Source organism: Shewanella sp. VK101 (assembly GCF_056497865.1).
In genome coordinates this window covers 926,597-984,267 of sequence record NZ_CM151402.1, presented here as the reverse complement: position 1 = coordinate 984,267, position 57,671 = coordinate 926,597, and the positions used below count along the sequence as shown (strand labels likewise).

Annotated in this window: 46 protein-coding genes (2 of these 46 running past the window's edge); 6 read left to right on the top strand and 40 right to left on the bottom strand. The window is 54.2% G+C overall.

Features of this window, described 5'->3' with window-relative positions:
- Positions 1-4, top strand: the final stretch of a protein-coding gene (locus ACSHSR_RS04375) for a TIGR03899 family protein (RefSeq protein ID WP_144132700.1). The gene continues 827 nt to the left of window position 1, outside the view; only the last 4 of its 831 coding nucleotides appear in the window; the start codon falls outside the window, past its left edge; the stop codon is at positions 2-4.
- A 14-nt stretch (positions 5-18) separates the two neighbouring features.
- Here ACSHSR_RS04375 and cysC read toward each other — a convergent pair whose 3' ends face one another.
- From cysC to cobA, 5 genes are read right to left on the bottom strand one after another with little or no spacing between them, the layout of a single operon-like run.
- Complete coding sequence (gene cysC / locus ACSHSR_RS04370; RefSeq protein ID WP_025009979.1) at positions 19-657, bottom strand: adenylyl-sulfate kinase; 639 nt, start codon at positions 655-657, stop codon at positions 19-21.
- Positions 658-666: 9 nt separating this feature from the next.
- The gene (locus ACSHSR_RS04365; RefSeq protein WP_025009978.1) at positions 667-2,403 is read right to left on the bottom strand and encodes an SLC13 family permease; all 1,737 of its coding nucleotides are present in this window, start codon (positions 2,401-2,403) and stop codon (positions 667-669) included.
- A gap of 1 nt (position 2,404) precedes the next feature.
- Positions 2,405-3,820: a sulfate adenylyltransferase subunit CysN gene (gene cysN, locus ACSHSR_RS04360; protein ID WP_208184424.1), complete on the bottom strand. Its 1,416-nt coding sequence runs from the start codon at positions 3,818-3,820 to the stop codon at positions 2,405-2,407.
- Positions 3,820-4,728: a sulfate adenylyltransferase subunit CysD gene (gene cysD / locus ACSHSR_RS04355; protein WP_028780229.1), complete on the bottom strand. Its 909-nt coding sequence runs from the start codon at positions 4,726-4,728 to the stop codon at positions 3,820-3,822. Before cysD ends, cysN begins: the two co-directional genes overlap by 1 nt.
- Before the next feature lie 18 nt (positions 4,729-4,746).
- Positions 4,747-5,568: a uroporphyrinogen-III C-methyltransferase gene (cobA, locus tag ACSHSR_RS04350; protein WP_028780230.1), complete on the bottom strand. Its 822-nt coding sequence runs from the start codon at positions 5,566-5,568 to the stop codon at positions 4,747-4,749.
- 384 nt (positions 5,569-5,952) lie between these two features.
- On the opposite strand from cobA, the gene ACSHSR_RS04345 reads away from it, so the two are divergent.
- The gene (locus ACSHSR_RS04345) at positions 5,953-6,864 is read left to right on the top strand and encodes a phospholipase A (protein WP_037474669.1); all 912 of its coding nucleotides are present in this window, start codon (positions 5,953-5,955) and stop codon (positions 6,862-6,864) included.
- Positions 6,865-6,935: 71 nt separating this feature from the next.
- Positions 6,936-8,441: a S41 family peptidase gene (locus tag ACSHSR_RS04340; protein ID WP_208184423.1), complete on the top strand. Its 1,506-nt coding sequence runs from the start codon at positions 6,936-6,938 to the stop codon at positions 8,439-8,441.
- A 506-nt stretch (positions 8,442-8,947) separates the two neighbouring features.
- On the opposite strand, the gene ACSHSR_RS04335 is transcribed toward ACSHSR_RS04340, so the two are convergent.
- Genes ACSHSR_RS04335 through ACSHSR_RS04325 form a run of 3 tightly spaced genes read right to left on the bottom strand, consistent with a single transcriptional unit; the run spans position 8,948 to position 13,255 of the window.
- Positions 8,948-9,709, bottom strand: coding sequence for a phosphoadenylyl-sulfate reductase (locus tag ACSHSR_RS04335; RefSeq protein WP_044733777.1), 762 nt, complete (start codon positions 9,707-9,709; stop codon positions 8,948-8,950).
- Positions 9,702-11,408, bottom strand: a complete 1,707-nt coding sequence (gene cysI / locus ACSHSR_RS04330) for an assimilatory sulfite reductase (NADPH) hemoprotein subunit (protein ID WP_044733776.1) — start codon at positions 11,406-11,408, stop codon at positions 9,702-9,704. Before cysI ends, ACSHSR_RS04335 begins: the two co-directional genes overlap by 8 nt.
- Before the next feature lie 32 nt (positions 11,409-11,440).
- The gene (locus ACSHSR_RS04325) at positions 11,441-13,255 is read right to left on the bottom strand and encodes an assimilatory sulfite reductase (NADPH) flavoprotein subunit (protein ID WP_096142374.1); all 1,815 of its coding nucleotides are present in this window, start codon (positions 13,253-13,255) and stop codon (positions 11,441-11,443) included.
- 433 nt (positions 13,256-13,688) lie between these two features.
- On the opposite strand from ACSHSR_RS04325, the gene pntA reads away from it, so the two are divergent.
- From pntA to ACSHSR_RS04310, 3 genes are all read left to right on the top strand, one after another.
- Positions 13,689-15,215, top strand: coding sequence for a Re/Si-specific NAD(P)(+) transhydrogenase subunit alpha (gene pntA, locus ACSHSR_RS04320; protein WP_208142532.1), 1,527 nt, complete (start codon positions 13,689-13,691; stop codon positions 15,213-15,215).
- Between the two features lie 11 nt (positions 15,216-15,226).
- A complete protein-coding gene (gene pntB, locus ACSHSR_RS04315; RefSeq protein WP_025009970.1) occupies positions 15,227-16,711 on the top strand; it encodes a Re/Si-specific NAD(P)(+) transhydrogenase subunit beta in 1,485 nt (494 codons plus the stop codon).
- Between the two features lie 155 nt (positions 16,712-16,866).
- Positions 16,867-18,111 carry an alpha/beta hydrolase gene (locus tag ACSHSR_RS04310; protein WP_208184420.1) on the top strand — a complete coding sequence of 415 codons (1,245 nt, stop codon included), beginning with the start codon at positions 16,867-16,869 and terminating at the stop codon, positions 18,109-18,111.
- Between the two features lie 63 nt (positions 18,112-18,174).
- Here ACSHSR_RS04310 and ACSHSR_RS04305 read toward each other — a convergent pair whose 3' ends face one another.
- The 32 genes from ACSHSR_RS04305 to tagH form a co-directional block, all read right to left on the bottom strand.
- A complete protein-coding gene (locus ACSHSR_RS04305) occupies positions 18,175-18,765 on the bottom strand; it encodes a CBS domain-containing protein (RefSeq protein ID WP_025886897.1) in 591 nt (196 codons plus the stop codon).
- Positions 18,766-18,830: 65 nt separating this feature from the next.
- Positions 18,831-19,166 carry a hypothetical protein gene (locus tag ACSHSR_RS04300; protein ID WP_025009965.1) on the bottom strand — a complete coding sequence of 112 codons (336 nt, stop codon included), beginning with the start codon at positions 19,164-19,166 and terminating at the stop codon, positions 18,831-18,833.
- Positions 19,167-19,420: 254 nt separating this feature from the next.
- Entirely contained in the window at positions 19,421-20,503 is a 1,083-nt protein-coding gene (locus ACSHSR_RS04295) for a rhomboid family intramembrane serine protease (RefSeq protein ID WP_025886895.1), read from the bottom strand.
- 3 nt (positions 20,504-20,506) lie between these two features.
- On the bottom strand, positions 20,507-21,094 hold the full coding sequence (locus ACSHSR_RS04290; protein WP_045283090.1) for a hypothetical protein: 588 nt from the start codon (positions 21,092-21,094) through the stop codon (positions 20,507-20,509).
- Positions 21,095-21,185: 91 nt separating this feature from the next.
- Positions 21,186-21,767 carry a hypothetical protein gene (locus ACSHSR_RS04285; protein ID WP_115389181.1) on the bottom strand — a complete coding sequence of 194 codons (582 nt, stop codon included), beginning with the start codon at positions 21,765-21,767 and terminating at the stop codon, positions 21,186-21,188.
- Positions 21,768-21,868: 101 nt separating this feature from the next.
- Positions 21,869-22,153 carry a type VI secretion system PAAR protein gene (locus tag ACSHSR_RS04280; RefSeq protein WP_025886893.1) on the bottom strand — a complete coding sequence of 95 codons (285 nt, stop codon included), beginning with the start codon at positions 22,151-22,153 and terminating at the stop codon, positions 21,869-21,871.
- Between the two features lie 22 nt (positions 22,154-22,175).
- Positions 22,176-23,285 carry a DUF2931 family protein gene (locus tag ACSHSR_RS04275; RefSeq protein ID WP_115389182.1) on the bottom strand — a complete coding sequence of 370 codons (1,110 nt, stop codon included), beginning with the start codon at positions 23,283-23,285 and terminating at the stop codon, positions 22,176-22,178.
- Between the two features lies 1 nt (position 23,286).
- Positions 23,287-25,368: a phospholipase effector Tle1 domain-containing protein gene (locus tag ACSHSR_RS04270; RefSeq protein WP_234520552.1), complete on the bottom strand. Its 2,082-nt coding sequence runs from the start codon at positions 25,366-25,368 to the stop codon at positions 23,287-23,289.
- Entirely contained in the window at positions 25,365-26,228 is an 864-nt protein-coding gene (locus tag ACSHSR_RS04265) for a DUF4123 domain-containing protein (RefSeq protein WP_109247525.1), read from the bottom strand. Before ACSHSR_RS04265 ends, ACSHSR_RS04270 begins: the two co-directional genes overlap by 4 nt.
- A 45-nt stretch (positions 26,229-26,273) precedes the next feature.
- The gene (locus ACSHSR_RS04260) at positions 26,274-26,831 is read right to left on the bottom strand and encodes a hypothetical protein (RefSeq protein WP_109247524.1); all 558 of its coding nucleotides are present in this window, start codon (positions 26,829-26,831) and stop codon (positions 26,274-26,276) included.
- Positions 26,831-29,497 (bottom strand): type VI secretion system Vgr family protein, encoded by a 2,667-nt coding sequence (locus ACSHSR_RS04255; protein WP_479631293.1) that lies wholly within the window; start codon positions 29,495-29,497, stop codon positions 26,831-26,833. Before ACSHSR_RS04255 ends, ACSHSR_RS04260 begins: the two co-directional genes overlap by 1 nt.
- A gap of 339 nt (positions 29,498-29,836) precedes the next feature.
- Positions 29,837-30,355 carry an Hcp family type VI secretion system effector gene (locus tag ACSHSR_RS04250; protein ID WP_025890191.1) on the bottom strand — a complete coding sequence of 173 codons (519 nt, stop codon included), beginning with the start codon at positions 30,353-30,355 and terminating at the stop codon, positions 29,837-29,839.
- Between the two features lie 347 nt (positions 30,356-30,702).
- The gene (locus ACSHSR_RS04245; RefSeq protein ID WP_109248969.1) at positions 30,703-31,791 is read right to left on the bottom strand and encodes a hypothetical protein; all 1,089 of its coding nucleotides are present in this window, start codon (positions 31,789-31,791) and stop codon (positions 30,703-30,705) included.
- A 96-nt stretch (positions 31,792-31,887) separates the two neighbouring features.
- Positions 31,888-32,679, bottom strand: coding sequence for a hypothetical protein (locus ACSHSR_RS04240; protein ID WP_144380502.1), 792 nt, complete (start codon positions 32,677-32,679; stop codon positions 31,888-31,890).
- A gap of 111 nt (positions 32,680-32,790) precedes the next feature.
- Positions 32,791-33,063 (bottom strand): hypothetical protein, encoded by a 273-nt coding sequence (locus ACSHSR_RS04235; RefSeq protein WP_479631292.1) that lies wholly within the window; start codon positions 33,061-33,063, stop codon positions 32,791-32,793.
- 12 nt (positions 33,064-33,075) lie between these two features.
- Complete coding sequence (locus ACSHSR_RS04230) at positions 33,076-34,170, bottom strand: ISAs1 family transposase (RefSeq protein WP_109248997.1); 1,095 nt, start codon at positions 34,168-34,170, stop codon at positions 33,076-33,078.
- Between the two features lie 54 nt (positions 34,171-34,224).
- On the bottom strand, positions 34,225-34,794 hold the full coding sequence (locus ACSHSR_RS04225) for a hypothetical protein (RefSeq protein WP_479631291.1): 570 nt from the start codon (positions 34,792-34,794) through the stop codon (positions 34,225-34,227).
- A gap of 26 nt (positions 34,795-34,820) precedes the next feature.
- Positions 34,821-35,627, bottom strand: coding sequence for a hypothetical protein (locus tag ACSHSR_RS04220; RefSeq protein ID WP_071239073.1), 807 nt, complete (start codon positions 35,625-35,627; stop codon positions 34,821-34,823).
- 22 nt (positions 35,628-35,649) lie between these two features.
- Positions 35,650-39,216, bottom strand: coding sequence for a toxin VasX (locus ACSHSR_RS04215; protein WP_479631290.1), 3,567 nt, complete (start codon positions 39,214-39,216; stop codon positions 35,650-35,652).
- Positions 39,203-40,162 carry a DUF4123 domain-containing protein gene (locus ACSHSR_RS04210; RefSeq protein ID WP_107353621.1) on the bottom strand — a complete coding sequence of 320 codons (960 nt, stop codon included), beginning with the start codon at positions 40,160-40,162 and terminating at the stop codon, positions 39,203-39,205. Before ACSHSR_RS04210 ends, ACSHSR_RS04215 begins: the two co-directional genes overlap by 14 nt.
- Positions 40,149-42,215 (bottom strand): type VI secretion system Vgr family protein, encoded by a 2,067-nt coding sequence (locus ACSHSR_RS04205; protein ID WP_479631289.1) that lies wholly within the window; start codon positions 42,213-42,215, stop codon positions 40,149-40,151. Before ACSHSR_RS04205 ends, ACSHSR_RS04210 begins: the two co-directional genes overlap by 14 nt.
- A 339-nt stretch (positions 42,216-42,554) precedes the next feature.
- Positions 42,555-43,073 carry an Hcp family type VI secretion system effector gene (locus ACSHSR_RS04200; RefSeq protein ID WP_025890191.1) on the bottom strand — a complete coding sequence of 173 codons (519 nt, stop codon included), beginning with the start codon at positions 43,071-43,073 and terminating at the stop codon, positions 42,555-42,557.
- A gap of 249 nt (positions 43,074-43,322) precedes the next feature.
- Positions 43,323-44,558, bottom strand: a complete 1,236-nt coding sequence (locus ACSHSR_RS04195; protein ID WP_101058190.1) for a type VI secretion system ImpA family N-terminal domain-containing protein — start codon at positions 44,556-44,558, stop codon at positions 43,323-43,325.
- Between the two features lie 114 nt (positions 44,559-44,672).
- Positions 44,673-48,233 (bottom strand): type VI secretion system membrane subunit TssM, encoded by a 3,561-nt coding sequence (tssM, locus tag ACSHSR_RS04190; protein WP_479631288.1) that lies wholly within the window; start codon positions 48,231-48,233, stop codon positions 44,673-44,675.
- Positions 48,234-48,249: 16 nt separating this feature from the next.
- Complete coding sequence (tssA, locus tag ACSHSR_RS04185) at positions 48,250-49,650, bottom strand: type VI secretion system protein TssA (protein WP_044733764.1); 1,401 nt, start codon at positions 49,648-49,650, stop codon at positions 48,250-48,252.
- A 3-nt stretch (positions 49,651-49,653) separates the two neighbouring features.
- A complete protein-coding gene (gene vasI / locus ACSHSR_RS04180; protein ID WP_025012072.1) occupies positions 49,654-50,307 on the bottom strand; it encodes a type VI secretion system-associated protein VasI in 654 nt (217 codons plus the stop codon).
- Positions 50,307-51,863: a sigma-54 interaction domain-containing protein gene (locus ACSHSR_RS04175; RefSeq protein WP_025889988.1), complete on the bottom strand. Its 1,557-nt coding sequence runs from the start codon at positions 51,861-51,863 to the stop codon at positions 50,307-50,309. Before ACSHSR_RS04175 ends, vasI begins: the two co-directional genes overlap by 1 nt.
- Positions 51,863-54,451: a type VI secretion system ATPase TssH gene (gene tssH, locus ACSHSR_RS04170; RefSeq protein ID WP_479631287.1), complete on the bottom strand. Its 2,589-nt coding sequence runs from the start codon at positions 54,449-54,451 to the stop codon at positions 51,863-51,865. Before tssH ends, ACSHSR_RS04175 begins: the two co-directional genes overlap by 1 nt.
- Positions 54,452-54,461: 10 nt before the next feature.
- Positions 54,462-55,253, bottom strand: a complete 792-nt coding sequence (gene icmH, locus ACSHSR_RS04165) for a type IVB secretion system protein IcmH/DotU (protein WP_028781258.1) — start codon at positions 55,251-55,253, stop codon at positions 54,462-54,464.
- Between the two features lie 3 nt (positions 55,254-55,256).
- Positions 55,257-56,588, bottom strand: coding sequence for a type VI secretion system baseplate subunit TssK (gene tssK, locus ACSHSR_RS04160; RefSeq protein WP_025889987.1), 1,332 nt, complete (start codon positions 56,586-56,588; stop codon positions 55,257-55,259).
- 2 nt (positions 56,589-56,590) lie between these two features.
- A complete protein-coding gene (gene tssJ / locus ACSHSR_RS04155) occupies positions 56,591-57,121 on the bottom strand; it encodes a type VI secretion system lipoprotein TssJ (protein ID WP_025889986.1) in 531 nt (176 codons plus the stop codon).
- A protein-coding gene (tagH, locus tag ACSHSR_RS04150; protein ID WP_028781259.1) for a type VI secretion system-associated FHA domain protein TagH crosses the window boundary here: on the bottom strand, positions 57,121-57,671 show its final stretch. 778 nt of this gene lie beyond the right edge of the window; the window shows 551 of its 1,329 coding nt (coding positions 779-1,329); its start codon lies off the right edge, out of view; its stop codon occupies positions 57,121-57,123. Before tagH ends, tssJ begins: the two co-directional genes overlap by 1 nt.

Genomic DNA, 57,671 nt, shown 5'->3' with positions numbered 1-57,671 from the left:
TTAGGCATCTACTAAGCCTCAGGCGCTGGCCTGTAATCGCGTCGACGGGATCACTTCCAAGGCAGAGAGGTAATCCAACAATGCCTGCACCTGGGTATTGAGATCGCCCTTGCTGGTATCTATGGTCAACTCGGCAGCCAGCGGCTCTTCGTAGGGCGCCGAAATCCCGGTAAAGTCACGGATCTCCCCCTTACGCGCCTTCTGATACAAGCCCTTGGGATCGCGGGCCTCACACACAGCCAGCGGCGTGGAAACATGCACTTCGATAAAACGCCCCGCGGCAAACCGGCAGCGAATGGCATCGCGCTCGGCCCGGGTCGGCGAGATAAAGGCCGACAGTACCAGCAAACCGGCATCCACCATCAGGTGCGCCACTTCGCCCACTCGTCGCAGGTTTTCATCCCTATCGGCGGCGCTGAAGCCGAGATCTTTGCAAAGACCATGACGCACATTGTCGCCATCGAGCAGATAGGTATGAAACCCCGCCTCGAACAGTGCCCGCTCCAGGGCGCCTGCCAGGGTCGACTTGCCGGCGCCGGACAGCCCGGTGAACCAGAGCAGCACAGGTTGTTGGCCCTTCTGGGCTGCCCTGGCCGCCTGATCGACGGCATGCTGATGCCAAACGATATCGGCATTGGGCTGGGTAGAATTCTTCATCGTCACTCCTTAAAGACCCGCATCAAAGGGGAACAGCATGGGCACCAGAAACAAAACTATCGCCGAGTAAAGCAGCGACAGCGGCAGCCCCAAGCGCACAAAATCAATAAAGCGGTAATTACCGGCATTGAACACCATCAGATTGGTTTGGTAACCATAGGGCGAAATAAAGCTGGCGCTGGCACCAAACACCACTGCCAGAATAAAGGGCCGACTGTCGACCCCGAAGCTGGTCGCAATCGCATAGGCCACGGGAAAAGCCAAGGCCGCCGCCGCGTTATTGGTTATGAGTTCGGTCAACAGCAAGGTCAACAAATAAACCCCGACAAAGGCGCCAAAGACCCCAAAGCCGGAAAAGGCGCCGAGCAGAGTATCGGCCATCCCTTTGGCCAAGCCGGTATCCAACATCAGATTGGCCAGACTCAGGGCGCTGCCGACAATCAACACCAGCTCCAGCGGGAACCGCCGTTTGAGCTCGCCCAGGGTCACCGCACCTATCGCCAGATAACTGAGCAGCAAGAGCACCAGCCCCTTGGCCAGCGGCAGCCAGCCCAGCAGACTGGCAGCTATGGTGAGCACAAAGCCCGCCAGCACCCACTGACTGCGGCGACTGTCCAGCCTGACACTCAAGTCCAGGCCGCTGACGGCGGCAAAGTCGGTACTGAGACGCGGATTACGGCCAAAGCCATCACCCGGGGTCAACAGCAACACATCTCCGGCTTGCAGCACTATGTCGCCCAAGCCGCCCTTGAGTGGATGATGGCCACGGCGAATCGCCATTACGGCGGCATCAAACTGCTCCCGAAATCGCGAGGCCTTGAGCGAAGAGCCCACCAAAGCCGAAGACGGCGCCAGCACGGCTTCCACCAAATTCTGGCCCCTGGCCTGCTGCTTGCCGAACCACTCCAAACCATCGAATTGATGCAGCAACTCCACCGACTCCACCGCGCCGCTGAAGCGCAGCACATCCCCCGCGGCCAACACGAGTTGCGGCGGCACAGGGCAGATGCGAATGCCGCTGCGCTCGAGCTCCGCCAGATAGAGCTTTTTCAGGGCTCTGAGTCTGTTGTCCTGCACGCTGCGGCCCACCAAGGTTGAGCCGGGCAGCACTTTGGCTTCCAACAGATAGGGCAGACTTTCATCGCCGTGTTGCTCATCGCCATCGGGCAACAGGTGTGACAGTAATACCAAAAGCGCAATACCGGCCACCACCACGGCCAGGCCAATCAAGGAAAACTCAAAAAAGCCCAGGGGTTTCAGCCCGGCGTTTTCAACAAAGGAGTTCACTATCAGGTTGGTCGAGGTGCCAATCAGGGTCAGGGTGCCGCCCAAAATCGCCGCGTAGGATAAGGGCAGCAATAACTTGGCCGGTGCGTGCTGCTGATTGCGACGCACCACGCCAATCAGCGAGGCCACAACGGCGGTATTGTTGGTAAAAGACGACAGCAACGCAGTGGAAAACCCCAACTTGGCCATGGTCAGCCCCAAGGAGCCTGAGCCTATGACCTGGCTGAGCCTACCGAGCAAGGGCGTCTTCTCCAGTGCCGTGGTTGCCAGCACCAGGAGCACCAGAGTCACCAGACTGGCGTTGGTAAAACTGCCCAGCAGCGACTCCAGTTCCAGCATACCCAAGAGGTAACTGAGCAGCGCCGCTATGGTAAACAGCATGGCCGGTGATGCCAGACCACTGACGAGTCCGGCCACCAGCGCGAGCAGTATTAACCCCAGGATCCAGGTTTCAGACAATTCAGTCTCCCTGAGCGCGGATATCCAGCGCCTGCCAATGGGGAAAATGCTTACGGATCAAGGCATTGAGTTCCAATTCAAACTCACTGAAATGGGTCGTTTTTTCAGTTTTCCCAAGCGCCTGCTGCACCATACCGGCACCGACAGTGACATTGCTGATGCGATCGATAAAGATAAAACCGCCGGTGTCGCGATTGTCATTATAGGCATCGAACACCACGGCCTCGCTCAGCTCAAGTTCAACCAGGGCTATGGTGTTGAGGCTCAGCTCGGCAACACTGTCCTGTGCCAGGGTATTCACATCTATGCTGTGCAGTATGCGGCTGACACTGGCGGGCACCTTTTTGGTTCCCAGCTTGATGTTGTACTGCTTGCCGGGTGTCAGCGGCTGCTCGTGCATCCACACCACCTTGGCCTGCAGCCGGTTGGAAACGCCCACAGGGCTCGCCGCCGGCACTATCACATCGCCGCGGCTGATATCAATCTCATCACTCAGGGTCAGGGTCAGTGCCTGGCCGGCATAGCCCTGCTTGAGCTCACCATCGAAGGTGACAATCGAGGCGATAGTCGACTCTTTCCCCGAAGGCAGCACCTTGACCCTCTGACCAACTTGCAGACTGCCGGAAGCCAAAGTACCGGCAAAACCGCGGAAATCCAGGTTGGGACGGCTGACATACTGCACCGGGAAGCGGGCATCGAAGGCGTGGTTAAAGCCGGTCACAGGCGCACTCTCCAGCATGGCAAGCAGGGTTTCGCCCTGATACCAAGGGGTACGCGCCGAGCGGTTCACCAGGTTGTCGCCATCGAGTGCCGACAGCGGTACAAAGCGGAGTTCTTCCAGCTGTAACTGGCCGGCAAACGCCAGATAGTCGGCCTTGATCGCCTCGAAACGCTCCTCACTGAAATCCAGCAGATCCATCTTGTTGACGGCCACGATGAACTGCTTGATCCCCAAGAGTGAGCAGATAAAGCTGTGTCTGCGGGTCTGGGTCTGCACCCCGTAGCGACCGTCGATCAGGATAATCGCCAGATCGCAGTTGGAAGCGCCGGTCGCCATATTGCGGGTGTACTGCTCATGCCCGGGAGTGTCGGCAATGATGAACTTGCGCTTCTCGGTAGAGAAGTAACGATAGGCCACATCTATGGTGATCCCCTGCTCGCGCTCGGCCTGCAGGCCATCCACCAGCAAAGCCAGATCCACGGCTTCGCCCGTGGTGCCATGGCTCTTGGAATCCTTGTGCAGTGCCGCCAGTTGATCTTCATAGATCTGGGCGCTGTCGTGCAGCAAACGACCTATCAGTGTTGACTTGCCGTCATCCACGGAACCACAGGTCAGAAACTTCAAAAGCGATTTATGCTGCTGATTTTCAAGATATTGCTCTATACCCAGCTCATTGACTTGTTGTGCAACCGACATTAGAAATACCCCTCACGCTTTTTCTTTTCCATCGACCCGGACGAATCCCTGTCGATGACCCGTCCCTGACGCTCACTGGAGCGGGACAGCAACATCTCTTCGATAATCTCTGCCAGTGTCGCGGCACTGGACTCTATGGCGCCGGTCAGGGGATAACACCCCAGAGTGCGAAAACGCACCCGGCGATACTCGGGCACTTCGCCTTCATTGAGCGGCATCCGCTCGTCATCGACCATGATCAGGCTGCCATCGCGCTCCACCACCGGGCGCTGCTCGGCAAAATAGAGCGGCACTATGTCGATGTTTTCCTGATAGATGTATTGCCAGATATCCAACTCGGTCCAGTTGGAGAGCGGGAAGACCCTGATGCTCTCCCCCTTGTTGACCTGGCCGTTATAGGTATGCCACAGCTCGGGGCGCTGGTTCTTGGGATCCCAGCGGTGATGGCGATCGCGAAAGGAATAGACACGCTCCTTGGCGCGGGACTTCTCCTCGTCGCGGCGGGCACCGCCAAAGGCGGCATCGAAACCGTATTTATCCAGGGCCTGTTTCAGGCCTTCGGTCTTCATCACGTCTGTGTGCTTGGCCGAGCCGAAGGTAAAGGGATTCATGCCCATCGCCAGGCCTTGCGGATTCTTGTGCACCAGAAGCTCGAAGCCGTACTTCTCGGCCGCCTGATCACGAAAACGTATCATCTCGCGAAACTTCCAGTCGGTATCCACATGCAGCAAGGGGAATGGGATCTTGCCCGGATAAAAGGCCTTGCGCGCCAGATGCAACAGCACGGAAGAATCCTTGCCGATGGAGTACAACATCACCGGGTTGTCGAATTCGGCGGCAACTTCGCGAAAGATCTGGATGCTCTCGGCTTCCAACTGTTCAAGGTGACTCAACACTGGCCCTGACATCTTATTTCTCCAATTGATTCAAAGTGCTGTAGCAGCATCATGTTGTAGTTGCTGGTCATTATTCGCCGCCTCGGGTTCAAACCAGCTGAGGCTGTCTGCCAGAGCGACGACTTCGCCTATGATCATCAGCGCCGGCATCACTACCCGCGAGTCCTGAGCCAGGGTTTGCAACTGCTCCAGAGTGCCGATAACACGCTGCTGCTGTCTGGTCGTGGCCTTGGATACAATGGCCACCGGCGTCTGCGGGCTGCGACCATGGGCAATCAGTTGTTGCTGAATGAGCCCGGCATTGAGGATCCCCATGTACACCACCAGGGTGTTGGCCGGGTTGGCGTAGCCTTGCCAATCCATGGGGCGGTTTTGCAGCTGGCAATGACCGGTAATAAAGCTGACCCCTTGGGCAAAATCCCTGTGGGTCAAGGGAATACCCGCATAGGCGGCAGTACCGCTGGCGGCCGTGATGCCCGGCACCACTTCAAAGGCGACGCCGGCCTGTGCCAGAGTCTGCAACTCCTCGCCGCCGCGACCGAAGATAAAGGGATCGCCCCCTTTGAGCCTGACCACGGTTTGGCGGGTAAAAGCCTTGGTCAGCAACAAACGGTTGATTTCACTCTGAGAAGCACTGTGCTCACCGGCCCGTTTGCCCACGGCGATGCGCTCGGCACCTTCGGGGATCAGCGCCAGGATCTCGGGACTGACCAAGGCATCGAACAGCACCACATCGGCGCGCTGCAGCAGGTGCCAGGCCTTGACGGTCAATAGCTCAGGATCGCCGGGACCGGCTCCAAGCAGATAAACTTTGCCCTTGGCCCGCTTGCCGGGCAGTGTCAGTAATTCCATGCGCTATTCCCCATCTTGCTGATGTAAGCAATATAGCGGCTACTTATATTCCACTATAAATAGAGAATCATTAGTTGTTATTACTTTTAGATATATAGAAAGGAATCGCGGTAACAAGAAAGCGCCCGGAGACTGAGAAATCTGTTAATAAAAAACATTACTTTTTATTTTCAATAGATTACAAAATCAAAGTGGAAGTGGATTGCTGAAATTTCCTATTGTCTACTGCCGCTTTTGGCACTAACTTATGGCAAAAAATTATAGTTTTATCTCGGTGACAACGGCTTGGGATGGGAATGTGCACAGTAAAGCCGGGATGTTACACTCTCAAGCCAAAGCAACTGCCGGGCACTCCATCAAGCCTCAGAGACAACAGGGAAGAATATGTATACCAAAATCCGTTCCAGCCTCAGCGGCCTGACCTTGGCCCTGGCAATACTGCCGACCAGCCAACTCTATGCCGCCGAAGACAGCAAGCCTTCACTGGTCGATCAGAGGGTAAAAGAGGAATTGGAAACCTCAGAGCGGCCCTTTGTGATCACTCCACACAAGGTCAACTATATACTGCCGGTCACCTATAACCCGTCACCCAATATGACCCCCTTTGCGGCGGAAGCGGCTGAAGAGGGTTATACCCTGGACGAATATGAAGCCAAGTTTCAGATAAGCTTTAAATTCCCGCTGATGTACAACGTGTTTGGCGACAATGGTCACCTGTTTTTCGCCTATACCAACCAATCCTGGTGGCAGGTATACAACAAGGATATCTCCTCGCCGTTTCGGGAAACCAACCACGAACCCGAACTCTTTATGCTGTTCAACAACGACTGGAAAATAGCCGGCTTCACCAACTCCTTCTGGGGCTTTGGCGCCGTGCATCAATCCAATGGCAAGTCAGGCGATCTGTCCCGCAGTTGGAACCGCATTTACGGCACCATGGTGTTCGACAAGGGCCCTATAGCGCTGGCGGCCAAGGTGTGGTGGCGGATCCCGGAAAGTGAAAAAGAATATGAGGGCGATCCCCGTGGCGACGACAACCCGGATATCAGTGATTACCTCGGCCACTTCGAGCTGACAGGTGTCTACGGCATAGACGACCACAGATTCAGCCTGATGTTGCGTAACAATCTGCAAAGCCCCAACCGCGGCGCAGTGGAATTTACCTGGAGTTACCCCATCTTGGGTAACCTGCGTCTGTATGCACAATACTTCAATGGCTACGGCGAAAGCCTTATCGACTATAACGCCCATAACCAGCGTATAGGCATAGGTGTCGCCATCAACGATATTCTTTGAGCCGCCAAGAACAAACTCGATGACTGCCTCTGCGCCATCTCTTGGTTCAGAGGCTGATATCAGGGAGTGATATGAAGCCGGGATTCCGTGAAGTGGTTAGCTGTTTTATTCTCCTGCTGCTGATTTCCAGTCTGCAGTTGGGACGATTCCTGCTACCGGAGCCACCGAAAAAAGAGCAGCTTAGCCAAAGGCAGATGAAGGCCGATCTGACTGTGTTGCTCAAACAATTGCAGCAGCACTCAGCCTTTATGGTGCTGGATCCGGACATTGAATCCCGGCTCGAGAAACGGCTGCAACGGCTGAAACAGGAATACCGAGACAGCATTGCCATCAATCGTTTTACCGCCGAAGTCAACAAGCTGCTGGGAGAGTTGAAAGACCCGGGCATTCGACTCAGCCAAGCGGCGTTGCCTTCCGGCGTCTTGCCCCTCAGGCTCAGGCCCATGGAAGACAAGTGGCTGGCCCTCAATGACAGAGACGAGCCCCTTCAAAGTGACACGCCTTTTATCAGCCATATCGACGGCCTACCCATCAGCCATTGGCAGAAGATTGCCAATCGCTTCCTGCCACCGGAGCAGCAAAATAGCGTGCAGATGCAGATGCCCTGGCTGCAACAGCTGGATCTGCTAAGGCGGGAGATGGGACTCAGGGTCAAAGAAGAGGTGCTGCTGACTCTCTATGGCGCCGATCTCCAGCCGCAAAACATAGAGGTGAAAGTACCGCTGCAGTTTCGCAGTGCCCCTTTGTCCATTCTGGCCAGCTGGCAACAATTGGCGCCTGACACAGCCCTGTTTAGCCTGACGGATCTCAACGCAATAGAGACAGATCCTCAGCTGCAACAAGATCTGCTGCGCGCGATGAGCAATCACACCCTGGTACTGGATCTGCGCCACGCCCGAGGCTTCAGCGACAGCCTGCTGCAATTTCTCGGCAACTATCACAATGGGCTCAGCAGCCAACCTCTGGGCTATGGCCGCTACCGCCGCTCACCGCAGCTACGGCGCGACTTTCTGCGGCCACTGCACTTTGAGCCGCTCGCCCAATTCGCGCCGTTTCCGCCGGTGCGGGCCGCGCTGGACAACCAGCCCCTGCCCAGCCTGAGTAACTGGTATGCCCGCCCTATCCCCAAGCTGGCTGCTGCGCCTGTGCCTGACTCGGGACGCCTGGTACTGCTTATTGGCCCGGATTGCCGCCAGGAGTGTGAATGGATTGCCTATGCAGCCAAACGTTGGCGCAGGGCGCTGTTGGTCGGCGAGCCGACCCGTGGCGATCTGGGGCGTTTGCATCATTTCACCCTGCCAGCCAGTGGCCTGCAACTGAGTATCAGCGCCTCGCTTGGCTATGACGGCTATGGCCAGTTGCTTTCCGGCATCGGCACAGAGCCGGATCTGCAACTGCCAACAGATGAACCCTTGCAATGGCAGGGATTGCTGTCTCTCATCTCTCCGGAGCAAAGCCTGCAGCATTCTGCAGAAGGGCAATCCAAGAACACTCAGGCGGAGGACACTCAGACAAAAGACACTCAAGCAGAGAGCACTCAAGTAGAGGACCATCAATCAGAAAAAGATCAGCAGTAACAAGCCCAGCAGGGATAAAAGCCTGCGGGAGATTGAGTCAAAGAGGATTGAAGCAAGGAAGAAACAATTCCCGGATAGCCCCATGAAAGGGTGATCGGGCTATCCGGGACACGGAGAGTGCTTTGAAGCTGCGCCAGCAAGCCAATCAAAGCTCGGGGTCACTCGCGACCGACTGCTGAAAAACCTGGGCAACCGATGCCATAAGGGCGAGCCGTCTTGATGTGTATTGCCGACCTCACTGCCTGCCGCTAAGCCGATGTTTCATAAAAACACCCGATACAGAATGGCATATCACACTTTCCCCAGCGGGAACTTTGGATTATAAACCAGAAAAACATCCTGTGCATAACCCTGTGAACAAATATGTACTAAAGTATGAGCTCCGATTATCCAGAGGCACTAACAATCGGAATTGCCAAGGCTAATGCCCCAAGATGACCACAAGATGACAAGCCGGGCAACTTGTCCACAGGCAGAAAAAAGCCGCTGATGACAGCGGCCACAAATCAGATCTCGTAGTGCAATCCACATTCGCGTTTTAGCCCGTTGAAACGTGTCTCTTCTTCCGTCATCCCCAGTTCCAGGGGCTTGCTCGAATGGGTATCACCCACAGAGACATAACCCTGTTCCCAGAGGGGATGATAGGGCAAGTCATAGCGCTTGAGATACTCATGCACCTGCTTGTTGCTCCACTCGATAATCGGCAGCATCTTATAGCGCTTGCCGTGGATGGCCAAAATCGGCAACCCTTCCCGGGTCGATGCCTGGGAACGGCGCAAACCGGCAAACCAGGTGCCAACTTCCAGCTCAGCCAGTGCCCGCTGCATCGGTTCCACCTTGTTGATGCGGTTGTATTGCTCCAGCCCCTCAAGCCCCTGCTGCCAAAGCTTACCGAATCTGGCCTCCTGCCAGGCAGCACTCGTCTCGGCCCGATAGACTTTGAGATTGAGTCCGAGCCGCTCTGTCAGTTGATCGATAAAACGGTAGGTCTCGGGAAACAGGTAGCCGGTGTCGGTCAAGATCACTTGCGTGTCTTGCTGCACCGAGTTCACCAGATGCAGCATCACTGCCGCCTGAATGCCAAAGCTGGACGACAAGGCATGGCTCCCTGGCAGATAGGCCAGGGCCCATTGGATCCGCGCCTCGGCACTCAATCCGCCAAGATAGCCATTGATGGCAGCCAGGGCGCTTTGCTGCTCAGCGGCCGGTGCATCCAGCAAGGCCAGCAGCGCCTCGGCGCTGTGCAATAAACTTGTGGTATCAGCCATGAAAGTCCCTCGCTGCGTCCAATACAGGTTTCACTATTCCGGCGCGCACCGTGAAATCACCGAAGCTCTCGCCGGTTTTGCGCTCGGCGGCATAGCGACCAAACAGGTTATCCAGCTCGCTGAGGATTTCGGCTTCCTGAATATTTTCACGGTACATCTTGTTCAATCGGGTGCCTTCGAAGCTGGCGCCCAGATACATGTTGTAGCGCCCAGGGGCCTTGCCCACAAAACCGATTTCGGCGGCAAAGGGGCGGGCACAGCCATTGGGGCAGCCCGTCATGCGCACTACTATCGCCTGTTCTCTTATGGCGTGCTTGGCCTGCAGCGCATCCACATGGTCGATAAACTCGGGGAAATAACGCTCGGCTTCGGCCATGGCCAGGGCGCAAGTCGGCAGCGCCACACAGGCGATAGAATGGCCACGGGTTGCGGTGATCACCTGCCCCATCAGGCCATGCTTACGTGCCAGTGCTTCGATTTCAGCCTTATCCTCATCCGCCACTTTGGCGATGATGATGTTCTGGTTGGAAGTCATCCGAAAATCGCCCTTATGTATCTTGGCGATTTCCCGAAGCCCGGTCTGCAACAACTTACCCTGGGTATCCTTCACCCGGCCACCTTCGATAAACAGGGTCAGATGCCAGTGGTTGTCTATGCCTTTAACCCAACCGTATCTGTCGCCGCGATCCCCTATGACCACCTCACGCTTGGGGGCGAACTTAACCCCGGCGCGCTTCTCAACCTCGGCCTTAAAGGCCTCAAAGCCGTGATCCACTATGGTGTATTTGAGACGGGAGCGTTTACGATTGCTGCGGTTACCCCAATCGCGCTGCACCGTCATCACGGCCTCGGCAAACTTAATGGTGTCCTCGGCCTTGATAAAACCAAAGTCATCGGCCAGCCGCGGGAAGGTTTCCACTTCGCCATGGGTCGAACCCATACCGCCACCGGCCACCAGATTGAAGCCCACCAGCTCACCCTCTTGCGCCACGGCAATAAAACCCAGGTCATTGGTGTAAACATCCACGTCGTTGTCCGGTGGCACAGCTACCGCCATCTTAAACTTACGCGGCAGGTAGGTCTTGCCGTACACAGGCTCGACCTTGGCCGGTTGCTCGTCCTCTGTGCTGAGCAGCTTCTCCTCATCGAGCCAAATTTCGGCATAGGCACGGGTGTGCGGCAACAGATGATCCGACAGTTTCTTGGCCCAGAAATAAGCCTGCTGATGCAGCTTGGACTCTACCGGGTTGGGGTTACACATGACGTTGCGGTTCACATCACCACAGGCGGCAATTGAGTCCAGCGCTTCCCGGTCCAGCCCCTGAATAATGGTTTTCAGGTTGCGCTTGGGGATACCGTGGTACTGGAATGTCTGCCGGGTCGTCAAACGTATGCTGTTGGAGCTGGTCAGCTCCGAGGCTATCTTGTCCACGCCCAACCACTGCTCTGGAGTACAGACACCACCCGGCACCCGGGCCCGCAGCATAAAACTGTACAGCGGCTCGAGCTTTTGCTCCTTACGTTCGTTGCGCAGATCCCTGTCGTCCTGCTGATAGAAACCGTGAAACTTGATCAACTGTTGATCGTCGTCGCTGAAGGCGCCTGTCACTTCCGTGCCCAGGCCCTCACGTATGGTGCCGCGCAGATAGTCACTGTCGGTCTTGATATGCTCGTTGGCGGATAATTTCTGCTCACTCATGGCCTTATCTCTTTATTCCTAGGTTCTTCAGCTCAGTAGACATCTTTCTGGTAACGCTTGGCGCTGCGCAGTTCATCGAGAAACACTTCGGCCGCCTCGCTCGTCAAACCGCCTTGCTCCATGGCCACTTCCAGCAGTGCCTGGTGCACATCTTTGGCCATTCGCTCGGCATCGCCGCACAGGTAGATATGAGCCCCGCGCTCAAGCCACAGCCATAGCTCTTTGGCCTGTTGTTTAATCTTGTGCTGAACATAGACTTTCTCCGCTTGATCCCGGGAGAAGGCCAGCGAGATCCGGCTCAGGGCGCCACTCTTGAGGTACTGTTGCCACTCGGTCTGATAGAGAAAATCCTGCTCGAAATGGGGATTACCGAAGAACAGCCAGCTGTCGCCGGCCACGCCCTCGGCCACTCTTTGCTGCATGAAGGCCCGAAATGGCGCGACACCGGTTCCCGGCCCTATCATGATCACTGGCGTCTGTGGGTCTTCGGGCAGGCGGAAGTGCTTGTTGGGTTCCACATACACCCGCACCTGAGCGCCCTCCTCGGCCCGGGCCAGGAAGTGAGAAGCGGCGCCGAAACGGCGTTGGCCGTCACGCTCCTCTTCCACCAGCGCCACTGTGAGGTGCACTTCGGACTCCACTTCGCTCTGACTCGAGGCGATGGAGTAAAGCCTTGGGGTAATGGGGCGAAGCTTGTCCAACAAAGCCTGGGCCGAATCCAGCTTGGCGCCATTGAGAGGATAACGTTTCACCAGGTCCACCAGTTGGTGGCTGAGAATAAACCGCCGGGTCTGCTCCTTGTCTTGGCTAATAGTAAGCAGCTCGTCGCTCTGTACGGTTTCGGCCCAAAACTGCACCAGACCTGGATAGAGTTGGGTCAGCTCTTTGTGCTCAATCAAGGCATCACGCAGCTCCAAAGACTCGGCGCCAAGCTGGACCCGGGTATCCGGCTCCAGCGCCAGCGCCTCGAGAATTTCGGCCACCAGAGCCTCATCGTTATGGAAATAGACCCCCAGCGCATCACCCGCCTGATAGCTGATGGCCGACTCGCCCAAATCGATTTCCAGATGACGGATATCCTTGAGTGAATCGCGGCCCGTCAGTTTCTGGCTGACTATCACTTCGGCGCTGTAGGGGTTTTGCTTGTCATACTCCAGGCCGGTATTGCTATTGATACCTGCATTGGCGGCATTGATAGACACTACATTGGTCGCAGCGCCATCGGCCACCTGCAACAGAGGCTTAACCCGCTCGAGGAGTTCGGTTTGCCAGTTGTCGCTCTGTGACTGATAGTCCACATCACAGTCCACTCTCGGCAGTAAAGGCTTGGCCCCGAGGGCACTCAAGCGGGCATCGAAGTCTTTGCCTGTCTGGCAGAAAAACTCATAGGAGGAATCCCCCAGAGAGAGAACCGCATACTGAAGCTTATCCAGCTTGGGGGCGCGTTTGGAGCCGAGAAACTTGTGCAGCTCAATGGCATCATCGGGGGCTTCACCTTCACCATGGGTACTCACTATGGCCACCAGCAGGGTTTCCTGCTTGAGGTTACGGACATTGTATTCGCCCATAGATGCCAGGTTAACGCCATAGCCCAGACTCTGAGCCTTGGCGGCCAACGCCTTGGCGATACCCCGGCCATTGCCCGTCTGACTGCCATAGAGTATGGTCAGAGTTTGCCCGCTCTGGCTTTGGGGGGGAGCGCCCTCCTGCCCCTGAGCGCTGGCGGCCAGATAACCACTGACCCATGCCAGCTGCAGCGGGCTGAGCTCGGCGGTGAGTTGTTTAAGCTTATCCACTTGTGGCGCTGATAGTGGCGAAGCCAGTGAAGAGAGTTCTTTCAGTAACATTGAGACGGCCCGGTGACAGAGTAATGTCAGCAAGCTTAGCCCCGCCATCGAAAAGCAAAAAAGAATAATATTTAATTTTTTATATCAATAAGGAATATGCATGGTATAAAAATTAAGCTACAAAAGTGTGGCCTGGCGCAAAGAATTTGCTCTGACCAGTGGAGAAACACACCACATGAAGAATATGAGCTTGTTTCCATTGAAAGACTTGCGACAATGCCAAAAGCACGCTAGGTGCCATGAAGGGAATATCTGTACCCCACACCCAGGATTTCATTCATGAGCGGGCTTGGTTCCTGAGAAGATTTCAGGAAGTCCCCAATGGAAGGGAAAGACCAGTCCCCGAGTCCAGGTCAACAGACTTGCATTCTTTCACTCTGCCATCGGAGTTTTGGCGGGGTGAATTTTGTTTATCAACCATCAGGGAATAGTCATGCAGATTGGAATACCGAGAGAGAGTCTCGCCGGTGAAACCCGGGTCGCTGCGACCCCGGCAACGGTAGAGCAACTTAAAAAACTCGGCTTTGAAGTGACAGTGGAAGCAGACGCGGGTGCGCTGTCCAGCTTCAGTGATGCCGCCTTCGAAGCCGCCGGTGCCAGTGTGGTACCGAATGTATGGCAGGCCGACTTGATCTTTAAGGTCAACGCGCCAACCGAAGATGAAATCAGCCAAATCAAAGATGGTGCCACCCTGGTAAGTTTTATCTGGCCGGCCCAGAATCCTGAATTGGTGGAAAAGCTGTCACAACGCAACATCAACGTGATGGCGATGGACATGGTGCCGCGGATCTCCCGTGCCCAGTCCCTCGACGCCCTCTCCTCCATGGCCAATATCGGCGGTTATCGCGCCGTGGTGGAAGCTGCCCACGAGTTTGGCCGCTTCTTTACCGGCCAAATCACTGCCGCGGGTAAAGTCCCACCGGCCAAGGTGTTGGTGATAGGTGCCGGGGTTGCCGGTCTTGCCGCCATTGGTGCCGCCGGTTCATTGGGCGCCATAGTGCGCGCCTTCGATACCCGTCTGGAAGTGGCCGAGCAGATCGAGTCCATGGGCGGTGAGTTCCTCAAGCTGGACTTCGGCGGGGAAGACGGTTCTTCCAGCGATGGCTATGCCAAAGTGATGTCTGATGAATTCATCAAGGCTGAAATGGCGCTGTTCGCCGAGCAAGCCAAGGAAGTGGATATCATCATCACCACAGCACTTATTCCAGGCAAACCTGCGCCCAAGCTCATCACCAAAGAGATGGTCGACTCCATGAAGCCTGGCTCTGTGATAGTGGACCTGGCGGCCGCTACCGGTGGCAACTGCGAATACACCCAAAGCGGCGAACTCTTTGTGACCGACAATGGCGTTAAAGTCATAGGTTACACAGATCTGCCAGGGCGTTTACCGGCACAGTCATCCCAGCTTTACGGCACCAACTTGGTGAACCTGATGAAGCTGATGTGCAAGGAGAAAGACGGCAACGCCAACATAGACTTTGAAGACGTGGTGATGCGCAACATGACGGTCGTCAAGGCAGGTGAAGTCACCTTCCCGCCACCACAGATCTCTGTGACCGCGGCGCCTAAGAAACCGGCTGCCAAAGTCGAGCCGAAAAAAGCAGAAGAGAAAGCGCCATCCAAGCTCAAGTATATTTTGGGCGCTCTGGGTGTGGCCGCCTTCGGTGCCGTAGCCTCGGTGGCTCCGGCTGAGTTCCTGTCGCACTTTACTGTATTCGTGCTCGCCTGTGTGGTGGGTTACTACGTGGTTTGGAACGTGACTCATGCGCTGCATACGCCATTGATGTCAGTCACCAACGCTATTTCCGGCATTATTGTGGTAGGTGCACTGCTGCAGGTTGGCCAGGGCTCGGCCCTGATGACCGCACTGGCATTTATCGCCGTGCTGATTGCCAGTATCAACATCTTTGGTGGCTTTACCGTCACCCAGCGCATGCTGAAGATGTTCCGTAAGGATTAAGGGGGTATATCGTGTCTCAAGGACTGGTAACAGCAGCCTATATCATAGCGGCCCTGTTCTTCATCTTAAGCCTCGCCGGCTTATCGAAGCAGGAGTCTGCAAAAAATGGAAACCTGTTTGGGATCATAGGGATGTCGATCGCTTTGATCGCTACCATACTGAATCCCGAAACCAATGGTGTTCACTGGATCATTCTCGCCATGGTGATAGGCGGTGCCATAGGTATTCGTCTGGCGCTCAAGGTTGAGATGACAGAAATGCCTGAGCTGGTCGCCATTCTCCACAGCTTTGTGGGTATGGCCGCCGTATTGGTGGGTTTCAACTCTTTCCTCGGCCTGCACCCACAGGCGATGAACGAAGTAATAGTCACTGTCGGTAATGACCTCAATGCCACTCTGGAAGCCGCCAGGGCAGCCATAGAGCAAGCCGCCGCCTCGGCAGCGCATGAACCCATGACGGGTGCCATGCTCAACATCCACCTGGTGGAAGTCTTCTTGGGGATCTTCATCGGTGCCGTGACCTTCACCGGCTCTGTGGTGGCATTCGGCAAGCTCAGAGGCATTATCTCCTCCAAGCCGATGATGTTACCTCATCGCCACAAGCTCAACCTGCTGGCGGTTGTGGTATCCCTGCTGCTGATGATTTACTTCGTCAACGTAGGTGGCAGCATCTGGCCTCTGCTGATCATGACACTGATAGCCTTTGCCTTTGGCTGGCACCTGGTAGCCAGCATAGGCGGCGCCGACATGCCGGTTGTGGTATCCATGCTCAACTCCTACTCTGGCTGGGCGGCCGCAGCGGCGGGCTTTATGTTGTCCAACGACCTGCTGATCGTTACAGGTGCCCTGGTGGGGTCTTCCGGTGCCATCCTGTCTTACATCATGTGTAAGGCGATGAACCGTTCCTTTATCTCTGTAATTGCCGGTGGTTTCGGTACCGATGGCGCCGTTTCCAGCGGTGATGAAGAGATGGGCGAATACCGTGAAACCACAGCCGAGGATGTGGCCGAGCTGCTGAAAAACTCCAGCTCAGTGATCATCACCCCCGGATACGGCATGGCGGTAGCCCAGGCACAATATCCCGTGGCCGAGATCACCCAGAAACTGCGTAATCTGGGGGTTAAGGTGCGCTTCGGTATCCATCCGGTTGCCGGACGCCTGCCGGGCCATATGAACGTGCTGTTGGCCGAGGCCAAAGTGCCTTATGACATAGTGCTGGAGATGGACGAGATCAATGATGATTTCGAAGACACAGATACAGTACTGGTGATAGGTGCCAACGATACGGTTAACCCGGCGGCCACTGAAGATCCTTCCAGCCCAATCGCCGGCATGCCGGTACTGGAAGTGTGGAAGGCCCGCAATGTCATCGGCTTCAAACGCTCGATGAACACAGGTTATGCCGGGGTGCAGAACCCACTGTTCTTCAAAGACAACACCCAGATGTTGTTCGGTGATGCCAAGGCCAGCGTAGAAGCGATTTTGAAATCACTCTAAGCGGCCTATCGCAGCTACAGCATGACTAACAGAGGGAGCCTGACGGCTCCCTCTTCTTTTGCCTTGTGCTTGCCTCTGCCAGTGGTCGTGCCTATAGCCACTTTCCTCCAGGAGTTTATTCAGGTACAAAATTAAAAAACAACCAAGGATGAACCATGAAACTCAGGCTGCCGCTGCTGGCTTTATTGCCGGCACTTCTTTTTAGTTCAGTCGCCCTGGCCAAGCCAGAGCCTTTGCTCTATGGCTACAGTGATACTCTGGCATCCAAGGTCTACCAAAGCGAGCGGCGCTGGATGCTGTCCTTGCCGGAACGCTACCATGCCACCCAAGACACTGGTCGCCGTTATCCCGTGCTCTATATCGTCGATGCCGACTTCCAATTCCGCCATGTCTCTGCTGCAGTCAATAACCTCGCCAGAATGGGCAAGATACCGCCCATGATAGTAGTGGGTATCGCCATGCAGGGGCAAAAAGACTACCTCTACTCCACCACCTGGCCATCGGCTGAGGGCGCAGACTTTGGCGGCAGCGACAAAATGCTCGCCCACCTGCAACAGGAACTCGTGCCCTATATCGACAAACACTACCGCACCTCGGGCCACAATGCCCTTGCCGGTTATTCTCTGGGTGGCTTGCTGAGCCTGCAGATGATGCTGCAATCCAAGAGTCCTTTCAGTGCCTTTCTCGCCATGAGTCCCAGCATCTGGTACGACAACATGGCGCTGCTTGAGCGGGCAGCTCCTTGGCTGAAACAGCCTAGGCAGACATCGGCCTACCCCAGGCTTTTTCTCTCTCTGGCCAACGAGCAAGGCATGGGTGTGGATGAATTCAGAAAACTGCTCGCTGAGCAGGCGCCCGAATGGCACTTCGACTACCGTTTCTTTCACTCAGAGACGCACTACAGCACCGCCATGCCGGCGCTGCTTGCCGGGCTGGAAAGCCTGACGCCAGGTTACTTTACCGATGTTGGCCCCTTGATACAGCTTGGCGATTACGAAGCGGTACTGGCGCACTTTGAGGCCAAGAAAACACTTTGGAGCGGCTTTCATTTCGACTGGCTGCAGGCCTACACCTTGGGAAAGTATCTCTATTACAGTGAGCAGAAATCAAAGATGGCCGAAGTGCTCGCCCTGGCCAAGAAGCAGTTTCCAGAGGATCTTGCAGAGCTGAGTGCCGGCTTTGCCAAAGTGCTCAACAACCGGGGCGAGTTTAAGCTGGCCAAGGAACTCTTGCTGATGACCTCAAAAGCGGGCGCAACCCAGGCTGATTGGCAGCAACAACTGAGCCTGGCACTGGCGGCTGAAGGCGACAGCTTTGGGGCAAAAGCAGCTCATGCCAAGGCGCTGGAACTGGCCGAAGCCTATCAACTGGAAAGTTGGGAGTGGTGGGAACTGCAGTAATAGGCCCGGCGCGCCAAGGCTACCGGGCCTTTATCATTCACATTATTGGAAACAGCGCCGAAATCAGGCTATCTGCTGAACCAAGCCATGACTGGTGTTTATCTGCCGCAGAATATTCAGCAGATTGCCGCCCTTGTCTTCCCTCAACTGGCCGACATTCAAACGATGGCTGATATCGGCCAGGCTCAACAATCCGCGGATCTGATGGGTCTGGGTATCGACCACAGCAAAATAGTTCTCGCGGCTGTGACGCAGGCTCTGCAACACATCGGCGACACTGGCGTTGGCAACCTCATCATAGGCCAGTGCCTGCAGTTGCTCCCTTGGCAGCATCAAATCAAATACCGTCCAGGAGGAAGGTTGATGGGCCTTGTCGACAAGCTTGAGCAGATTGTCCGGCGCCAACAGCTCCTGGGTGATGATGCCCAACATTTCATGACGTGCATTAATGACAAAGTGCAATGCGCTGTGTTCACTCTGCATCAGGGCTGAGGCATCAGGCGCCGGCATATCGGCACTGATGACCATACGCGCACTGTGGCTGAAGTCCATCATGGCCTCTAAGGCATTGTCATAAGGGTTGAGTTGATTGGCTAAAGCAGAGGCTTGCAGCCTGTCGTTGCTGGCAATCGCAAAAGGATGAAGTGTTTTCATATTGTTACCTCACTTGGAAACTGGGTTGCCGGGCTTCGCATTAGTGCGAACCCGAAAGACGGTTTTCAAATGAGGTCTAATGGCGGTGCGCGGGTCTGTGCCTGAGGAAATACATGCAGTGCATGGGATTGCAATGACTCCAGCGACGGCAAGCGCAGTACCAACTCGGCCGAAGGCGCCAGATGAGTAGATTTCTGTTTCGGAAGCGTCGGCTCCTGAGAATCTGTCAGCGTCTTGAGGAACAGGCCTTGGGAATTATCTCCCTGCACCGCCAGAGGTATTGAGGCTGAAACCGGTACCAGAGAAACCTGCTGAGAATGGGCCTTAGGGATAGCAGCAAGAGTGCCCGTCAGCAAAATACTGACCAGCAATAATGCAAACCACCTCTCGATTCGGCTCATCTGTGATCCAGATCTCAAAACACCCATTTGCGGACAATAACACTGCCTTGGAAAAAAGCGCAATATTTTTCAGCGGTAAAAAATAAACCCCGCTCAGAGAACTGACTGGGGTTTATTAGAGAAGGCCGACTTCGACAGGCCCCGGCATGCCTTCAGTCGAATGCCTTGAACGCCAATTGCTGTGCAAGCCACTCTCTGCATCAGAGAGTGGCACGAGGACTTATTCGCACCTTACCTACGAACCTAGCTGAAACTCAGCGACGGATCTTCACCTCTGGCTCATTAAGCATCGCCAGCAAGGGATTTTGCTGCATCACTCTGGATTTGAGGCCAAACCCCAGGATAAGTCCCATGGCAAAGCCACCGATATGAGCCCAGTAAGCCACGCCTTCACCGGCCATCATCAAACCAACCACGTTGAATACCAGCCAGATGGCAAAGAAAGCCATAGGCGACAGCTTCTTCTGGTAGATAACAAACATAAAGGTCAGGCTGGCATGACGGAACCACAATAGATACATGCCGAACAGGCCGGCAATGGCACCACTGGCACCCACCATAGGGATATTGGAGCCGGGATCAGCAATAATCTGCACCGCCGCAGCCGCTAGGCCACAAAGCAGATAAAGCCCAAGGAATCTCATGCGTCCCAAGGCGTCTTCCAGATTGTCGCCAACCACATAGAGGAAGTACATATTGCCCGCCAGGTGGATCCAGTCGCCGTGAAGGAACATATGGCTGAACAGGGTCCATACATGGCTGCCGTGCAACACCTCATCGGCCCGCAGGGCAAAGTTGGCAAATACGGTATCGGCTATGTCCAAGTCTGTGCCATAGGCGGCAAAGATCATGATATTGAGTGCCAGCAGCAGGTAGGTGATGGCGGGTTGTGAACGGGTTTTGAGATTAAACTCCACCGGCATTTGCGACAAAAACTGAAACAGCCAGGTCTTCACACTGATCTTGCCATTCAGCTCGGCCAGTAGCCCTTGCAGCCTTGGGGATTGCACCACCTTATCCCTTTCATCCTTGTCAACCCAAACCCCACTGCAACTGTGGCAGACATCCAGCTCTATCTGATAGCCGTCCATCAGATGGTATCTGTGCATCTGTTCTTCACAGTGCATACACTGGCGCTTGGAAAGCCCGAGGTGCGGCCCCAGCGACTCCTCGATGCGCACATGATCGTTGCCGTTGTCGGCTGTTGACAGCGCACCGTTAAGCTCGCCGTTATCAAACCAGATGCCTTCACATTGATTGCAGCTGTCCACCTGCTCACCGTAAAGCTCAAAGGTGCGCATCGACTCGCTGTGACACCCGGGACATTTTAAACTCATGGATTATTCCTCTGTGATATTCACATCCATGCCACTACGCTGCAACTCAAGCTCCATACGCTGGAAACTCAGTTGCAGCTTAGGCAGAGTATCGGCCGAAATCTTCCCTACCAAGGCTCTTAACCTGGTTGTACCGACACCGCGGCTCAACTCTTGCTTTTCCATTTTTTCAATCAGCTGGGCAGATTCAATTCTGAACCTGCGGATAGCGGTCAGGATCTCAGCCGGTGTTTCCAGTGCATTGGCCGAGTAATACATGTTTTGCCAGACAAAATCGCTAAGCTGGGGATGCAATGACCGCAAGTCCAGCGGTCTGAGTTTATCTATGTCCGCCATATAGGCTTCCAGCGTCTGCAGGTTATCCCGCACTTCGTCATACAAGGCACGTTGTAGATGATAGTTGTTCTGGGTATTGACCAGAGAATCAAACTTAATCGCCTGTGACAGCCCTTGCTGCGCCGCCAGATAAACGCCCAGAACCGTTGCCACCACCATAAACAGCTGGCTCACCCAGAAGCTGGTTTTCACCAGCTCACTATTGTCAAAATGAATTTTACGGCCGTTTGATACCGGCTCAGATTTCCTTTCCATAGTAACTCCCAATGATGGCATTAAACCTGTCATTGTGAGTCAGGGAAACTCAGTTATCTGTCGGCCGATTCCCAAACAACAACCGGATTTGTCAGTTTACATCAATACCGGCACGTTTCAGTTCGTCGGCCATCTTCTTATAACTCTGCTCCAACTTGGGCAAGGTCTTGGTTTCGACCTCTTCAATCAGTACTCTCAGTTGTTTGGTACCAAAGCTTGGGCCATAGAACTTACGTTCAATTTTGCCGACAATATCTTCAGAGCCCATGTAGAAACGACGGGCACCGGAGAGGATATCGCTGGGGGTTTCCAGGGTGTAGGCAGAATACTTCATGTTTTGCCAGACAAAGTCCGCCATAACTGGATGATATTCTTTGATATTATAAGGTTTTTCTTTCTCTATTCGCTCAGCATACTCTGTCATTACAGTGACATTGTCTTTCAGCTCTTCATAGAGAGAATGTTGCAGATGATAGTTGTTCTGCATATTGGTCAGGCTATCAAACTTAATCGCCTGTGACAGACCTTCCTGCGCCGCCAAATAAACCCCGGCAACAGTGGCGATAATCATAAAAATTTGGCTGACCCAAAAGCTGGTTTTCACCAACTCCTGATTATCAAATCTGATCTTTTTGGCGCCACGACGCTGGCTCTGCTCTTGATTGACTTCCATTTCGATACCTCTGTGGAACTGACTGAATTTTCAAGGGCCGCCATCATACAGAAGGCCACTGCAACGAGCCAGTCCCATGGGCCATTTTTACCGCTCAGATCTCAACCAATATTCACAGTACCACCGCCCACCAGAGTACCACCGCAGTCAACCGCATCGCCGGTTCTGGCGGCGGGTTTCCCATCGATAAAAACACTGCCCGAACCCGCGGCAATGGTACGAGGGTGCGGCGGATGTTTGGGCTTGTCGTGAGGGGCCAATGAATCGCCCTGACGTGCCAGCGGAATACCATCCACCTTGACCGTGGAAGAGGCCGAAGTCACCGGCGTGGGTGGAAACCCATCATGATCTGTCCCTATATCGCCCAACTTAACGGCATTACCCATAACTGACTCCTTAATACCTTGATTAACGTCCGCAAAATTCATCTGCCCATTGCTGCACCATGGCAAGCTCTGTATCTGTCAGCTGCAGCCGGGCTGCCAAGGGTGCCAACTCGCCGCTCGATGATGCAGCCACTCTGGCCAACACCCATAATTCAGACTCTCTTGGACTCAGGCCCTTGGCGGCGGCTTCCTCCCAGGCCAGAGTGACCGCCTGAGGCAAGCTGTAATAGAGTTCACTGCTATCCAGCAGCGGCTTGGCATCGAGCCATAAACGGCTGAGCCAGCGTTGTTGCTGCAGACTAAGCGGCGTTTGTGGGCTCAAGGGGCGCTCGGGCTTATCGGCCCAGCAGCGGCTATCGCTCACCAACGCAGGTTCTTGCACCATTCCCGGGTCACTTTGGCGCATCGACTCCAGCCTCTCAGGGCGGACAGGCAGCAAAGGCTCTGCGGACGCGGCATTTTTGCGCCTCTGCCCCTCAATGGCCAGCATATACTGGCGATAATCCCTGTCACTTGCATCGAGTGTCATGGGGCCAAACTGAGCCTGGGCCTGACGCAGGTACTGATAACGGCCGCAAACCGCAAGCCAAACCTTGGCTTCGCCGCCCGGCAACAAGCCAAATAAAATGCCGGTTTGACAAGCTTTACCACTGTCATTATCGCCGGTTGCCGCGGCCAACATCTGCCGCTGCAACTCATCAGGCAAGCGGAAACTCAGTTCATAGATCCGCTCTTCAGTGAGCGCCAGATAGCGGATAAATATCTCTTCCGGCGGCTGAACATAGGCATCGGCGTTATAAAAACTGCTGATGCAGTTGAAACAAAAATCCAGTGTCCAGGGATCCAGCCCTCCGGGGGCATTGGCCTTATGGGTCTTGAGGTCCGGGATCCGCCGAAAGCCGGTATGCACCGAAGTCCAGTCCTGCTTACTGTTGAGGCCATAGACAGTCGGCACAGGATTGCCCATGGGCATGACTTCATAATAAAAAGGCGCCACTATCTCTATATCCCAGGGAATACCTTCGCTCTGAGATGCGGCTCTGGCGGTCATGCTGCCTCCCGAGCAGGCAAACAGAAAGCCGCTCATCAGCAATAACAACAGGCGAAGTACTGTGGCAACCCCCATAGGCATACTATTTCCCTTTTACGGCCGGGTGCACGGCGCGAGCATTACCGTCGTTGGGGATATAAGGCACGATAAAACCACCGGCGACCGATACCACATCGGCGCTGTGGTGAATAAAGTGTGGCCTCAGTGCCCGCCTGAAAGATTCATCGCCAAGCAGCGGGTGCAGTTGCCCCTGCGTCGCCTGCTGCAATACCTCTTCGCAAATAGCGGCGAATGAACGGCCAAGCAGGTTAAAGTGACTGTTGAGATCTTCCACCTTGTAGCTGCTGTCCGAGCTCCATTTCTGCTCGAAGGCGCCCTCATCAAAGTTCACGCCGCTGAACTTGGCCAAACCGGCCATCAGCCTTAGATACAGGCGTGACAGATCCCCTTCAACAATCCGCGTCATGGTCAGCTTCACCGTTACCCTCTCTTCCGGCTCCCTGTTCTTGTTGCCCTGCAATACAGGCCTGACCACATAATCGATACTCAAGTCCGAGGTCTGACACCAGTTCATGGTGACCAAACGGTCGATTTCCCGCAGCACCTTTTTACCTGCATCTGAGGCCATCACTTTGGCGGTCAATGCCGGATCGTCCCCTTGACCAAAGGCCACCGGGCTATTGCTGCTGACGGCGTTTTTCGGCAAGCGGCTGTGATAGGCGGCAACCAGCTTGGTCTCGGTAAACAGCGGGTTGTAGGACTGCACCTTGCCATCGAAAAACTGGCGTGAATAGTAGCCACCGCCAAGATCTGAGTGTGCCCCGGGCAATACAGCCTCAAAGAAGGGTGCCGTTGGGTTTCGAGAGGCGTTGTTGAGACTATTGAGCGAGAAGTTATACCTGAACTCATCCCTTGGATTGGCAGTGAGATGCACCACCTTCTTCACCCGCTTGGGATCCAGCCAGAGCTTCACATCACCATTGTGTTCATCATGGGGATCTATGCCGTCCCACAGGGTTGCAATTGCGGCGACGGTATCGTAAATACCAACGAAGTGGATCTGACAATGCTCATTGTTTTGCCAGTCCATATCCGAGCGCAGCGGTACATCGCTGCAATGCTTCGCCAGCGCGGCCTGGAACAGATTATCTTTTTCCCTGAGCACCATGTTGGCGCAATGACGTGCCGCCGCTGCGCCACGACTAAAACCAAAGAGATCAAACTCAAACTTGCCTACGCCATCATACTGGTTGGCAAGGCGGCCCCACTGCGACTTGAGCTTGTTCTGACAGACATCATTCAATGCCTGCTCCACCCTAGACTCAACACCGTTATCCCCGCGTCCGGCTGCCACCCCGGCAAAGGCATCATCATCATCTATACCGTTAGCCGGCTCTTCCAAAGACGTACCTATCCCTTTGACATACAAGCCAAACTGCAAAAGGCTCGCGCCATAGAGCTGATTGGCGTAAAGCCACTCAAGTTTCTGCACATTGGTGTATTCATTGGTGGCACTGAGATTCTCCATCGCCTTGGGCATGGGTGCCTGACACTGAGCCGCCAGTTCCAGGGCCTGCTCCTGTGACTCCACCGAGAAGCGGTTCATACAGTAATGCGCCGCCCGCTCCTGCTGTTGCCGGCCCCAATCAACGTTATAGGTGTTGTTGGCTGTGCCATCGAAAAACAGCCCCATACGCACGGTTAACCATTTGAATGCCTGGATCTCCACTACATAGGCGTTGCGGCTGAGCAGCTCTACGGCACCACTCTTGCCTTTCCCGGCTTGATGGCGCTCGGCCACGGCTGCTGTGGGCGGCTGTTGCCAAAAATCACCAACCGTTGCCTGCAAATGCTGTTTAGCCGTATTGTTGAAGCCCTTGGCCGCCTTAACATATTCAGGCACGGCGGAGGTTTCGGCAGCATTCAGTGGACGCCTGGACATCACAGTTTTGAGCCAGCTGTCGGTATCAAAAGTCAGCGTCACCGCCCCCGGCGCCAAACAGGTGATCAGTTGCGGCCCCCCCGTCAACTTGAGCTGTCGACTGTTGCCGGCGGCATCGGTAACAGTGGCTGTTAACCCGGATAAGGGCTGATTGCTTTCATCACGAAAGTCGATTTCAATCCAGTCGGTTAAGGTTTCACAGGGGATAGTGTGCTGACTCATGCATGCTCCATCCATTTAGCCAAATTCAAAAAGTCCTGTTGATTCAATCTCATTCCTTGGGCGATCGCCGGCATAGGATAGCTGACACTGCGCCCCAGACGCGCGGCAGCAAACACAGGGATATCCTCTTCATCCACCCCTTGTTCACGCCCCCGCAGAATCGCCGCCTTAATGATCTCCCGCCGCTTGGGTTGCTGGCTCATCAAGGGATGCAACTCTCGCCATAACTGGCGCTCAACAATATAGATATGGCGCTGGATGTCGCTTTGTCCGGCCAGATGCTCGGGTTTCATCTGCCACCAGATATCCGCATGCTCGGTATAACCGGGCTCGCCCGGGTGCTGCACCACAATGCTGCCATGCTGGGCCTTAACGGGGCTGGCGGGGTCAAGATGCTGCGCCTCATCCATAGGGTCGTCGCTGTTGCCGCTTGGCAACGGCTTGCCGACAAAGCTCAAACGGGTTATCGGCCCCAGAAAAGCCCCCAACTCAACTTGACTAAAGCGCGGCAGCATAGGTTGCAGCACTCTGGGGTCATAGAAGCGGAATACCACTCGTTCACCATCACATGCAGCCAGAAGCAGGCTCTTCAAGTGGGCAAGCAGTTGCGGCCTGGGCAAATGACTCTCCAGCGCCAGAATAGGACAATCGGCAAATGGCGCTTGCTGCAACAATTCCGGCCGTGCCGGCACCAACCATGGCCCCTTATCCTTATGGGACTCGAGCAAAGTGCCCTGAAACAAAGGCACGGCATCCACGCCGCCCTGTTGATAATAAGCGGGCAGTAGCTTTTCATTGGCCAGGGGATTAAGCAGCCAATAGCCTAATTCACTCAGGGTGTCATTCCGTTGCACAAACATTTCCACTCCTTGATAACCAAAGCCGCACGGCGACTTCGGCAGCAATCAATCCTTGGCTTCAACCAGCTTGCCATCTTGCAAGCGGTAATCTGTGGTAACCAGCAAAGCCTTATCAGTATTTGTATCTCTGCCGCTGATGACTCTGATTCTTGGCTCTCCGGCGGAGGTGTACTGCAGTTCTATTCCATCTCTATCCGATACCAAATCATCGGAAGGCAGTCGCCGCAGCAGATTGCCCTTGAGCCGATAAACATTCATCAGGGTCTGATGCCCGCCTGCCTTGTATCTAAGCAGAATCTCAACTTGTCCATCTCCGTCGAGATCAACCGCTTGCAATTGGGGGGTATGGCCTGTGAAACCGTCGATGATCCGCGGATAACCCTGGCGATTATATTGCGTCAGATAAAGCTCCGCGGTGGGCATGCGATCGCCTTCGCTATCGGTAAACCAGAGGGCGGAGACATCCACTCTGGCGATAGTCCGCAACTCAAGCGTTAAACTCGCCTCCGCTGACTTCTGGGAAAAACCGTTTTCTGCTGTTGTTGCCCAAGCCGGAATCGCACCGCAACACAGCAACACCCAAGCTAATACCAACTGCCTCATTATTTGTCTGCCTTACCGGTGATACGCCACCAGTCCTGTTCAAATTTCTCCACTGTGCCTTTGCCAAGCACAGTGTTGTAGTATTGCTTCCAATATTTGGCTACCGCCTTGATATCCTGACCATCAGGGAAGGCCTCTCCGGTTCTGAATCTGGCTCTGGCATAGTGCACATAAGCCATGGCGGTGGCGTATTCATCATTGTTGCGCAGCTCGGATAGTCTGTCATCCGAGCCTTGCAGTGCCGAAACCTTCTTCGCCAATTTCGACTTATACTTCAGGAAGTTGTCCCAGATATCATTGTGGGTCGCCGGTTCCATCTGGTACAGCCCCTTGGCGGGTCCGTTACCCATCTGATCTCTCATGGTCAGATGGCTCTCATGAGCTGCCGTCCCCAGCAATAGAATTTCAGCATCTTCATCGACCACATCGAGTTTTGCCAGCGTCGGCCGGATCACTTCACGGCGAAAACGCTCGGCTTCAGTCTCTTCGGTCTGTGGCTGCGTTTCAGCTTGTTGACTATCAGCGGCACCGGGCACCACTGCAGATGCCGCTCCGCCACCGGTCGCAGCGTCTGCTGTTTCTGCCGTATCGACTTCAGCTGAAGTCTCAGCAGAGCTTTGCGCCTGAGCTTGAGCCGCCTCTTCGGTCAGCGGGCACACCTGCACCGCAGGCGCGGCGAACTCCTCGGCAACCAACAGCGCAGATAGGGGAACACTTCCCCCCTGAGGCAATATTGCCTGTTCAACCGCGCCGGGTAACACAGGTGCCAAACCGCTGAAACCACTGGCACTGCCTGGGCTGCCCCCTGAGTTGAGGTTGATCCCTGGGCCGGAAAGATGCACCCCGGCCGGATCGACTTTGACAAAACTGCCACCGGCCTTAAGCGTTACTTCGGCACCGGACTCGATCACTATCTTGGCACCGGCTTTCAGTTGAATTTCCGGCCCGGCCTGCAGCAGGTATTTGTCTGCAACCTTGATCTGTTGGCTGCCATCCACTATCAGGCTCTTGTCGCCTGTTACCTGCTGACGGGACTCGCCCAATACCGTCAGGTGGTCGTTGCCGCCGATGCGGCTGCGCCTTTCATTGTCCACATCCAGGTGGCTGTCGTGCTTGATATGCTCGTGCCTGTCATTCTCGGTCAGTAGGTTCAGGTCTTTCTGCGCGTGCAGGTAAATCTCCTCTTCCCCCGCTTCATCCTCAAACCTCAGCTCATTGCTGCCCTCGCCCTTGTGGCTCTGGGTCTTCAGCACGGTGCGGGTCTTGTGGGCCGGCAGCGCGTAAGGCACCTGGTTCACTGCATGGAAGGCCCGGCCGGTGATGATGGGTTGGTCCGGGTCGCCGTCCAGAAATGACACTATCACTTCATGCCCTATCCGCGGCAGTGCCATAAAGCCATACTGACCACCGGCCCAGCCCTGGCTGACCCGTATCCAGCAACTGCCGTGCTCGTCACCCTTGGCATATCTGTCCCAGGGGAATTGCACCTTCACCCGGCCGTATTCGTCACAAAATATCTCTTCATCCTTCGGCCCCACCACAGTCGCTATCTGCGGCCCTGCCATCTGTGGTTTGGCCTTCGGCTCCGCCTGCCATTGTGTGGAGGAGGGTACTGCCACTATCTCGTTACTGTAGGTCGTGCCGCGGCTGTTGTTGTCCTCTTCCGCCGCATTGCCCTGCTCGCCTGTGTGGCTGCCCCCCACTATCACCCATTCGCGATTAAGGCTCGCATCCGGGTGTTCACTCAGGGCAAACTTCTGCCCGCTCAACGCCTGCAGTTGGTCACTCTTGAGCAGCAGCTGTTCGCTCTCCCGTCTCAGTCCCGCCAGGCGCACCTTGCTGAACAGTTTGCCGTCGGTATCGTCCTTGTAGCGCCCCGGGTAGTCGAAGTGTTCATAGCCGCTCTGTTGCCAGTCTGCATCCTCTGTGCTCGGTTGCAGGAAGCTGTAGGCCGGTTTGCGGAAGCTGTAGTCCTTGAGGGTGGCCCCGCTCTCGGCCCGGCGGTGGCGGTATTCGGCGCTGCGGACACTCGCCTGCTCGGCGCGTCCTCCCGCCAGGGCGTTGTAGGGGTAGCTGTGGGGGCTCAGGCTCAGTTTGTCCAGTGCATCGCACAGCACCAGGGTGTGTTTGTCGCTGCTGTGCTCGAAGTAGTAGAACAGCCCCGCTTCGCGGGTCAGGCGCTCGAAGAAGTCAAAGTCGCTCTCGCCATACTGCACGCAGTATTCCCGTTTGCGGCTTTCATGGCGCGGGTCACAGCGAAAGGCGTAGTCGGTAATGCCCATTTCGCCGAACAGCACCGCGATGATGTCGGTCAGGCTCTTTTCCTGGAAGATGCGGCTGTTGCGCCGCAGTTGCAGGCGGCTCAGGGCCGGCTCCAGTCTCAGCCGGTAGCGGGTCTGTCTATGGCCGCTGTCGCCGCGGCCAAAGCGGCTTACTATGCCGTGCAATTCTCGCTGGCATTCGCCGTCCTGCCACCAACTCAGTACCCCGCTCTGGTCCACCAAATCGCTCGCCTTGATATCGTCCCGGCGACTCAGCAACTCAAGCTCTACCACATAAGGACTCGACAGCGATTCTTTCAGCTTGAACGACAGCACCGACAGGCTATCCTCTGCCAAACTGCCCGCCTTGAATCCAAAACGCATGCCGCTCCCTTGATGACTCATCTTCGCTGTCCTTATTGTCCCTGTCCTTTCGCGGTACTCTTGCTGTCTGAGCTCTTGCTGTCTGAGCTCTTGCTGTCTGAGCTCTTGCTGTCTGAGCCCCGGCTTCTATCCCTGCTTTAGGGGAAGGCGTTGAGCTCCGCTCGCCGAGTGCCGTTTTGCTCTTGGTTTAAATGCGATTGACTCGAATGTCTGTTGAATGTCCGTTTAGCCGAATTGCACCAAAAGCCATTGGCCTGCTCTCTGGCTCTCAATCAACCGTTTACACTGTCAGTTGACGTCCTCGCCAGAAAACACCCCAATGGCAAACAGCCACCGCAAGGCGGTGGCTGACACACACTATCAGGCTTCGATGGGCTTGCGCCAGTCATCCGCACCTGAAGTACCGGCACTCACGTGGTCCCAGTCTATCTTGCGATAGGCCATTGACACCTCAACCAATTGAGTGAAATCCGCCTTGTTCGGGTCCTGGCAGTGTGGCATGTGGCAGTTGATGTCCACTATCGTCGCACCTTCAAGCTTGGTGGTGAAGAAGTGCTCCTGCTTGCCCTCGATAGAGGTGCGGTACCACTTCAGCTCAACCTTGTTCAGCTTCTCACCGGATGACAGCGAGTTGTACATCAAAGGCACCGCCTTGTTCAGCGCCACGGTGAACTTGAACGGCTTGTGCACCCGTTGACCCGAAGGCATACCTGACTGTGGGTCGGTCGGCACTGTCACCACATGGTTGAATTCCTGAACCAGCATCTCGTCTTCATGACCTTCCACAAAGATGTCGCCCACTGACTCGGCCGTAAACGCGCCTGCCGTGATGTTGCCCTGGGTTTGACCTTCGATGGAGATATAACATGGTGTCGGCATGGTTAATTCCTTTTACTGTTGAATGAGTGATAAAACCTCATCACCCAATGCCAGAAGCATGCCAAATCGTAAGCTTCTGTTTTACAACAACATCCAAACCCACACCCGCTCTCCGGGCAATTTCTTGCCCGAACCCGGGCAATTTTTTGCTCGCCGGGCAAATTCTTGCCCGAAGAGAGTTGCCCGAAAGAGTGGCCTGAAGGAATGTCCCAAGGAATAAGCTGAAGTCGACTTGCTTTAAGAGCATTCCTGTAAAAGTCTTAAAGAAGGTGTGAATAAGCCCTAGTGGCGTTCACTTTTGCAACTTAGGTATAAGCTCTGGGGTAAATTAGCTCGTCGTCATAGCCCTAGGCGGCTGGTTTGACAAAATCCCCCAGAGAGCCACCGGCTTGGTAGTGCGCGGTGATTTCCGCTTTTAAACGAACCAGCTCTGCGCTGGGCTGGGCCCATTCACTTTCAGGCAACGGCTGAGACCAGGCCTCCAGTGCTGCGGTGGGTTGAAAGGTGGCAAGGTTTTGGGTCCACTCTGACACCCAATAGGGAAACTTCCACAGGCAAAACACATTCACCAGATAAAACCACACCATGCCCGCATAGGAAGTGCTGTGATCGCCCCACTCCATCCAAAACAGGTTTTTCGGCCCTATCTTAAAGTGTTCGTGCAGCGACTTGCGATGCTCATCGAAGCTGTGTCTATTTTCCGGTTGTGCCGCTGAGGCCCAATATTCAGGTGCTTCATCCATATAGCAACGCATGGTCTCCCAGGAGAGCTGCGCCGAGGCCAGTGTGGCAACCGGCCGGGTCAGCATCCAGTAGTTGTCGCCATGAGGCAAGGCCATCCCAAAAGTGACGTTAGTCATCACATTGGTGCCGGTGGCGCCCTTATGCATGGCGACCCAGGACACCACCTCCTCCCAGGGAATAAACTGCGGCTGTTTGCTGCCCTCGGGGTAGTAGCACACCTCACGCCGCTGGCGGTTAAACCTCAGCGGCCGCTGGCGGGCAGCTTTCAGCGATGTGCTGATGATGACATAGCCGCCTAAACAGAGGGCAACGGATGCGCAAATAATGGTGAATGGTAACAACTCAATCACAGATTCAACAAAGTAATGCCAAAACGAAGCCTGTCCGTCATTGATAATATAATCCTTACGCGCTATCAACAGGCTGGTAGCCATTTGTACAAAAAGGAAAAAGCTTATACAGCCAGTGTACAACTGCACCTGAAAGGCCTTGCCATGACTGGTTCCGCCTATGTCCATATAAACATCATTGATTTCCAGTACCTCGCCCGAGGGGCCAAGTGCAGATGAAGCGATGGCCGAAGGCAGGGGTTTGGGGGAGAAAAACAGCGCCTCGCCTAGGGGAAAGGGGCGCAGCTCCCCTGCATAAGGGGGAGTGGCATTAAGATCTAAGCTGGCTGATGTTTGACTCATAATTAACTCTTTGCCTATTGACGCACTTTCGAATGGAAAATAGGAGGATTACCGTTCAAGGAAGGCACTCAAAACAACCACAAGAAAAATCTCACATCAGTAAATTTCGAGTGGTTCATTGAGCACCTTAGCTTCAGGAAGTTTATCTATCACCAATTGTTTTACTTGGTCAAAATTCTCTTCTGTACAGAATACGATCGCACCTCGACTAAGATCTTTGCTGTATATATCTATTATCCTACGACTTCCACAAATATTAATTATGCTTAATTGGCTAGTTACCCCTAAGCCTTTTTTATGCCAGAACGTTGGAATATAATGAGCATATTCAGGTTCCCCCTTGGGAAAGGGATAGAAACTTAACAGAGCTAACCCTCCCACCCCCGCCAACAGCAATGGATTGACCATCAATGCGATAGGGATCACCAAGAGTGCGATGCCTCTTAAGATAAAGAGAAATGACTCCGGCACCTCATTTTTATAACGCCACTTAGGGTAAGTTTTCACTTCATCCCTTAGAATACCGGACTCAGTGATTTTATAGGCCACACTGTGATATTGGCTTCTGGTTATGTAATAGAAAAATAACAGTATAGAAAACATAAACATGAACAGAACAAACAAGGACTCAATTAATTCATAGTCAACGCCATTATCGCCAACTATACCAATAAACAGAAAGAAACCCACAGGTATACCACATAAGAGACCAACAGCTTTCAAATGATGTACTAATGGGGAGTCCTTCCAAAAAAAAGCTCGCGGCATAGTCCATTGAAACAGAGCCGGTTCCAGCTCCAGTTTATCAATCTCTGCCTGTGGAAAGGCGCCCTCTTCAACGTAAGGGTAGTACTCAATGTAATCTGGCCGCTTAATTAACAGACTCAAACCATTACCCTATTAAAAACTCTAATACCAATCGACTATGACTATACTGAATGTAGTTTGGTCTTTTTACTAATTGGCTCATCATTCGTCCAACTTAATTTAAGTAATAACTCAAATCGACAACTCCTCTTTAACCACCTTGGCCTCTGGTAATTTCTTCAGCACAAACGCTTTAACTTCCTCATAGTTTTTTTGGGTGCAAAATATTGCGCCACCTTTCGTAAGATCTGCACTTGTGATATCAATAATTCTTCTTCGTGGGTTTAGATTAACTATGCTCAACCTTTTCTCATTCGCAATTCCAGATTTATGCCATAAATTTGGAATGTAGTGGGCCTTTTCAGGCTCAGAAGGCTCTACCTTTTTAACAGGGCGGGATTCCACTTTGTTTATATCTTAACCAAATAACAACTCTGAGCGAAATGTAGGACTCCAACCAGCACGGCGGCGCTTACCTGCCAGACTGTCTTTTTTGCCTTGGTGCTGCCTTATCGCACTCAGAGCCGCTCGGTTAAATAGGGCGAGATGCTTTGCGCCATCAGGATCCGTTACCTTCAGCGCATCTTCGCGGAAGACCACATCCAGCACCCAATGGAGCTGATTTTCTACCCCCCAATGCTCTCGAATAGTCCTCGCGGCCTCTTCGGCATTGAGCGGTAAGGAACTGACATACCAGCGTGAAGAACATGATGTTATTCCATCGACTGTCCGTTCACTGGCAACTTCGATAAATGAGGTGATGTGCGGCCACTTTTTCTTAAGTTCCGCTGATAATTCTGCTTCTATCTGCATGACTGTTCGGCGCTCCCTGCGGCCATGACCCATGTTGAACTGCTCAAATATAGCCAGTTCTGGCTGCTCATACGCTTTACTGAAGCTGGTTTTGACTGCTTCAAATAATCCCGGCTGGTTCGACTTGAGCTGAATAATGAAATCACCGTTCCCCTGTTTAATTTTGTTCATGGTAGACACCTGACAATGCAGTGCATCCAGCGTCAGAACGGCATTATCCAGTGCCATAGCATCAATCATGTTGCGGGCGACTTCAGCTTCTTTCCCTTTAGAATGTGAACTGTCTTGGTAAAGTGTAATGCCGTTGCCGACATCAAATGCGCTGACAACATGGAGTGCATTCTTAGCATCCTCACTCCACGCCCCGCGCAGGGTTTTTCCATCCAGCGCGATAACGGTTTTCCCTTCCGTTTGCCGTTGCTCATTGATCCAGCCAAATATGGCTTGAAGGAGCAGTTCGCTGTCCAATGCTTTGATTATATTACTGATACAATGCCTTTTAGGGATGCCATTTTCGAATTTTCGGTACAGACGGAGCCAATCTAGCTGTTCTTCTCCGAATTCCTGAATAGACTTCCACCCAGTCGCACCGCTGAGGATAGCACTGAGTGTCAGGAACACCACATCCACTAAATTATGCTTTAGATTGATGTCCTTACGGGGATCGGTAATCTGTTCTAGTTGTTTCAAAAGGGTCATGGTCATCTGTGGATTAAGGGCAAGGCAGATCAGATCATGACCAACCGTAAAAGTTCAATTTAAAGTGGGATCCCGCCCTGCCTTTTTAAAGCTCAACAATGCCAGACCGCCGACACCCACCAATAAAAATGGGTGTATAACCAGAGCCATCGGCACGAGGATAAGAGTCATAACTCGCAGAACCCACATCAAACCTTCCGGGTTAATGGCGCGATACCCCCACCTTGGACAGAGTTTAACCTCATCCCTTAAAAAACCCGACTCGGTGATCTTATATACAACATGGTGATATTGAAATCGAGTTAAATAATAGAAAAGTAGCAACATTGAAGAAAAGAAAACTCCCAATCCGACAACAACACTCCAATCATTAGGTTGTGGATTTTCTGATGCTAAATTTATCAATGAAAAAAACAACATAGGGATACCCGCCATCACTCCCCAAATGATTAAAATGGTTACTAAGCCACTAAACCGGTAAAAAAAAGCCCTTGGCATAGTCCACTGAAAGATGGCCGGTTCGTCTTCAAGCTTGGTAATATCGGCTTGGGTGAACCAGCCTCTTTCCAAGCCGTCCTGACTATACTGAATATAATCTGGTCTTTTTACTAATTGGCTCATCATTCGTCCAACTTAATTTAAGTAATAACTCAAATCGACAACTCCTCTTTAACCACCTTGGCCTCTGGTAATTTCTTCAGTACAAACGCTTTAACTTCCTCATAGTTTTCTTTGGTGCAAAATATCGCACCACCATTACGCCAATTTAAGCTTCTGACATGAATAATGCGTCTTCGCGGACTGAGATTAATGATACTCAGTCTCTCTTCATCAGAAATTCCATTCTCGTGCCAAAAAATTGGAATATAGTGAGCTTTTTCAGGCTCAGAAGGCTCTACCTTTTTAAAGCTCAATAACGCCAGGCCGCCGACACCTACCAATAAAACTGGGTGTACAACCAAGGCAATCGGTACCAGGATCAGCGCCATGACCCGTAATACCCACATCAAACCTTCCGGGTTAACAGCGCCATAACCCCATCTTGGGCAGAGTTTAACCTCATCCCTTAAAAAACCCGACTCGGTGATCTTATATGCAACATGGTGATATTGAAATCTGGTTGTATAATATGCAAACAATATGACTAAAGAAAGGAATGTTCCAATAAGAATAACGAAGTTCCATCCTCCTTTATCAGGTTGTTCACTACCTAGCAGTGTCCACGAAAAAAAAAGCACTGGGATCCCTACAATGCCTCCCCATAATCTTAAAATCGTAAACCAGCCACTGTATTTACTATAGAAAGCTCGTGGAATAGTCCATTGGAATATTGCCGGTTCACTCTCAATTTTGGTAATATCGGCTTCGGTGAACCAACCTCGTTCCAAGCCATCCTGGCTATATTGGATATAATCTGGCCTGTCAGCCAGTTGACTCTTTTTATTCCCTTGCCCCACTCAATTCTCCTTGCTACTAGCCCTAAAAAACAATACCTGTAACTTCATTTGGTTCAGGGAAAGTAAACATTGCTTCTTCCTCCTGTAGCTTACCCCAAACACCAAAAACTTGGCTTAAACTTTTGGGTTGCAACTTGTAGTGCCAGATTTTATCTATGTTACGTTGCCTTGGGCGGCTAATATTCAACCATAGCTCTGACTGCGACTTTAATGGACTTTCAAAGAATTCGGCCGGAGTTAAAGGTACATACATCAACCAATATTGACTATTGTTTTCTGCAATATAGCTATCATCTATCTCATCCCAGGCCTCAGGAAAACCATTTTCAATGAGAGTTTGGACTGCCTCTGGGGTAACGGCTATTGCTTCCATCCCCTCCCAATCAGAGTCGGTAATTTGAGTCGCTCCCCATAGAGTATATTCATGATAGACTTCCGCCAATTCAATGTGAGTCCCTGCTGTTGGCAGGTTGAACAGCAGCCAACAGCCGGATACCGTTTCGCTATTCAACAGCACGCCTGGAACACTGGATTTTGCCAGGATAGCGGCCAGTTTCGATGAGCACGAGGGCTGCATATAAACGGCGGGCTTTAGTAAAATATCTTGCAGATGTTGGAATGCCTCTTGGGGGGCATTTTGCCACAGTGGCGAGGTACCAAAATCACTGTGATCCAACCATTTATCGATATCATCCCTCGACATAAAAATGAGTGCGATTGAAGCAGTCAAGTAGACCAAACCGGCAACCGCCACAACAGGGACAAAAAATGCACTGCCAGCAGCAACTGTTGCACCTACAGCTAAATAGTAAGCAGCCCCTCCTAAATTCGCCAGTATGGTGATACCTTGAGTCCATTTCAGAAATTTTTCAATAGAATTCAGATCTGCAGCATGGCCGCCCCATAACCCCAGCTCTTGGCCTATTTGCGCTCCTTCATACAGTGATGCCACCCCTGCAGCAATCCCTAAAGTAATGGATGCCATACGAAAGCTTTTCAATACCTTGGCAAATTCAACGCCATGAACATCAGCAGCCTGCTTAAAAGAGAGTTTAAATAATGGAGTAACCCGTCGATTAAATTCATATGTCACTTTATAGATGTTTTTCTCTCCTGATGCCGTCACTGTTTGCTTGATCTTGGTCAGCAGAGGATCATACCAAATAGCCGCGATTCCAAAGGCGACAAGGTAACCTGTATTGTAAATCAGTGTGTGAAGCTTTTTACTTTCGGCATCAGAACTCTCAGGACTAAAGGCCTCTTTGGAGTAACTATCTGGCATAGGTGTATATAACAAGTTGAGATATCCAAGCAAAATAGCCGTTCTGCCCAAGGTAATGTGGCTTGCCAGCTTTTTGCCTTTATCCAGATAGCCTTTTATCCCTTCAGAGAGTTGGCGTCGGCTTTCCAGCGTCACCGCCTGTTGCTTGGCAGCAGCCCAATAGGGCTTATCTTTTACAAGCAGTTGAAATGCTTCTTCTGCCTCGGAGATTTCACCGGTTACTTTTTGCAGTTTGTTTCTAAATTCTTTACCTTTGTCTGCAGCTCTTCTGACTGCCTTCTTTCGTCCCTGCTTATAAGTTTTCTTATTTTTCTTTTGTTTCCTTTTGGCGTCCTTAGTCTTTTTATCAGCATTGCCAATTGCTTTTTTCAGATTGCTTTCTTGTTTTTTCAGGCCCCCTACTTTTCCTTCCAAAACAGAAAGCTTTTCCTGATAAGCCTGAAAAGCTTTTTCATAGTCAGAAAGCTCTTCAGTTTTCAGAGGAATATCTTCAACAAAAGAGTTAATCAGCAGTGACTGCAACATTAAGCCGGTTGAATGGGTAGAGATCCCCTTTTCCCCCCGAAACAGAGGGAAAATGGCTTCCAGTACATGCGACCAGCCTTGGGAGGTTTTATCGGCAAAGGCTTGTCGCATTGCATCCAACGTCTTGTGGACATCTTGATGCAAATCGGTAGCCCATTTGTGCTCTATCAACGGCAACTCATTAAATGCCGCTTTAACCTCGTTCATCCTTAATACTGCGTTGTTACTTACTGAAACTCCGGTTGCCGACAACAAAGCCGCCGGTTTTTGCAGGTGTCCGTTGAGCTCTTGGTGCAATAAGGGGTCAAAACCGCTCGTGGTCAGGGCAATCAACGCCTGGGGCTTGGAAGCACTCGAAAACGCACTGGCAAGAATGTCTCTTTTTGCATCATCAAGAAACATCACCAGCAACTGTAGACTGTCGCTCATCCAAGTTGTTAAGCCCTCTTGATGGCTGGGATGATGACAATCTGCTCCTAATACTCTGGCATCGGCCTGGATATGAAAGTGGCAATCAAACAACTCATCCACCCTAGGCCCAATCTCTTCCATTAATGCGCTATCATGCTGCAAGTGTTTTGTCAGAAAACTTTCCGCTTTCTGCATATTGGCATATTTACGCCTATCTCTTTCAGCCTCCCAACGAGGCAAATCCAGATTCCAGGCCGAGCCATATTCGGCAGCAAGTTCTTGTTCAAGCTTCAAGAACTCATCAGGTGATACAATGCCTTTTGCTCCTTGAGCGGCATAGATCCTAAGCTGATCTTCATATCTGTTTACGGCTTCCCGATAATCAGTCAGTTTATCCAGATAACGGTTGATTGCCAGTTCATTCCCTCTGACTTTTGGCGGCAACTTATCATTGTGTAGCCATCCATCCTCACCGAGCATATCAAGACCGCCACAAATCTGAACTACCGCTTTGGCATTCATCCGGCGATACATTTCATCCTCATTAAACTCATGCATCTGTCCGGATAGATAAAAGGTTTGAGAGGCGATATCACAGATATCCGACCAAATATCATCCAGTGCGACCATCAGGGCCGAGTCTTTATCGCTTATAGGGCCTAGGTAGGTAGTCAGGGGCTGAACCGGCTTACCGCTGAGCGTTTCATCTCCCTCCCCTCTGTCTTGCAGGGAAGGAACCGCCAGAGGGAACTTGGCCTCGCCGGCAATATCGGCAACCTGGCTCAACACCTTGATTGGGGCAGTATGGGGCTCTGCCATAGTGCGGCAAAATCCAGGCAATGACAGCTTGCGTCCCCAACGACGCTGGGCTTCGCCATTACTGCGATAATGCTCCAACATGGGCCAGGAGCACCTTAGCTGGCTGAACATCAAATACAGCTCAGAGCCGCGGTTATATTCCAGATAGACTTTAGGCTCCAGCGCTGTACCGCGCTCGCTGAGCGGTTTGTCGGCCTCGTTGTCGCCAAACTGGTAACGGATCAGCTGAGGTCCCTTGACTTCATATTCGTGCAGGGTCTTTTCGGTTTGGTTCCAGACATAAAGCCAGCCGTCGGTAAGCTGACGCAGGGTGTAGCTATTACATTTGAGTTGTTTGCTGAAGTAGCCACCGGGGAAGTTACCTTCTGAAGGCAAGTTGTGCTTGGGGCAAGGCTCCGGCACCAACTGGAATTCATCCAAGGCATAACGCACAGGTACGATTTTGACGGTTTGCGCCTTGAGTGGGCAAGTTGCCAGTAAAGAACCGGCTTTAGTATCCGACTCTTGAGTGGCCTTATCGTTGGCATCCTGTTGTTGTCTATCGGCCGACATGGGTAACTCCTTGTAACGCATTGGCTCTTTGTTGATTTAACTGCTTGGCCAAATCTGCGGCTTGTGCCAAAGCCGCAGATCTGTCACTTCCCCGGGTTTGCATCAGGTTAATAATGCCGACGTACTCTGATTGAGAGGCGGGTTCACGGCTAGCCAGGTGCTGATCAAGCAAAGCCCCGGAAGCACTGCTTGCCTGATTGCCGATAAGATTCTTTTCAAAGTCGGCACCGAGATAACCCAAAATATTGCCGTAAAGAAAAATATCTCGCTCCGATTCCCACCCTTGCGCGGCGGCGCGCTCGGCAATAGCCAAGGTTCCCGCCAGGGAAACCGAACCGAACTCATCGGCAAAGAAGTGCCTCAAATGCTGCTGCAGCCTAAGACCAAATTGCTGCCAGCAGACCTGCTGCATCACCTTGAGGTGGTCATCGGTCAACTGAAAGCGCTGAGTTGCCTCACTGGACTGAGCCGACTGAGGCACTCGGCAGTGCCAGTGTTCGGCAATAGTGTCATACACCCAAAGCCGGCCGAATATGCCCGCCGGGAACAGTGCTTCCAGCGGCAGTTGCGCCGCCATAAAGCCCGCCAGCACTCTGGGATCCTGATAGCGAAATAATACCTGGTGGCCCAGCGGGTGTTGCTGCAAAGGTAATTGCTGAAAATAGTGCAACAATTCAGCACTGGAGGAGGTTGACTCAAATAGCCAGACACTGTCCCGGTAGCAAAGCTGTTGCTCCAACCAATCCAACAACTGACTGTCGGCTGGACATTGCAGCAGCAAGGGTTGAATATCGCCGAGAGACTCGAACTGAGTCCCTTGATACAGGGGTAGCATAAAGACGCGGTTATCCAACTGATACAGGGTCTGCGCCAGGTTTCGGTGCAAACAGGCATCCCAAAGCAGATACAGCTGCCCCTTGAGTCCAGCGAGATCAGGTAGGGGCATCTTCTTCCTCCGGCTGCTCACAAATTTCGCACACACCTTTAGCCGTACTGGCAGCCAGCAGCAGAGTGCCACTCTGCTGGGATGGATTGGGCAAAATCACTTTTTCGCCTTGGGGCAACTCGGCAGCGGCCACTTCACCCGGAAGTTCCGGTGCCTTGCCGGCAAAGCCGCTGCCTGAGCCTGGACTGCCGCCCGAGTTGAGATTAACTGCCGCGCCGCCCAGGTGCACCCCGGCCGGATCGACCTTGACGAAGCTGCCACCGGCACTGATGCTGATCTCGGCGCCGGCATCGAGCACAATTTTCCCCAATGACTTGAGATGAACTTCACTGCCCACTTCGAGCGCTTCTTTGGCGGCGACTTTCTGCTGATAGCTGCCATCCACTATCAGGCTCTTGTCGCCTGTTACCTGCTGACGGGACTCGCCCAATACCGTCAGGTGGTCGTTGCCGCCGATGCGGCTGCGCCTTTCATTGTCCACATCCAGGTGGCTGTCGTGCTTGATATGCTCGTGCCTGTCATTCTCGGTCAGTAGGTTCAGGTCTTTCTGCGCGTGCAGGTAAATCTCCTCTTCCCCCGCTTCATCCTCAAACCTCAGCTCATTGCTGCCCTCGCCCTTGTGGCTCTGGGTCTTCAGCACGGTGCGGGTCTTGTGGGCCGGCAGCGCGTAAGGCACCTGGTTCACTGCATGGAAGGCCCGGCCGGTGATGATGGGTTGGTCCGGGTCGCCGTCCAGAAATGACACTATCACTTCATGCCCTATCCGCGGCAGTGCCATAAAGCCATACTGACCACCGGCCCAGCCCTGGCTGACCCGTATCCAGCAACTGCCGTGCTCGTCACCCTTGGCATATCTGTCCCAGGGGAATTGCACCTTCACCCGGCCGTATTCGTCACAAAATATCTCTTCATCCTTCGGCCCCACCACAGTCGCTATCTGCGGCCCTGCCATCTGTGGTTTGGCCTTCGGCTCCGCCTGCCATTGTGTGGAGGAGGGTACTGCCACTATCTCGTTACTGTAGGTCGTGCCGCGGCTGTTGTTGTCCTCTTCCGCCGCATTGCCCTGCTCGCCTGTGTGGCTGCCCCCCACTATCACCCATTCGCGATTAAGGCTCGCATCCGGGTGTTCACTCAGGGCAAACTTCTGCCCGCTCAACGCCTGCAGTTGGTCACTCTTGAGCAGCAGCTGTTCGCTCTCCCGTCTCAGTCCCGCCAGGCGCACCTTGCTGAACAGTTTGCCGTCGGTATCGTCCTTGTAGCGCCCCGGGTAGTCGAAGTGTTCATAGCCGCTCTGTTGCCAGTCTGCATCCTCTGTGCTCGGTTGCAGGAAGCTGTAGGCCGGTTTGCGGAAGCTGTAGTCCTTGAGGGTGGCCCCGCTCTCGGCCCGGCGGTGGCGGTATTCGGCGCTGCGGACACTCGCCTGCTCGGCGCGTCCTCCCGCCAGGGCGTTGTAGGGGTAGCTGTGGGGGCTCAGGCTCAGTTTGTCCAGTGCATCGCACAGCACCAGGGTGTGTTTGTCGCTGCTGTGCTCGAAGTAGTAGAACAGCCCCGCTTCGCGGGTCAGGCGCTCGAAGAAGTCAAAGTCGCTCTCGCCATACTGCACGCAGTATTCCCGTTTGCGGCTTTCATGGCGCGGGTCACAGCGAAAGGCGTAGTCGGTAATGCCCATTTCGCCGAACAGCACCGCGATGATGTCGGTCAGGCTCTTTTCCTGGAAGATGCGGCTGTTGCGCCGCAGTTGCAGGCGGCTCAGGGCCGGCTCCAGTCTCAGCCGGTAGCGGGTCTGTCTATGGCCGCTGTCGCCGCGGCCAAAGCGGCTTACTATGCCGTGCAATTCTCGCTGGCATTCGCCGTCCTGCCACCAACTCAGTACCCCGCTCTGGTCCACCAAATCGCTCGCCTTGATATCGTCCCGGCGACTCAGCAACTCAAGCTCTACCACATAAGGACTCGACAGCGATTCTTTCAGCTTGAACGACAGCACCGACAGGCTATCCTCTGCCAAACTGCCCGCCTTGAATCCAAAACGCATGCCGCTCCCTTGATGACTCATCTTCGCTGTCCTTATTGTCCCTGTCCTTTCGCGGTACTCTTGCTGTCTGAGCTCTTGCTGTCTGAGCTCTTGCTGTCTGAGCTCTTGCTGTCTGAGCCCCGGCTTCTATCCCTGCTTTAGGGGAAGGCGTTGAGCTCCGCTCGCCGAGTGCCGTTTTGCTCTTGGTTTAAATGCGATTGACTCGAATGTCTGTTGAATGTCCGTTTAGCCGAATTGCACCAAAAGCCATTGGCCTGCTCTCTGGCTCTCAATCAACCGTTTACACTGTCAGTTGACGTCCTCGCCAGAAAACACCCCAATGGCAAACAGCCACCGCAAGGCGGTGGCTGACACACACTATCAGGCTTCGATGGGCTTGCGCCAGTCATCCGCACCTGAAGTACCGGCACTCACGTGGTCCCAGTCTATCTTGCGATAGGCCATTGACACCTCAACCAATTGAGTGAAATCCGCCTTGTTCGGGTCCTGGCAGTGTGGCATGTGGCAGTTGATGTCCACTATCGTCGCACCTTCAAGCTTGGTGGTGAAGAAGTGCTCCTGCTTGCCCTCGATAGAGGTGCGGTACCACTTCAGCTCAACCTTGTTCAGCTTCTCACCGGATGACAGCGAGTTGTACATCAAAGGCACCGCCTTGTTCAGCGCCACGGTGAACTTGAACGGCTTGTGCACCCGTTGACCCGAAGGCATACCTGACTGTGGGTCGGTCGGCACTGTCACCACATGGTTGAATTCCTGAACCAGCATCTCGTCTTCATGACCTTCCACAAAGATGTCGCCCACTGACTCGGCCGTAAACGCGCCTGCCGTGATGTTGCCCTGGGTTTGACCTTCGATGGAGATATAACATGGTGTCGGCATGGTTAATTCCTTTTACTGTTGAATGAGTGATAAAACCTCATCACCCAATGCCAGAAGCATGCCAAATCGTAAGCCACTGTTTTACAACGACATCCAAACCCACCCCCACTCACCGGGCAATTTCTTGCCCGAACCCGGGCAATTTTTTGCTCGCCGGGCAAATTCTTGCCCGAAAGAGTTGCCCGAAAGCCGCCAAAGGCCAGAGTTCAAGAGCGGACACAAAGGCGGCCAAACGGGGGAATTCTTGTATTACATAACAACATCTTGAACAGCGGCCGCATCTTGGACATTAGCTCTATCTGAACCCGCCGCCATTGGCGCTTTATTCAAGTCTGGGGCGGTTTTGGCTGCCGGGTCATTTGTAACGCCAGAAGCCTGAGTGAGCCCCAAACTCTGGGCCAACAAAGTGCGCTTGATCAGCAGGGATTTCAGTTGCCTGTCCAGTAACGTCAGCTCCTGAGCTGCCCGCTCATTTTGCTGTTGCTTAAGCAGCTCATCGATGAAATAGGCTCTGGCCAACACGGGGGACAGGCTGCTGGCATACTCGGCCATATCCCGTGACTGACGCTGCAGCGCACTGAGTTTGTTGGCATCAAGCCCCTGCCATTGCTGTAACTCTTTGCTTAAGTTGGCCGCTCGGGTGCGACTGGCGGCAAAACGCTGGAAATACTTGTCCAGCTCCAACAGATAATCTACCTGCTCGGGATAAACATAAGGTTCATCGTTGGCCAAAGGTGCAGCGGCAAATAGCTGATCTATCTTCTGCCACAGAGGCAATGCCGTTTCAGTCGGCAACTGGGTCACCTGCTCGGGTGGCTTGGGCGCAAATCGCTCCGGCCAGAACTTCTGCCCTATAGCCAGTCCCAAAGGTTCGGCAAAGTGTCCCGCCGTCAATGCCAACAACAAGAGGATTAACCCCAGCGGCCAACTCAGCCCCTTGGAATTAGCCTGCTGCTGAGCACTTGTGGCAACAGCGGGTCGCTTGGCCGGTTGTTTAACGCCATCAATCTTGTCGAAGATTTGAAAGCCGAGCGCATCCAGGTTTGGCATCTGCTTGGGTTGACGCGCCTGCATCAGCTCAAACAGCTGCTGACAGGCATATTCACACCGATACCACTCACGGATATTGCCTTCAGTAGCTTGCATATCCTTGAGCTCCGGCAATAACTTGCCTATGGCCCAGTTCAGTATTTCGGCGCACTTTTCCGGGCTGATAGTGCCCATCTCTTTCGAGTGCGCCAACACGGTTAACAGTAACTCCAGCCCGGATGCCAAACCGGCAATGCCGCGGGTCTTGGCCGCAGCTACCGAAAAGTAGCTGGCCGCCAGTAGATCCACCCCATCTGTCATCGCCAGAGTGGCAGCAAGATCATAGACCTTTTCCCAATCCGTCCCACCACTGAAGGGAGATTGGCGCCGGTTGATCTCACTACGCATCTGCTGATAGCGGTTATCTTCCCGAAGCTGAGCCGGTGCTGCGGTCATTCTGAACCATCCGGCATTCACTGTTGTTTGCTGTATCAACTTGGTACACCTCAAATTCCATTAAGTTGAGTCCCACAGGGGAATTGGGCTTCCAAGCTGTGGAAGCCCGGCGGCTCAGTAGAGTGTTTTAGGCAACTGATAGTTGCTGAGCAGATTTGAGGTAAAGGGATTACTGTTGTCTGCCGTGTGGATCCGATAGGAGATATCGCCCTTATCCACATTGAACTGGTAATCCACACTGGTCGAGCTGGAGCCGGTGATCCTGGCGCTGTCGAGCAACCTGAAGAATGCCCATGGGCCTTCGTAGCTCAAGGAACGCGGTGACATATTCACTTCGCTTGGCACCAAAGTCAGCTTACTCTCGGCCGTTTCCCGCAAGGTGTTGGGCCATACCAATTCGATGGCGCGACGTGGACCATGGGTGTATTCCACGTACTGGCCATCGACGTTGATGACACTACGACGCTTGTTGGGGCTCATCTGCAGTGGCTCCAGGGTGAACTGTACGTCCAGGTTGCCCTTGAGGTTGAAGAAGGCGGTCTGGATCTGTTTTGCCTGCTCTATCGCCTGCAAGACCTCTTTACGGATCAGGCCGGTTTCACTGCCTGCCAACTGGTTGAGCTGATCCATGTTTTCTTCCAGGAACATCCGCATCTGCTGATCATAGAAGGTATTCAACGTGCCGTGCGGGCCGAAGAAACGTTCAAAATCGGCAATCGACACCTGTTTAGTGGCCTTGGGATTGAAGGGATAACGGGATGCCAGATTCTGCTGGAACTCCATATACACTTCGTTGTACCAACGCACCTCAAGATGCTTGATAGCACTCTGCAGTACAACCTTCCAGCTCTCCTTGGCCAACTTGGACACCATAGAGTCCAGCGGCTTGGGCAGGCCATCGGAAATACGTTCCAGCGCGTAAACAGGGTCGGCGTCGTTAAGCTTGAGCCTTTCCTGAGCCGCCTTCAGTGCCGCCTTGCCCACATCCGGGGAGTTTTGGATCCCGCGCAGATAAGCGTGCAAGCGCACCACGGCTTCCATCACTTCATCCAGATAAGCCGGCTTACCGTCCTGGGACTTGAGCATCTGGTTCAATTCGACAAAGTCACCGTCTATAGTCGAGGCGATACGATACTGAGGCGACTTGAGCAGCGCCTGACGGGCCTGATCATCATCCGGCATATCCGGGAACAGCTGGGTATTGCTGCCCAGCGTTTCCAGCAGGCGCGACAGCGGCTTGTTGCTCATGGCCACATTATCCAGTACCAACACCGCCTGGTTGATGTCTTCGAAATTCTTCAGTTCAAAACCATTCAGCGCCCGGCGCCAGCTGGCGTTATAGTCGGCCAGATATTGGGCCACTATCTTGTTGCGCAGCGCCGTCTTGTCGGCATCGCTGAAGTCTGTGCTGTGAGCCTGGCCGAGTACCCAGCTGTCAATCAACGCCAGCTCGGCAACTGAATCAGATCTCGGGATAAAGAAGCGCTCAAAACCTTGTTTGGTGAGTATTTTCGGGATCTTGAAGATCTCAGGATCCTGCGCAGCTATCTGGGAGTCAAACACCAATTCATTGGCCGGGCCAACGGTCAAACGCAGATCCAGCGGTGCCCCCAACTGAGATACGGAAGAGGACTTGAGGTATCTGTATACCCGCTGTTCTATCGGCAGCAGACTCAGCTCATTCTGGGCCTGGGCCACCATGGTATCGAATGGCTTGAGCACAGTCTCGGCGTCCGGATTGGACTCCAGCCGTGCATGCTGCAAGTCTGTGTGCAACAAGGCGTAATCCAGATGCTCCATCAGTTGGGTCTGCAGTTCACGATTGCCTTCATAGGCCTTCTGCCAAACATCGGCAAAGTATTCGCGAACAAAGCTGTCGCGGCGGCCACTCTTATCGGCCAGCATTCTGAATACCCGCAATACCGCCAGCTTTTCATCACTGCCTTCTGGCGCATCGGCCAGATCCCGCGCCACTTGCCGGAGCAGTATCGGCAGATAACGATAGGACAGCAGGTTCAGATAGGTCTCTTCTACCTTGGGTCCTATGGTGTGCCCCTGGTAGAGGCCGAGATCTGAGATTAACCTCGGCTTGTCACGGAAGAAACCAAACTCCAGGGTAGCCGCCCGAATGGTGTTCAGTGGCGGGATCACGTTGCGGGCCAGCGGATCAAAGTTGGTGTTATCGATAAGCTCGTTGTATTCATTCACCTTACTCAGCACGGCATCGGCCTGAGCGCTGTTGAGCAGGTAGTATCTGTGCCAGCTGCCAATCAAGAGCACAGAGGCGATGGAGCAGGCCACAAAGGACAGCGCCATGATGCGGCGTTTTTGCTTGGCCACCTTGAAGTTGTCCGAAGCCAGACCCGCTTCCGGATATATGATGCGGGTAAAAAGCGAACGGGTGAAATAGGGAGTAGAGTTTTCACTGCGCTGGGCACTGTTGACCGACTCACTCAGGCCATAACGGCGGGAAGCGCCATCCACATAGGCATCTGTCGGCACCCCTTGCTGGTAAACAGAGGTCATATAAACCCCGCGCACCAGTGCCGAGGTCGAGAACTGATCGCTTGCCAACGCATCGACAAAAAACTCACGCAGCACCTTGTGGGCACCGGCAATCTGACGTGAGAAGCTGTAGATGGCCGAGCGTTCTTCCTTGTCGCGGCACTGCAGCAGCGCCCTTGGCAGGCCGGCATTGATGCGCTGAATAAAGTCTTGCCAATCCTGATCAAACTCATTGAGCCAGCTGTCGAGATCGTTGACCGAATTCAGGGAGAAGGTGAAACCGAGGATCTCATCTCGCTGCGCCTGGGTGAAATGGCGGAAGAAGGGCTCAAATCCCAGCAGTAGATCCAGTTTGGTCAGGGTGATATACACGGGCAGACGAGTTGACAGGGTTTCCATCAGCTCGCGCAATCTTGCACGCAACAAGTGGGCGTAGGCCTTGCGTTCGGCCACAGGATCGCTGACCAGGCTGGCCATATCCAGCGCCAACACCACGCCGTTCAGGGGGCGGCGACTGCGGGTGCGCTCCAGCCACTCGACAAAGTGCAACCACAGGCGGCGTTCTGTCTCGCCATCCGGGCTGGTTACCGAAGGCTTCTGGGTCAACAGCTCACCGTCCGGGTCAATCAGTACGGCATCGTCACCTATCCACCAGTCAAAAGAGAAAGGGTTTTCAGACTTCTTGCCCGAGGCGCGCATAACGGAAGAGAAAACAAACTTCTGCCCGGAGCGGTTAATCAGGCTGGTCTTACCGGCGTTTTCCACCCCAAGCACCAAGAACCAAGGCAAGGCGTACAGGTAGTTACCTGTGTTGAGGCTTTCTTTCATGCCCACCATCACCTCGTTGAGTTCCTGCTCCTGGCGTTCCACCAGGATCTTGACCGGGTCTTCCTTGAGCTGCTGCTCCCTGACCTTCAAGGCGCCGATACGCAGCAGACGACGCCACTGCACCCAGCCCCAAATAGTAAAGCAGGACAGGGAGAAGATGGTGCTGGCTATAATTCGGGCCGTTGTCGATGCCAACGGTTTCTCACCGTCCAGCTCCAGCCAGGGGCCCGCCCACCAAATCGCCACATTGACCAGAACGAAAATAGCCACCAGCAAAATGGGCAGCGCCGACTTCAGTTCCGGCAGCAGTTTCCTCAAAAAGGATTTGATCATCGACCACATATACATTTCCCTGTACCTAACTCAGATTGACTTTTTGTTGTAAACGAGACATCAGACCCGGCTCCCAATCCGCCAGACTGGTGTCCGTGGCCTGGCCAAGCAGCACTTGGTACTCCACCTCTGCCATAGCCCCTAACTGGTGTTTGTCTTTCAAGTCGGCCCCCAGCAGCCGCAGATAGAACTTGTCCCTCGGCTCAGTGGCCTTGTGCAGTTTTTCGTTGAGCGCCGCAAATGCCAGCGACAACCCGCCACTGGCGGCCAGTTCCCAAATTTCCTGCTCGTAACTGTTGCCTTCGGCCGAACCTGAACCCTGCTGTTCGCTGCCGTTGAGCCAACTGCGGGTTTCTTTGGAAACAAAAGGCACGCCGCCTTTGAACGACATATCCAAAAGTGCAGGCAGACGTTCAACAAAGGCCGCCGTCTCTTCCAGAATCGCCTGAGCCCAGGCCGGCTGCCCCAAGGTCTGTGCCAATTGGGCACTGAGACAGTGACCGTCAATCCAGAAAGGACTCAGGCTAAGGCTCTGCTCTATGCGTCTGAGCAGCGCCAGATCCGGACTCTTGGCCAACTGGCTGCGATACTCGGCCACTCTGTCGGCAGAGATCGGCATCAGGCTGGTTTCGCCCTTGGCATTGGCATTTTCCGGCGCCGAGGTCACACTGAACCAGATGGCAAAGCGTCTGAGCCTGAGGCCAAGCGCCATGCCCGCCGGATTCTCGGCGATAAAGTCTGCCACCTTGAGCAGAGCTTGCTTGGTAGCCTTGTCACTGCTGTTGTCTATCTCCAGCCTGGGCATATCCCTGCTTTCACTGCTACTGCGGCTTTCACCGGCGCTGGATTCCTGCTCGGGTTTGGGCTTGTTGGCAGGCTCACTGCTGAAACGGCGCTTGAGCTTGGCCTCCAGGGCCTGCAGTTCATCCACAGGCAACTCTTTGGCGGCCGCGGTATCACACAGAGCCTTGAGAGACTGCAGCAATACCGACTTGGTGTCGGGATCGCAAAAATCGGTATCCAGCCCTTCGGCCGCTTTCAGGGTTCGCTGTACTATTTGGGCGAAAAACTTGCGCCTGGGCAACACGCCTCTGGGGCCCGGCGCCGGATGGCAAGTCTCCCAGAAGGAGGCCATAAAACGCTCCAGCAGTGCCAGCGAGCAGGAGAAACGCTCCAAACTGCACTGATGCTGCAGGCACTGCAGCAAATAGGTGAGCAGTTTCAAATCCTTGCTCTTGGTTTCCAGCAACTTTAAGGCCGCACTTTCCACCTCATGCCATTGCACTTCGGAATGCGAAAGCGACCCCACCTTCATCATCTGGCCTTCCACATAGTCAAACAGCACATCATCGCTGAGGCGCTCTCCTATGGGATTGGCCTCACTGATGGGGCGGCTGACTTTATCCAGGTATTGATTCAGATCCATCTATCACCACCTGCAAGATTGGCGCAGTGGCTTGAGCGCACTGCCAAGTTCTCGGGTATCAAACTGCAAGCCGTCTATCGCCTTGTTGGCCGAACGCAGGCGCACATCGTCGCCGCGGATCAGGGCTTTCATCACCTGAATGGCCGGCAGGCCGCGGCCGGTGCGGAAGATATAGCCGGTATCATCACTGAGCCAGCGCTGTGATTGCTGCTCGACGCCGTTGATCTGCAGCCCTACCTGGGCCCAGCCATCTTCCAACGCAGTGGGCAACATCAGCTCGACCCGGCTGATATCGTCGATGCAGCTGAGCATAAGTACCGGACGCGGTGGCAAGGCGCCTATGGCGGGTGCGGTCAACCAGAGATCTTCTACGGCATCCGCTTGATGCCCGGCAATAAAGGCCATGCCCTGCTGACGATTTTTCTCGGACGCCATGGCAACCTGAAACGCCTCGGGATAAGGGCTGCTGTCAGTGGTTTGCTGCGGCACCACGGTTGCCACCGGAGTGTTGAACAGCTCATCGAAACAAGCCAGTCGCTCCAGTCTGGAGGGGATTTGGGTACAAGCCTCTGCCTTGGCCACTGTGTCGTCCGAGGCCTGAGCCGAAGCGGCCAGCCCCCACAGGCATAAAAATATAACGCCTTGAATCCTTGACATTATTCGTTAATCTCCAACTTCTGGCATTTGTGGGAAAAGGTGCGTTTCGGCATTCCCAGACTGACGGCTGCTTTGGCTCTGTCACCGTTGCAGGCCTTCAATCTGGCGCTGATCACCGCCCGCTCAAACTGAGCTACCGCCAGCCTGAGATCGGAAATGGCTTCAAACTCCTGCCCCTCTTCGGTAGGCAATTGCGGCTTGGGCATTTCCGAATCCGTTGCCGGCAAAGACGCGGTATCTATCTCGACACCGTCGGCTGTGAGGGCGCAGGCATAATCCAGCATATTGCGCAGCTCGCGGACATTGCCCGGGTAGCCGTGGTTCTTCAGCCGATTGAGGGCGCTGAAGCGGATGCCGGGGATCTGTCGCTGCTGACTCTGATTGAACAGTGCAATAAAGTGCGCCGCCAAATCGGGGATATCCTCAAGCCGCTCCCTGAGCGCCGGTACCTGCAGTGGAAACTGGCACAAGCGGTAGAAGAGATCGCGACGGAACTCGCCACTGTGGATCTGCTCCTTGAGGTTCACATGGGTAGCGGCCACCAAGCGAAAATCGGCGTAGATTTCCTTGTTGCCTCCCAGTGCCCGGTAGTGCCCAGTTTCCAGTACCCGCAGTAACTTGGACTGCAGATTCAAAGGCATATCACCGATTTCATCTAAAAACAGCGTGCCCTGGTGCGCCTGGGCTATCAGCCCCTGCTTATCCTTGTCGGCACCGGAAAAGGCCCCCTTGGCATAACCGAACAGCTCGGACTCCAGCAGGTTTTCCGGTATTGCGGCGCAGTTGATCGCCACAAAAGGTTTGCCGCTGCGCTCGGAAAAGTCGTGTATTGCCCGGGCCACCAGTTCTTTGCCCGTCCCCGTTTCACCCTGCACCAACACAGACAACTGTGAGGCCGCGCCGCGCACTATCTCCTGCCTGAGCTGACTCATGGCCTGACTGTCGCCCACCAGGTTCTTGCCAAGTTGTTGCATGGCATCATGTTGTTGCTGCTGGCGACGCAGTTCATCGAGCGAGCTCGACAGCTGAGACTGATCTGAATTCTGCCGCAACAGCTTATCCAGCAACTGCCAATGGCGCATAAACACGGCGGCATATTGCTGCCAGTCCTGACGGACAAGCAGACCACTGCCCTGTTGCTCGGCCAGACGCAGACAGAGGATAGCCCGCACATGACCCTCATGGCTCAGCGGGAAAAGCAGCAGTGCCTGCTCCTTGCCGACCCGATCGCACAGGCTGACAAAACCGCTGTGCTCCTGCCAGTAGGCGAGCCGGGCCTTGTTCAGCAGCATGGCTTCGCCTGTCTGCAACACATGGGCAAACGGATGACGAAAGTCGGTAACCGCCAAACAAAGCGCCTGCAATGAGATCCCTTCACACAGGCCAAGGCAGGACAGTGGCTTGAGTTCCCGACCATCGAAGCCCGGCGCCAGAAACAGATGGTTATCCAGCCCCAGCTCCAATGCCAAAGTATCGAGAAACTGCTGCAACAGCCCATCAAACTGCTGGCATTCCAGCAATTTTGCCGCCTGTTCCAACCACTGCTCAGTCACCACTATCGCGCCTCTCCGAAGAACTCACCGTCACGGCAGCCCAGATGGATCTCACTGACCTCCTCTTTGGCCGCCAGCTTGTTGAGCAGCGACAGCGATAAGGGCGGCAGTACCTGGCCGTCTATGATGGCTTCCAGCATCCGGGCGCCGTTTTCACTGCGGGTCGCGCGGCGCATGATTTCAGCTACCAGAGCCTCGTCACAATGCACCTTGGCCTTGTAACGCTCCAGCAAACGCTGCTCCAGCGACGCCAACTTGTAGTGAATGATCTCCTTGAGCACCTCTTCACCCAGCGGCAGATAGGGCACTATCTCCATCCGTGCCAGCAGCGCAGGCTTGAAGAAGGCCGCCAGCTCAGGGTAAAGCTTGTCGTCCAGCAGCTCTGGCTGGGCGCTGTAGTCCACTATCGTCTGGTAGCCCAGGTTGGAGGTCAGGAAAAACAGCACATTCTGGCAGTCAATCAACCGGCCTTCGCCATCGGCCAATTCGCCCTTGTCGAACGCCTGATAAAAGAGGTTCAGCACATCCGGATGCGCCTTTTCCACCTCATCAAGCAGCACTATGGAGTAAGGCATCTTGCGGATGGACTCGGTCAGAATACCGCCCTCACCGAAACCAACATACCCGGGAGGCGAGCCTATCAGCCGGGAGACAGTGTGCTTTTCCTGATATTCGGACATATTGATAGTGGTCAGGAATTGCTTGCCGCCGTACAGCTGCTCGGCAATCTGCACCACAGTTTCTGTCTTGCCGACGCCACTTGGTCCCACCAACAGGAAGGCGCCCTTGGGACGTCCGGCGCGGCGCAGGTCTGCCCGGGCGGTGAGCATATTCTTGTGCAGGCGGGCAATGGCCACATCCTGCCCTTTGAGGCTATGCCCCAAAAGCTCAGGCAGATGGGTTATCTTGTACAGCTCATCGCCACTCATTTGCGATACCGGCACGCCGGTCCAGTCGGAGATGACTGCCGCTATCTGGGCTTCATCCACCTGAGGGTAAATGAGGCGTTGATCGCCACTGATGGCTTCGAGTGATTCTTCAGCCTGTTGCAGCTCCAGCCGCAGCCCTTCGAGCTCGGCTTCATCGTCACAATCAAGAATGGCGCGTCTCAGAGCCACTACTTGAGTGACTCCCGCCTGTTGCTGCTGCCACAGGGATTCCAGCTCGGCATACTCACTGTCGGCTTCTTCCTGGGCTTGGTGCAGATGATTCAGGCGTTCTTCATCAACCGGATGACCGAGTTTTTTCTGGCGCTCCAGCAGTTCGGTTTCCATATGGCGCTGATGGCGCAAGTTATCCAATGCCGCCAAACGCTTGGGAGTACTGCTGAGGTTAATGGCGATACGGGCACAGGCGGTATCCAGCACATCGATGGCCTTATCGGGCAACTGACGGCCGGAGATATAGCGCGCCGACAGATAAGCCGCCGAGCGCAGGGCGCAGTCCTGGATCAATACATTGTGGGAAGACTCGTAGACCCCATGCAGGCCACGGAGAATATTCACCGCCTGTTCGACACTGGGCTCATCGAGTTTCACCAGTTGGAAACGGCGGCTCAGCGCCGGGTCTTTCTCGAAATACTTCTTGTACTCTTTCCAGGTGGTGGCGCCTATGGTGCGCAGCTCACCGCGGGCCAGAGCCGGTTTGAGCAGGTTGGCAGCATCACCGCCACCTTCCTGATTACCGGCGCCTATCATGGTATGGGCTTCATCGATAAAGAGTATGATGGGTTCGGCCGACTGTTTGACCTCTTCAATAATCGACTTCAGGCGCTTTTCAAACTCGCCCTTGACCGCGGCGCCTGCCTGCAACAGACCAAGATCCAGCGACAACAGCTGCACCCCCTTGAGCGCATCCGGCACCCGGCCGTCACAAATTCGCAGCGCCAAACCTTCCACCACCGCACTCTTGCCCACACCGGCATCACCAACCACTATCGGGTTGTTCTTGCGGCGGCGGCTTAAGATGTCGATCATCAGGTTGATCTCATCATCCCGGCACAATACAGGATCCAGCTCGCCTTTGCGGGCCAACTCGGTAAAGTTGCTGGTGTATTTGGCCAGCGACGATTGGGCCTCATTCAGTACCGGCGCGCCGCGTTCGGCTTTGACCGTTTGCGATTCGGAAGAAGCCTGGGTCAGGGTATTGAATTCCCGTCTCAGGGTTTCGCGATTGATGCTGCCAAGCAGAGTGGCGAGATCCCTTGGCAGGTAACGCTCGGCCTGCATCAGTGCGGCGGCGAAGATGGCGCCGGATCTCAGTTCCGTCTGGCCAAGTTCGGTGCTTGAAAGCAGCCAGGCATCCTGCAGCAGCTCGACCAGCAGCGGTGAAAATGCCGGATAGGTTTCCAGGCTCTCTTCCCTTGGCAGGGTTTCACCGGCAATTTGCCTTACCTGCTCGGCATCGACTTCGGCGGCCTTGAGCAGCAGACGCACATCACCCAGCGGATTGTCCAGCAGACAAGTCAGCAGGTGCATAAAGGTCACTTCCGGGTTCTGACGGGCAATACAGAGTGATGCCGCCTCTTCCATGGCGAGTTTGGTCACGGCATTGAGCTTGCCGATCAAGGTAGTGAGTTCAATTCGGATCATCACAGCTTCCTCAATTCAGGATCTGATACAGTTGCTTGAGCACGCCCGAGGACTTGTTCGCCAGGGACAGGGAATAAAACAGAAAGACTATGGTCAGCATCAAGCCGAAACCGGCAAAGACTGTCCAAATAGGCATCTGGCGTCCAAGGCGATAACGGGTGTTGACCACATGCTCTGTGGCCCCGGTCAGCAGTTCCGGTTCTTCTTCCCGGAGGTGGCGCAGGGTTTCGTAGAGGCGATTGACTATCTTGTCAAACTCCTCTCGGCCGTTGGCCACCACCTTGTAGCGCCCTTCGAAACCCAGACAGAAACACAGGTAGATGAACTCCAGCAGTTCACGATATTTGCTCGGTTCGGTTTCCAGACGCTGCAGGATGCCAAACACCTTCTCACCGCCCCAGGTTTCATTGTGAAAACGGGTCAGCAGCGAATGTTCGGCCCAGGCACTGTCGGCGCCCCAGGGGGTATTCATCACGGCTTCATCGATAAAGGAACAAAGCACATAGCGATAGGCCAGCACTTCAGCGCGATCATAGCCCGCCTCGGTGAGCTCGGCCTCGATGGCCATGATGTCATCCACTGTGTTGTGATAGAGCTTTTCCACATCATCCAAGATGGCCAGCTTGCGTACCCGCAACACCATGCCGATAAGGGGGGATGCCGCATCGATAAGTGCATTGAGGCTGTCACCACGCAGTTGAAACCAATACTCTTTATCGGCATTCATGTTCTGCGCTTCGTCATAGAGCAGCTCTTCGACCTGCTCAGGCGATATAGGCTGTTTTTCTGCTTTGATATCCATTTCTTAGCTCCTGATAGCCCAGAATTGCAGTTCGAGTTCCGGGAAGTCCCCCGCCACGTGGAAGGCAAAACCGCTGGAATTCACCAGCATCTCCCAGGCCCGGCTGGAACGCTCCAGCTGGAAGTAGGTGTAACCCGCGTGGTAAGGCAACTGCCTTGGGGCCACCGGCAGCGGAGACAGAGGCACACCCGGCAGCTGCAGCGAAATGAGCTCGCGGATCTTCTCCACCGAGGCGATCTTGGTCTGCTGGATAAACAGTTTCTTGAGTTCGTCCAGCGGCATTCTGGCGCGCACTGCCAGAATGAAGTCGGCCTGTTTCAACAGATCCGGATCCTGCACCGGCGCCACCATGAGGCCATACTTGCGTTTGTGCAGCTGCAGCGATACCGCCTTGGGCTCGAGCACTATGCTGAGAGACTGACGCAGAGTCGACATTACCTGAGTGAAGGCCGATACCGGCATATCGTGGTCATAGGCGGCAAACGCCGGTGCCATGCGGCTATCATCGGTAAAGGTGAACAGCTCGCCACAAACACTGACCAGAGCCTGATACAGGGTTTCCGGATGCAGGGTCCGCGACAGGGACTGGTGCTGCAACACAGGCTGCATGCGGTTGAGAGATTGCAGCAACATGAAATCGGCCACATCTGCCACCCCGCCCTGGCTCGGCGAGCCCAGGCGCTGGGCGATATTGCGGGCCCGCTCGCGCATCAGACCGGCCATCTCTCCGAGGAAACGGTGTAAAATCGGCACGGCGCTGACATTGTAGTGGCAGGGAATAAAGTTGGGATCCAGCACCACACTGCCATCTGGACGCTTTTCCAGAATGCGGGCGATGGCCAGCGAGCTGTAGGCGCTGCGATCTTCCTTCTCCAGCATCAATCTGAGCCTGACCGGGCTGACATCAATGGCGGTAAAGTCGCCCTGATGGGTGTGAATGTCCCGCACCTCGTGACGCCGATTGAGATAACGTCCGGCGCCCTGCTCGTCCTGGGCCACTTCGGTAATTGAATCACTGCGCAGCGACAGCGCCAGGTAAACAATCTGGTTGGCCAGTGAGCTGTCGGCCACTTCCAGTGCGTCCGGCAGCACATCCTCCTGAGGGATGTTGAACACAGTGCCGTCCGGCATTACGCCACGGGCACGCTGAATCGCAATGCGACCAAAGCTGAGATACTCGGGGTTGAGTTCAAGCTCGGTGATCCCATAGAGGTAACCGCTGACCGCATTGAGCCTGGCGTCAGTGAGGTATTCCTGATAACGCTGCTGCTGTTGGAAGTGCTGAGGCTTGATAAACAGCCCTTCACTCCATATCACTCTGTTTCTTGAAGACATTGTTATTCCACTTTATCCAGTACTATGTCCTGCTCACTGAAAAACATCAGCAGGTGATATTCACGGCCCATGGGTTTGATCTTGACGACCTTCTTCCATTGGGCGACCTCGGGATCACTGAAATGCGCCATGATGCCTATGTATCTGGTGTCCTCATCGACAGCGAAATGGTCGATAAACTTGAACTGTCCCGGCAGCAGGGTGTAGTCACTGTGGTCGATATAATTGGAGCCGAGCGCCTCTTTGTAATCCGCCTTAAGCGAGTCAAAGTCGGCGGCCAGAAACTTGGAGTCATCTTCCAGCTCGTACACCACCAGCTCCAGCGGCGTGGCATCGCCGGCCGCATTGGGGTTGACCTTATCGAGCGCATACATGCTGTAGGTCAGTTGTGTCGGCAGGTCTTTGGCCTCTCCCACTGGAATGGAAGGGTCCCACAGTACCTGCGCCGTTTTCTTGGTGGCATTCCATGCCGAGCTGCAAGCGGCCAGCTGAAGCAAACAAAGCCCGATTAAACCCAGCCTTATCAGTCCCATCAGAATTCCCTTTGCAGTTCCCTGAGTTTCTTGTCATAGGCCTGTTCAAACACTTCCCAGAAGAGTTTACGGAAGCCCTGTTGACGGGATGACGTCAGCTCCTGGTAGTAGTTCTCGTACATTTCCCAGGCCCAGTTATCACCTGGGTTGAGCGCCGACTCGCTCACCTTGCGGTATTGGCTGAAGCGCCTCAGCAAGGTGTCGGGTGAGAAAGACTTGAGGATGTAGTTGAGCGCCTCTGTGATGGCATGCTGTACCGCTTCATTGTGGTGCTCGATGGAATTCAGGCTTTCGCTGATGGCGGCCGCCGGAGACAGATGCACCGGGCTCTTGTTGTCATCAAACAGAGTGCGGACGGTTTCCTGATAATCCAGCCCCAGACGCAGCGGGTTATCTTCGATGGGCTGCAGGTTCTTGTTGATCAGATCATAACGGCTGCTTTGCGCGTCCTGATGCAGTGACAGCAGGCCTTTAATGGCGGCCTGCAAAGCAGCGCCCATTTCAATGGCCAGTGCCTGCTGGGTGCCTGTGTCGTTCATATCACCCAACT

Bases quoted from the DNA above. Each gene is read 5' to 3' on its own strand.
- ACSHSR_RS04285 (WP_115389181.1), bottom strand. From the start codon at position 21,767: ATGGAAGTCAATCAAGAGCAGAGCCAGCGTCGTGGCGCCAAAAAGATC.
- ACSHSR_RS04345 (WP_037474669.1), top strand. From the start codon at position 5,953: ATGTATACCAAAATCCGTTCCAGCCTCAGCGGCCTGACCTTGGCCCTG.
- cysC (WP_025009979.1), bottom strand. From the start codon at position 657: ATGAAGAATTCTACCCAGCCCAATGCCGATATCGTTTGGCATCAGCAT.
- tssH (WP_479631287.1), bottom strand. From the start codon at position 54,451: ATGATCCGAATTGAACTCACTACCTTGATCGGCAAGCTCAATGCCGTG.
- tssA (WP_044733764.1), bottom strand. From the start codon at position 49,650: ATGGATCTGAATCAATACCTGGATAAAGTCAGCCGCCCCATCAGTGAG.
- cysD (WP_028780229.1), bottom strand. From the start codon at position 4,728: ATGTCAGGGCCAGTGTTGAGTCACCTTGAACAGTTGGAAGCCGAGAGC.
- ACSHSR_RS04255 (WP_479631293.1), bottom strand. From the start codon at position 29,497: ATGAGTCATCAAGGGAGCGGCATGCGTTTTGGATTCAAGGCGGGCAGT.
- ACSHSR_RS04245 (WP_109248969.1), bottom strand. From the start codon at position 31,791: ATGAGTCAAACATCAGCCAGCTTAGATCTTAATGCCACTCCCCCTTAT.
- ACSHSR_RS04275 (WP_115389182.1), bottom strand. From the start codon at position 23,285: ATGCCTATGGGGGTTGCCACAGTACTTCGCCTGTTGTTATTGCTGATG.
- cobA (WP_028780230.1), bottom strand. From the start codon at position 5,568: ATGGAATTACTGACACTGCCCGGCAAGCGGGCCAAGGGCAAAGTTTAT.
- pntA (WP_208142532.1), top strand. From the start codon at position 13,689: ATGCAGATTGGAATACCGAGAGAGAGTCTCGCCGGTGAAACCCGGGTC.
- ACSHSR_RS04210 (WP_107353621.1), bottom strand. From the start codon at position 40,162: ATGCCCCTACCTGATCTCGCTGGACTCAAGGGGCAGCTGTATCTGCTT.
- ACSHSR_RS04205 (WP_479631289.1), bottom strand. From the start codon at position 42,215: ATGAGTCATCAAGGGAGCGGCATGCGTTTTGGATTCAAGGCGGGCAGT.
- ACSHSR_RS04260 (WP_109247524.1), bottom strand. From the start codon at position 26,831: ATGAGGCAGTTGGTATTAGCTTGGGTGTTGCTGTGTTGCGGTGCGATT.
- vasI (WP_025012072.1), bottom strand. From the start codon at position 50,307: ATGTCAAGGATTCAAGGCGTTATATTTTTATGCCTGTGGGGGCTGGCC.
- tssJ (WP_025889986.1), bottom strand. From the start codon at position 57,121: ATGGGACTGATAAGGCTGGGTTTAATCGGGCTTTGTTTGCTTCAGCTG.
- tssK (WP_025889987.1), bottom strand. From the start codon at position 56,588: ATGTCTTCAAGAAACAGAGTGATATGGAGTGAAGGGCTGTTTATCAAG.
- icmH (WP_028781258.1), bottom strand. From the start codon at position 55,253: ATGGATATCAAAGCAGAAAAACAGCCTATATCGCCTGAGCAGGTCGAA.
- ACSHSR_RS04310 (WP_208184420.1), top strand. From the start codon at position 16,867: ATGAAACTCAGGCTGCCGCTGCTGGCTTTATTGCCGGCACTTCTTTTT.
- ACSHSR_RS04295 (WP_025886895.1), bottom strand. From the start codon at position 20,503: ATGAGTTTAAAATGTCCCGGGTGTCACAGCGAGTCGATGCGCACCTTT.
- ACSHSR_RS04270 (WP_234520552.1), bottom strand. From the start codon at position 25,368: ATGAGTCAGCACACTATCCCCTGTGAAACCTTAACCGACTGGATTGAA.
- ACSHSR_RS04325 (WP_096142374.1), bottom strand. From the start codon at position 13,255: ATGTTACTGAAAGAACTCTCTTCACTGGCTTCGCCACTATCAGCGCCA.
- ACSHSR_RS04290 (WP_045283090.1), bottom strand. From the start codon at position 21,094: ATGGAAAGGAAATCTGAGCCGGTATCAAACGGCCGTAAAATTCATTTT.
- ACSHSR_RS04265 (WP_109247525.1), bottom strand. From the start codon at position 26,228: ATGTTTGTGCAACGGAATGACACCCTGAGTGAATTAGGCTATTGGCTG.
- ACSHSR_RS04340 (WP_208184423.1), top strand. From the start codon at position 6,936: ATGAAGCCGGGATTCCGTGAAGTGGTTAGCTGTTTTATTCTCCTGCTG.
- cysN (WP_208184424.1), bottom strand. From the start codon at position 3,820: ATGTCGGTTGCACAACAAGTCAATGAGCTGGGTATAGAGCAATATCTT.
- cysI (WP_044733776.1), bottom strand. From the start codon at position 11,408: ATGAGTGAGCAGAAATTATCCGCCAACGAGCATATCAAGACCGACAGT.
- ACSHSR_RS04335 (WP_044733777.1), bottom strand. From the start codon at position 9,709: ATGGCTGATACCACAAGTTTATTGCACAGCGCCGAGGCGCTGCTGGCC.
- tssM (WP_479631288.1), bottom strand. From the start codon at position 48,233: ATGTGGTCGATGATCAAATCCTTTTTGAGGAAACTGCTGCCGGAACTG.
- ACSHSR_RS04300 (WP_025009965.1), bottom strand. From the start codon at position 19,166: ATGAGCCGAATCGAGAGGTGGTTTGCATTATTGCTGGTCAGTATTTTG.
- ACSHSR_RS04250 (WP_025890191.1), bottom strand. From the start codon at position 30,355: ATGCCGACACCATGTTATATCTCCATCGAAGGTCAAACCCAGGGCAAC.
- ACSHSR_RS04200 (WP_025890191.1), bottom strand. From the start codon at position 43,073: ATGCCGACACCATGTTATATCTCCATCGAAGGTCAAACCCAGGGCAAC.
- ACSHSR_RS04280 (WP_025886893.1), bottom strand. From the start codon at position 22,153: ATGGGTAATGCCGTTAAGTTGGGCGATATAGGGACAGATCATGATGGG.
- ACSHSR_RS04230 (WP_109248997.1), bottom strand. From the start codon at position 34,170: ATGACCCTTTTGAAACAACTAGAACAGATTACCGATCCCCGTAAGGAC.
- ACSHSR_RS04225 (WP_479631291.1), bottom strand. From the start codon at position 34,794: ATGATGAGCCAATTAGTAAAAAGACCAGATTATATTCAGTATAGTCAG.
- ACSHSR_RS04305 (WP_025886897.1), bottom strand. From the start codon at position 18,765: ATGAAAACACTTCATCCTTTTGCGATTGCCAGCAACGACAGGCTGCAA.
- ACSHSR_RS04195 (WP_101058190.1), bottom strand. From the start codon at position 44,558: ATGACCGCAGCACCGGCTCAGCTTCGGGAAGATAACCGCTATCAGCAG.
- ACSHSR_RS04215 (WP_479631290.1), bottom strand. From the start codon at position 39,216: ATGTCGGCCGATAGACAACAACAGGATGCCAACGATAAGGCCACTCAA.